At 63.2% G+C, this 42,036-nt stretch carries 44 protein-coding genes (1 of these 44 only partly in view); 26 read left to right on the top strand and 18 right to left on the bottom strand.

Annotated features, from left to right (window positions below):
- The 5 genes from O0882_RS21280 to O0882_RS21260 form a co-directional block, all read left to right on the top strand.
- Positions 1–195 (top strand): hypothetical protein (locus O0882_RS21280; RefSeq protein WP_289951223.1); only part of this gene is annotated, 195 nt, incomplete at its 5' end.
- A 50-nt stretch (positions 196–245) separates the two neighbouring features.
- The gene (locus O0882_RS21275; RefSeq protein ID WP_289951221.1) at positions 246–752 is read left to right on the top strand and encodes a GNAT family N-acetyltransferase; all 507 of its coding nucleotides are present in this window, start codon (positions 246–248) and stop codon (positions 750–752) included.
- A gap of 30 nt (positions 753–782) precedes the next feature.
- A complete protein-coding gene (locus O0882_RS21270) occupies positions 783–1,229 on the top strand; it encodes a hypothetical protein (protein ID WP_289951219.1) in 447 nt (148 codons plus the stop codon).
- A gap of 250 nt (positions 1,230–1,479) precedes the next feature.
- A complete protein-coding gene (locus tag O0882_RS21265) occupies positions 1,480–1,677 on the top strand; it encodes a DUF3079 domain-containing protein (protein WP_096234537.1) in 198 nt (65 codons plus the stop codon).
- Positions 1,678–1,740: 63 nt separating this feature from the next.
- Positions 1,741–2,235 carry a prolyl-tRNA synthetase associated domain-containing protein gene (locus O0882_RS21260; RefSeq protein WP_289951214.1) on the top strand — a complete coding sequence of 165 codons (495 nt, stop codon included), beginning with the start codon at positions 1,741–1,743 and terminating at the stop codon, positions 2,233–2,235.
- Between the two features lie 7 nt (positions 2,236–2,242).
- Here the strand turns inward: O0882_RS21260 and O0882_RS21255 are convergent, their stop codons facing one another.
- Complete coding sequence (locus tag O0882_RS21255) at positions 2,243–3,388, bottom strand: MFS transporter (protein WP_289951246.1); 1,146 nt, start codon at positions 3,386–3,388, stop codon at positions 2,243–2,245.
- 246 nt (positions 3,389–3,634) lie between these two features.
- Between O0882_RS21255 and O0882_RS21250 the strand changes: the two genes are divergently transcribed.
- Together O0882_RS21250 and O0882_RS21245 are read left to right on the top strand one after the other, a co-directional pair.
- Entirely contained in the window at positions 3,635–4,252 is a 618-nt protein-coding gene (locus tag O0882_RS21250) for a TetR/AcrR family transcriptional regulator (RefSeq protein ID WP_289951212.1), read from the top strand.
- A gap of 111 nt (positions 4,253–4,363) precedes the next feature.
- Positions 4,364–4,861 (top strand): hypothetical protein, encoded by a 498-nt coding sequence (locus O0882_RS21245; protein WP_289951210.1) that lies wholly within the window; start codon positions 4,364–4,366, stop codon positions 4,859–4,861.
- Positions 4,862–4,941: 80 nt separating this feature from the next.
- On the opposite strand, the gene O0882_RS21240 is transcribed toward O0882_RS21245, so the two are convergent.
- Both O0882_RS21240 and O0882_RS21235 read right to left on the bottom strand, forming a co-directional pair.
- Positions 4,942–5,418 carry a GNAT family N-acetyltransferase gene (locus O0882_RS21240; RefSeq protein WP_289951208.1) on the bottom strand — a complete coding sequence of 159 codons (477 nt, stop codon included), beginning with the start codon at positions 5,416–5,418 and terminating at the stop codon, positions 4,942–4,944.
- A gap of 47 nt (positions 5,419–5,465) precedes the next feature.
- Positions 5,466–6,125, bottom strand: coding sequence for a hypothetical protein (locus O0882_RS21235; RefSeq protein ID WP_289951207.1), 660 nt, complete (start codon positions 6,123–6,125; stop codon positions 5,466–5,468).
- 188 nt (positions 6,126–6,313) lie between these two features.
- On the opposite strand from O0882_RS21235, the gene O0882_RS21230 reads away from it, so the two are divergent.
- Positions 6,314–6,943 carry a tetratricopeptide repeat protein gene (locus O0882_RS21230; protein WP_354670281.1) on the top strand — a complete coding sequence of 210 codons (630 nt, stop codon included), beginning with the start codon at positions 6,314–6,316 and terminating at the stop codon, positions 6,941–6,943.
- Here the strand turns inward: O0882_RS21230 and O0882_RS21225 are convergent.
- From O0882_RS21225 to O0882_RS21195, 7 genes are all read right to left on the bottom strand, one after another.
- Positions 6,930–7,907 carry a ribonuclease Z gene (locus tag O0882_RS21225; protein WP_289951204.1) on the bottom strand — a complete coding sequence of 326 codons (978 nt, stop codon included), beginning with the start codon at positions 7,905–7,907 and terminating at the stop codon, positions 6,930–6,932. The two genes, O0882_RS21230 and O0882_RS21225, sit on opposite strands and share 14 nt — an antisense overlap.
- 46 nt (positions 7,908–7,953) lie before the next feature.
- Positions 7,954–9,447: an amidohydrolase family protein gene (locus O0882_RS21220; RefSeq protein WP_289951202.1), complete on the bottom strand. Its 1,494-nt coding sequence runs from the start codon at positions 9,445–9,447 to the stop codon at positions 7,954–7,956.
- Between the two features lie 142 nt (positions 9,448–9,589).
- The gene (fdhD, locus tag O0882_RS21215; protein WP_289951200.1) at positions 9,590–10,435 is read right to left on the bottom strand and encodes a formate dehydrogenase accessory sulfurtransferase FdhD; all 846 of its coding nucleotides are present in this window, start codon (positions 10,433–10,435) and stop codon (positions 9,590–9,592) included.
- 12 nt (positions 10,436–10,447) lie between these two features.
- A complete protein-coding gene (locus O0882_RS21210; protein WP_289951197.1) occupies positions 10,448–11,368 on the bottom strand; it encodes a bestrophin family ion channel in 921 nt (306 codons plus the stop codon).
- 12 nt (positions 11,369–11,380) lie between these two features.
- Positions 11,381–12,361: a cytochrome d ubiquinol oxidase subunit II gene (locus O0882_RS21205; protein ID WP_289951194.1), complete on the bottom strand. Its 981-nt coding sequence runs from the start codon at positions 12,359–12,361 to the stop codon at positions 11,381–11,383.
- A 30-nt stretch (positions 12,362–12,391) separates the two neighbouring features.
- Positions 12,392–13,771 carry a cytochrome ubiquinol oxidase subunit I gene (locus O0882_RS21200; RefSeq protein ID WP_289951192.1) on the bottom strand — a complete coding sequence of 460 codons (1,380 nt, stop codon included), beginning with the start codon at positions 13,769–13,771 and terminating at the stop codon, positions 12,392–12,394.
- Positions 13,772–13,784: 13 nt separating this feature from the next.
- The gene (locus O0882_RS21195) at positions 13,785–16,097 is read right to left on the bottom strand and encodes an FdhF/YdeP family oxidoreductase (protein WP_289951191.1); all 2,313 of its coding nucleotides are present in this window, start codon (positions 16,095–16,097) and stop codon (positions 13,785–13,787) included.
- 166 nt (positions 16,098–16,263) lie between these two features.
- Between O0882_RS21195 and O0882_RS21190 the strand changes: the two genes are divergently transcribed.
- A complete protein-coding gene (locus O0882_RS21190) occupies positions 16,264–16,539 on the top strand; it encodes a helix-turn-helix domain-containing protein (RefSeq protein ID WP_289951189.1) in 276 nt (91 codons plus the stop codon).
- Positions 16,540–16,643: 104 nt separating this feature from the next.
- On the top strand, positions 16,644–17,732 hold the full coding sequence (gene moaA / locus O0882_RS21185) for a GTP 3',8-cyclase MoaA (RefSeq protein ID WP_289951187.1): 1,089 nt from the start codon (positions 16,644–16,646) through the stop codon (positions 17,730–17,732).
- Between the two features lie 5 nt (positions 17,733–17,737).
- Here moaA and O0882_RS21180 read toward each other — a convergent pair whose 3' ends face one another.
- Complete coding sequence (locus tag O0882_RS21180; protein ID WP_289951184.1) at positions 17,738–19,159, bottom strand: PLP-dependent aminotransferase family protein; 1,422 nt, start codon at positions 19,157–19,159, stop codon at positions 17,738–17,740.
- A 160-nt stretch (positions 19,160–19,319) separates the two neighbouring features.
- Between O0882_RS21180 and O0882_RS21175 the strand changes: the two genes are divergently transcribed.
- From O0882_RS21175 to msbA, 3 genes are all read left to right on the top strand, one after another.
- The gene (locus tag O0882_RS21175; RefSeq protein ID WP_289951182.1) at positions 19,320–20,282 is read left to right on the top strand and encodes a Dyp-type peroxidase; all 963 of its coding nucleotides are present in this window, start codon (positions 19,320–19,322) and stop codon (positions 20,280–20,282) included.
- Positions 20,283–20,339: 57 nt separating this feature from the next.
- Positions 20,340–20,723 carry a hypothetical protein gene (locus O0882_RS21170; RefSeq protein ID WP_289951181.1) on the top strand — a complete coding sequence of 128 codons (384 nt, stop codon included), beginning with the start codon at positions 20,340–20,342 and terminating at the stop codon, positions 20,721–20,723.
- Positions 20,724–21,152: 429 nt separating this feature from the next.
- Positions 21,153–22,988, top strand: coding sequence for a lipid A export permease/ATP-binding protein MsbA (gene msbA / locus O0882_RS21165; protein WP_289951177.1), 1,836 nt, complete (start codon positions 21,153–21,155; stop codon positions 22,986–22,988).
- 157 nt (positions 22,989–23,145) lie between these two features.
- On the opposite strand, the gene O0882_RS21160 is transcribed toward msbA, so the two are convergent.
- Positions 23,146–23,553 (bottom strand): hypothetical protein, encoded by a 408-nt coding sequence (locus O0882_RS21160; RefSeq protein WP_289951176.1) that lies wholly within the window; start codon positions 23,551–23,553, stop codon positions 23,146–23,148.
- A gap of 77 nt (positions 23,554–23,630) precedes the next feature.
- Between O0882_RS21160 and O0882_RS21155 the strand changes: the two genes are divergently transcribed.
- The 3 genes from O0882_RS21155 to O0882_RS21145 all read left to right on the top strand — a co-directional run bounded on the left by O0882_RS21155 (position 23,631) and on the right by O0882_RS21145 (position 26,155).
- A complete protein-coding gene (locus O0882_RS21155) occupies positions 23,631–24,752 on the top strand; it encodes a toxin-antitoxin system YwqK family antitoxin (protein WP_289951174.1) in 1,122 nt (373 codons plus the stop codon).
- A 26-nt stretch (positions 24,753–24,778) separates the two neighbouring features.
- Positions 24,779–25,573: a toxin-antitoxin system YwqK family antitoxin gene (locus O0882_RS21150; protein ID WP_289951172.1), complete on the top strand. Its 795-nt coding sequence runs from the start codon at positions 24,779–24,781 to the stop codon at positions 25,571–25,573.
- 147 nt (positions 25,574–25,720) lie between these two features.
- Positions 25,721–26,155 (top strand): MarR family winged helix-turn-helix transcriptional regulator, encoded by a 435-nt coding sequence (locus O0882_RS21145; protein WP_289951170.1) that lies wholly within the window; start codon positions 25,721–25,723, stop codon positions 26,153–26,155.
- On the opposite strand, the gene O0882_RS21140 is transcribed toward O0882_RS21145, so the two are convergent.
- Positions 26,145–27,488: a chloride channel protein gene (locus O0882_RS21140; protein WP_289951168.1), complete on the bottom strand. Its 1,344-nt coding sequence runs from the start codon at positions 27,486–27,488 to the stop codon at positions 26,145–26,147. The genes O0882_RS21145 and O0882_RS21140 overlap by 11 nt on opposite strands.
- 86 nt (positions 27,489–27,574) lie before the next feature.
- Positions 27,575–28,498 carry a LysR family transcriptional regulator gene (locus O0882_RS21135; RefSeq protein ID WP_289951166.1) on the bottom strand — a complete coding sequence of 308 codons (924 nt, stop codon included), beginning with the start codon at positions 28,496–28,498 and terminating at the stop codon, positions 27,575–27,577.
- 97 nt (positions 28,499–28,595) lie between these two features.
- On the opposite strand from O0882_RS21135, the gene O0882_RS21130 reads away from it, so the two are divergent.
- Positions 28,596–29,606, top strand: a complete 1,011-nt coding sequence (locus tag O0882_RS21130) for a zinc-binding alcohol dehydrogenase family protein (RefSeq protein WP_289951164.1) — start codon at positions 28,596–28,598, stop codon at positions 29,604–29,606.
- A 7-nt stretch (positions 29,607–29,613) separates the two neighbouring features.
- On the opposite strand, the gene nhaR is transcribed toward O0882_RS21130, so the two are convergent.
- On the bottom strand, positions 29,614–30,513 hold the full coding sequence (gene nhaR, locus O0882_RS21125; protein ID WP_289951162.1) for a transcriptional activator NhaR: 900 nt from the start codon (positions 30,511–30,513) through the stop codon (positions 29,614–29,616).
- A 157-nt stretch (positions 30,514–30,670) separates the two neighbouring features.
- Between nhaR and O0882_RS21120 the strand changes: the two genes are divergently transcribed.
- Together O0882_RS21120 and O0882_RS21115 are read left to right on the top strand one after the other, a co-directional pair.
- A complete protein-coding gene (locus O0882_RS21120; protein WP_289951161.1) occupies positions 30,671–31,633 on the top strand; it encodes a TerC family protein in 963 nt (320 codons plus the stop codon).
- A gap of 69 nt (positions 31,634–31,702) precedes the next feature.
- Positions 31,703–32,104 (top strand): TerB family tellurite resistance protein, encoded by a 402-nt coding sequence (locus O0882_RS21115; RefSeq protein ID WP_071078666.1) that lies wholly within the window; start codon positions 31,703–31,705, stop codon positions 32,102–32,104.
- A 6-nt stretch (positions 32,105–32,110) separates the two neighbouring features.
- Here O0882_RS21115 and O0882_RS21110 read toward each other — a convergent pair whose 3' ends face one another.
- Complete coding sequence (locus O0882_RS21110) at positions 32,111–32,464, bottom strand: YnfA family protein (RefSeq protein WP_289951155.1); 354 nt, start codon at positions 32,462–32,464, stop codon at positions 32,111–32,113.
- 90 nt (positions 32,465–32,554) lie between these two features.
- Between O0882_RS21110 and O0882_RS21105 the strand changes: the two genes are divergently transcribed.
- Complete coding sequence (locus O0882_RS21105) at positions 32,555–33,823, top strand: glycerate kinase (protein WP_289951154.1); 1,269 nt, start codon at positions 32,555–32,557, stop codon at positions 33,821–33,823.
- Here the strand turns inward: O0882_RS21105 and O0882_RS21100 are convergent, their stop codons facing one another.
- A complete protein-coding gene (locus tag O0882_RS21100) occupies positions 33,824–34,840 on the bottom strand; it encodes a zinc-binding alcohol dehydrogenase family protein (RefSeq protein WP_289951151.1) in 1,017 nt (338 codons plus the stop codon).
- 105 nt (positions 34,841–34,945) lie between these two features.
- On the opposite strand from O0882_RS21100, the gene O0882_RS21095 reads away from it, so the two are divergent.
- The 4 genes from O0882_RS21095 (at position 34,946) to O0882_RS21080 (ending at position 40,017) form a co-directional block, all read left to right on the top strand.
- Positions 34,946–35,842: a LysR family transcriptional regulator gene (locus O0882_RS21095; RefSeq protein ID WP_289951149.1), complete on the top strand. Its 897-nt coding sequence runs from the start codon at positions 34,946–34,948 to the stop codon at positions 35,840–35,842.
- A 105-nt stretch (positions 35,843–35,947) separates the two neighbouring features.
- On the top strand, positions 35,948–37,495 hold the full coding sequence (locus tag O0882_RS21090; protein ID WP_289951147.1) for a DUF1800 domain-containing protein: 1,548 nt from the start codon (positions 35,948–35,950) through the stop codon (positions 37,493–37,495).
- Between the two features lie 20 nt (positions 37,496–37,515).
- Positions 37,516–38,700: a DUF1501 domain-containing protein gene (locus O0882_RS21085; RefSeq protein WP_289951145.1), complete on the top strand. Its 1,185-nt coding sequence runs from the start codon at positions 37,516–37,518 to the stop codon at positions 38,698–38,700.
- A 216-nt stretch (positions 38,701–38,916) separates the two neighbouring features.
- Entirely contained in the window at positions 38,917–40,017 is a 1,101-nt protein-coding gene (locus O0882_RS21080) for an AI-2E family transporter (RefSeq protein WP_289951143.1), read from the top strand.
- Between the two features lie 92 nt (positions 40,018–40,109).
- Here the strand turns inward: O0882_RS21080 and O0882_RS21075 are convergent, their stop codons facing one another.
- Positions 40,110–40,334 (bottom strand): hypothetical protein, encoded by a 225-nt coding sequence (locus O0882_RS21075; protein WP_010396348.1) that lies wholly within the window; start codon positions 40,332–40,334, stop codon positions 40,110–40,112.
- A gap of 165 nt (positions 40,335–40,499) precedes the next feature.
- Between O0882_RS21075 and O0882_RS21070 the strand changes: the two genes are divergently transcribed.
- Together O0882_RS21070 and O0882_RS21065 are read left to right on the top strand one after the other, a co-directional pair.
- Entirely contained in the window at positions 40,500–41,234 is a 735-nt protein-coding gene (locus O0882_RS21070; RefSeq protein WP_289951141.1) for a phosphatase PAP2 family protein, read from the top strand.
- Between the two features lie 5 nt (positions 41,235–41,239).
- Positions 41,240–42,036, top strand: the 5' portion of a protein-coding gene (locus O0882_RS21065; protein ID WP_289951139.1) for a diacylglycerol kinase family protein. The gene runs 118 nt beyond the window's last position; the window shows 797 of its 915 coding nt (coding positions 1–797); it begins with the start codon at positions 41,240–41,242; its stop codon lies off the right edge, out of view.

The raw sequence follows: 42,036 nt of genomic DNA, 5'->3' as shown, positions 1-42,036 counted from the left end.
ACAACCGCCAGCGGCGCCACTCGCGCCTCGGCAATGTTCCACCCGCGTTGTTCGCTGAAAAATTCAGCAAACAGCTACGGGCGGCTTGAAACAAGAGTGTCCGCTATTGACAGTACACCTCACCTTGCCAAGTTTGTTCTTTATCAGATAAGTTTCAGCGTGCCTGCTTGCGTGACCTGGCCGCCTCGGTCTTGATGAGCGTTAAATGCGGGCATGCATCTTGTTGATGGCGCGACTGGAGCCTCATGACGCGCCAGCCCCTGCCCGCAAGACAGAACCGCTTATTGCGCCATTATCTGGCAGAAGCGGTTTCCCATGCGCGATCTCCTTACACTCGTGAACCAATGAAAAACATCACTGTCGAATACCGTCATAACTTTCCGCTTGATCCGGTGGACGTCGTTCGCGTGTTCGATCACTCCGGCATCAAGCGGCCCACCGGCGAGCTCCCGAGAATCGCGCGCATGTTTGCCGCGCCTTGCCTGTTGCTGTCGGCATGGGTGGATGGCGAGCTTGTGGGACTGGCCCGGTCGCTGACCGACCATGCGTATTGCTGCTATCTCTCGGACCTGGCCGTCGACAAGCACTACCAGGGCCTGGGTATCGGCAAGGAGCTGGTCAAGCGTACCCAGGCCATCATCGGCGATGAAGTGTCCCTGCTATTGCTCTCCGCTCCCGATGCCATGTCCTACTATCCCACGCTCGGTTTTGAACTCGCCGGCAATGCATACGTCATTCGGCGCAAACATTGAGTGAGCGCTTACAAGAACTCTTGCACCCTTATGATACCTGTCTACACCCTCACCGAAGCCCTGGCACAAGACCCCGCTCGCGTCACCAGGACGCAATCGCTCACCCTCGACAGCGCCAAGCCCCTCATGGGACTGAAAGGCAGGCACGGCCTGTTTGCCTCGGACGCATGGTGGGACAGCATCAAAGCCGGCCGCATCCAGACGCAAACGGTGACGGGCAGCATCGAACGCACGTATTTCGCGGGCCAGGACAGCCGCCGTGGCGATCAGGTCAACAGCTTCACCTTGCGCCTGGCTGACGGTTCGACAGTCGACGAAAGCATCTATACGCACCGCAAGCAGGACATCGCGCTGTTCGTGCCCGGCGCCATGGTGACGATGGTGTATGCGCTGGACGAACTGAAGGAACAGCCGGCCGCGGATGGCAGTGTCAATGTCGCGCGTATCGTGCTGGAAATGTCCATTTCTACGCGGTAAAGCGATTATGAAGTATTAAGGCAATGCCAAAAAAATGAAGGTCATCAAGAGTAATGCTAATGATGTGGTGACCAGTTATGGGAGGGAATGACATTCGCTGGTCTCCTGGGTGAGCGTAGGGTGCAAGCTGCCGCGACAGCAATCTTCGCAAACTTGACTTAAGCAAATTTCCAACCGAAATTCGTTTGACCGCCCCCTGCGCCAGGACTAGAGTCGTCGAAGAGACCTCAACCGACTGCATCCCCACGCCATGGCCAAGCCCTTTCCCTTGAACCCCAAGAATCCCGAACGCATCTGCTGGGGTTGCGACAAGTATTGCCCGCCGGACGCCATGCGTTGCGGCAATGGTTCCGAGCGCACGCAGCACCCCATCGAACTGTTTGGGGAAGGCTGGAATGACTGGGGGCTGGCGGCCGCTGACAAGAAAGAGGACGAAAGCAAGCCTTAAGGCAAGCGCACCATGCGGCGCGCCGCTACAATCGCTCATCACGCCTGCGCTGAGAAAATCACCATGCAAGAAACCCTGTCCCGCTGGCTGGCAAGCAGTGCCGGTGACTACACCTTGGTCGAACACCCGGCCGTGCACACCATCGATGAAGCACTGAACCACGTGCCAGCCATGTCCGGCCTGATGGTGAAAAACCTGTTCGTGCGCGACGAGAAGGGCCGGCGGCATTTTCTCGTCATCGTGCCGTTCGACAAGCGCATCGATCTGGCGGCATTGGGGCGTTTGCTGACGGTCAGCAAGCTGAGCATGGCCTCGCCCGAGCGCTTGCTGCAGCACCTGGGCATCACGCCCGGCTCCGTCAGCCTGTTTGCGCTGATTCACGACAGCGCGCACGCGGTGGAACTGGTGCTGGACCAGGCCGTATGGGAAGCTGATTCTGTGCAAGCCCATCCGCTGCGCAACACGGCCACGGTGGCGCTGTCGCACGCTACCTTGCTCAGTTTCCTTGCGCACACGGGGCACGCGCCCCATATCGTGCCGGTACCGACGATTCAATAAGGTAATCTCAATGCCCGGCCACGGATGCCGCACCGCTGCGCCGGCCCGGCCGGAAACCGTGCGCGCTGGCCGACCAGGCGATCACGAAAGCCAGCACCAGCAACGCCACCATGGCCCAGGGAAAGGCGCCCGCGCCCCAGGTTTCCAGCAAGGCGCCGCCCGCCACGCCCGCGGCTGCAATCGCCCCATTCCACGCCACCACATTCATCGACAAGGCCACATCGGCGCCGCTGCCGGCCGTGTCGGCCAGCGCCGTCTGTAACAGCGTTGCCGCGCCGCCGAAGCTCAGGCCCCAGACGGCCATGCCCAGGTAGACGACGGCGGGGAGGTGCGATGCGATGCCCAGCACAAGGGCCGTCGTGGCGAACACGGCAAGGCTGGCCAGCACGCTGGCGCGCAGGTGGCGCTCGACCAGCTTGCCCGTGATCCAGATGCCGGCCATGGCCGTGGCACCAAAGACGAGCAGGACCAGGTCGATGCGTCCCGTCAATCCGGCAGGGGCCACAAACGGGGCAATGTAGGTGTAGAGAATGTTGTGCGCCAGCATCCAGGCGATGACGACGGCCAGCACGGGCCGCACGCCCGGCGTCGTGAAGACGCGGCGCAGGGGCAGGCGCTCATGGACGGACTGCCCCGGGTAGTCCGGCACTTTCGCCAGCACCCAGGCGATGAGTGCCAGGGTCAGGGCGGAAATGATCCAGAACGCGGCGCGCCAGCCCACCAGCGAACCGAGCAGGGTACCCAGCGGCACGCCCAGCGACAGGGCGACGGGCGCGCCCACCATGGCCAGCGCCAGGGCGCGGCCTTGCTGGTGGGGCGCCACCATGCGCCGCGCGTAGCCGGCCAGCAAGCTCCACGCCAGCCCGGCCGCCATGCCGGCAAAGAAGCGGGCCGCCAGGGTCAGCCAGTAGTGGGACGACAGCGCCGTGACGGTATTGAACACGAGAAAGCCGATGATGGTCAGCAGCAGCACGTTGCGGCGGCGCCAGCCGCGCGTGGCGATGGTGAGCGGAATGGCTGCCAGCAGGGAACCGAGTGCGTAGGCCGTGACCATTTGCCCGGCCAGCGCGGCGCTGATGCCGAGGCCCGCGCTGATCTGCGGCAGCAAGCCGGCGGGCAAGGTTTCCGTGACGATGCAGATAAAACCCGTCATGGCCAGGGCCAGCAGGCCGGCGACGGGGAGGCGGTCGGCCAGCGCAGCGCTGGTTCCGGTAGTGAGTGTGGCGTGATTCACGGCAAACATCCTTGTAAAGAGATCAGGCGCAGGAGTGCCCTGACCGTCATGGTGGTACATATGTATCGATCGGTATAAATATAGGCGATGGTGCGCTCCGTTGTCAATGACTTCTGTATCGAGTAGTATGTAAGTAGCATATAGGTAGATGAGAAGGAGTGATGGATGGCGCAAATGGGACGGCCGCGCACGTTCGACCGGCAGGCGGCGGTCGAGCAGGCCATGTTTTTATTCTGGCAGCAGGGATATGAATCGACTTCCTTGAGCCAGCTCAAGGCGAGCCTGGGCGGCGGCATTTCCGCTCCCAGCTTTTATGCGGCGTTCGGCTCGAAGGAAGCGCTGTTCCGCGAGGCGGCGCAATGCTATCTGGATACCTTTGCGCTGGTGACGGCGTGTTTATGGGACGATGGCCTGGCGCCGCGCGCGGCCGTCGAGTTGGCCTTGCGCCAGTCGGCGGCGATGCAGGCCGAGCCGGGGCATCCGCCGGGCTGCATGGTGGCGCTCGGCTGCATGAGCGCGCCGACGGCCGAACATGCGGCCGTGGCCGCGCCCCTCACCGCTTCGCGCGCACGCACGCGCGCCGGCTTCGTGCATTGCGTCGAGCGGGGTATGACCGGCGGAGAGTTGTCCGCGCAGACGGATGGGGTCGCGCTGGCAGCCGTGTTTGACAGTTTTTTATCGGGCGTGGCTATCCAGGCCCGCGATGGCGTGGGCTACGCCGTGTTTGACCCTGCCATCACGCAGGTGATGCGCGTGTGGGATGCCAATCGCGGTGTTGAATAACCGGCTGATTCATCAGACGCTTGCCGGGCATTATGTATTGCATTGATTGATAAATATTTCCGTTAAGAAATTTTTGAAATTATAATATGGACATTCTTTTAAGGAGTGTCCATGTTGTCTCAATTCAAAAAATCTGTATTGGCATCAACCTTATTGTATATCGCTGGCGTATCGGCAACGTATGCGGCAGAAGAAAAGCAATATCTGATCTCGGCCAAGCCCGGCAAGGAAGTATGCGTCGCGGATGAGGCCAGCAAGTCGCAGGTATGCGTTGCAGGCGGTAATTTTTCGCATGATGTGTATAGCTTGAAAATCGATGGAAGCACGGTACTCAAAGGTATCGATGACCAGCTTTCGGTGGGATTGGCTGGTAATTACCAGAATCAGGCCATCGCCTTTGTTTGCGAAGCCCAGAACATATTCCCTAAAGAAACCCCGGAAGCAACCCTGGCGGAAGTGCAAAGACTGATGCCCAATTCGCCGCCGGAAAGAATCAAGACGATTGCCGGCCTGCTTCGGCCAGGTCCGATGGGAATGGAGATCGGCAGATTGTGCAAGGCCAGCCGCAATGGCCAAGCTTTCATCACCGTGCAAGTGATGTTCGACTGATCTGACTGCCAACTGTCAACTGCCGCGCCGCAGCCAGGGTCCGGCAGGACGGCCGGGCCAGCGCCGCACTTGCTTGTCACTTACCTATCTGTGTTGAACATAAACTCCAGCACATCGTCGCCATACTTGTCGGTCTCTCCCGTCGCGGTCCAGCCCAGGTAGCGGTAAAAGCCGTAGGAGCGCGAGGCGGGGTCGCTGGAGCAGCCGAGGAACAGCCGTTGATGGCCTTGCGCGCGCAACTGCTCCATGATCTGTTCCAGCAAGGTCTTGCCGATGCCCAGACCTTCGAATTCCGGTAGCAGGGCCAGGACGATGATTTCGCCCGTGTCGCGCTCGCCAAAGCAGTAACCGACCAGCTGGCCGTCATGATGGCAGACCTGGCCGGGCAGGCTGCCTGAGCGCATCATGTCCGCCCAGGATTCGGTCGTGATGCCCACTTCCGCCAGGCGCTCCGCGGAAATGGCGTTTTGCCGCGTCTTGCCGCGCAATGCGATGAAGGCCGGGGTGTCTTCCGCCTTGGCGGGATGGAAAGTGATCGATGCTGGATGTGTCGTCATGTGTGTGTTAATGGTTGGATGGTAGTGAAGGATTGACTCCCCAGGATTTATTCCCAGGATTTGCGCATGATGCGCGCATGGCGCTGCCAGTCATAGGCTTTGGTATTCTCGATGGCCTGCTGGCCGGGATTGCCGCTATCGATGATTTCATCCTTGACGAGTATCAAGTCATTCTTTTCATTCAAGCGATATTCCCGATAGCGCTCGCAATCCTGTGCGCGCCGGGCGATGGTAATTAATTTGCTGGCCCTCCATGCATAGCTGTCCTCATAAAAGCATTGCGCCGCGCAGCCGCAATTGGCGATGCCGCCTTCGATTCTCTGGTCGGCTATGCTGATTTCCAGATTCGGAATCGCTGACAATGGCTCGTTGAAACGGTATTGTTTTGCTTGCGTATCCCACAGCCACACATCGGAACAGCGGATGCGTCCCTGGCTATCCGTGTAACCGGTCACCCACAGGTCGGCATGGCCGTCAAAATCCATGTCCAGCAGCAGCGCATGCAAATTGCCCGTGCCGCTGCTGCTGCAACTGCCAGCGACCCACTGCTTGCCGATTTTCAGCTGGTAGGTCTGTTTTTCATCGTGATTGACATAGCGGATATCGGCCGCTTGCCGCACTTTACCTGTCGCGGCTTTGTCCAGGTGCAGCGTGGCGCCATCAGCCGAGGTGGAAAGCAGGGATAAAAGTAAAACAATCAGTTTCATGGAGATATTCTTGGGCTGGCATTTGTCCTCATGCCGGAATTAAATCGTGCGGTGAACGATCATAACGCAGGATTTGGGCAATGCGCCACACCATACCCTATCGTGCATTCTGCGTCTTGCCTTGCTGTGTACAATGCCCAAAATCCCCGAACAAGGAATCTTCATGAGCATATCGACAGCATCTTTTAATGAAGCGGGCATCCTCGCTTATAACGACGGTAATTACGCCGAGGCGTTCAAGCAATTCGATGCGGCCGCGCGCACGGGCGATCCTGCCGGCCAGCATTTATTGGCCAGCCTGTCACCAGGGTCATGGCGTCGAGCAAAATTTGCCGAAGGCGGTAGAACTGTTCACGGCCGCCGCGCAGGCGGGTTTTCCACCCTCGCTGGCCAATCTGGCCCTGATGTATGCGAGCGGCGATGGCGTCGCGCAAGACATGGCCCAGTCGCTGGCTTTCGGGCGCCAGGCGGCCGAGGCGGGCGATGGCCAGTCGCAATTCAACCTGGCGCAGGCTTACCGCAAGGGCGATGGTGTACCGCAAGACTTTGTCGAAGCGGCGTTCTGGTACAAGCAGGCGGTCGAAGCCGGTTCCCTGTCGGCGCAGAATGAATATGGCTTGCTGTACGCGCAAGGGCAGGGCGTGGAGCTCGACTACGTGCAGGCGTATGCATGGATTGCCATGCCGGCCGAGGCCGGCAGCGCGCAATCGATCAAGAACCGCGACCAGTTGCTGGAAATCCTCACGTCGTCACAGCAGCAAGCGGCGCGCACGCTGGCCGCCGAATATGCGGCGCAGTACGGCGTCAATCCTCACTAGATTTCTTTGCCGGCAGCTTGCTGAGCACGCCGGCCGCATCGAGTTCATAGCTATCGAAATCGCGCGCCAGAAATAACTCACCCGAGTAATGCAGGCGCGCTTCCGCTTCCAGTTCGGCCATGCCGTCCGCATTGTGATAGCGGGCGCTGAAGTGCGTCAAAATCAGATTGGGCAGGCGCACCGACTCAGCAAACTGCGCCACGCGCTGCACGGAACTGTGCGTGGGGCCGGGGCCGACCTTTTGCAGCATGGCTTCCGTGTAGGTGGCTTCGTGCACGAGCAGTTGCGCACCGGCACAGGCGTCCGTCAGCAACGCTGGCGTGTCGTTGTCGCCGCCGATCACCACCGTGGCGCGCTGCGTTTCCACCTGGCGGAAAGCGGCGGCGCGCAGGATCGTACCATCGTCCAGGATCGCATCCTGGCCAGCCTGCAATAAGCCCCAGGCGGGGCCGGGCGGCGCGCCGGCTGCTTGCAGGGCCGCCTTGTCCAGCTTCCACCTGCTTGTTTCCAGCGCAAAACGGTAGCCCACGCTCGGGGCGCGGTGCGACAGCGCGTGGCGCGAGATGGTCAAGCCCGCTGCTTCATGCACGACTTGCGCGCAGTCCACGTCGATGTGGATCAGCGGATACGTCAAAAATAGTTCCGTGTGCAACAGGGTGGCGTCGATCCAGGCCTTGATGGGGGCCGGGGCGATCAGCAGCAAGGGTTTCTTGCGACCCGTCATGGAGGCGCTGGCCAGCAAGCCCGGCAGGCCATAGCTGTGGTCGCCATGCACGTGGGTGATGCAGATGCCGACCAGGTCGTGCACGGACAAGGGCAGGCGCTGCAGCCGGTGCTGCGTGGCTTCGCCGCAATCGATCATCCACCAGTCGCGGTTGTGCGTGGTTTGCAGGGCCAGCGAGGTGACGTTGCGGTGGCGCGTGGGCACGCCGGAAGACGTGCCGAGAAAAGTCAGTTTGAACATGCCCGCATTATGCGGCAGGCGTGCCCGCTTGCCAACGCCGCTGGCCTCAGCCTGCCAAAGGCGCGCTCAATTTGTCCTTGTAGATGCGGCCGTTTTTCATGATCAGGAACAGGCTTTCCTCGGGATGCGCGAGGAAATCAAGGTTTTTCGTCGGGTCGCCCTCGGCCACCAGCAAGTCGGCAAACGCACCCACGGCCAGCTTGCCCAGGGCGCCCGGGTAGGGCGAGCGTTGGCCGGACAAGGCCAGCAACTGTCCATTTTGCCCTGTCGCCTGCGCCAGCAGGGTCAACGGGTCGTAAAAGCGCGTGAGCTTGGCCAATTGCCGGCCCTGCGTGGGCGTGTTTTTCGCGTTGAACAGGATATCCGTGCCCCAGCCCGTCCTGATGCCGTACTTTTGCGCCAGCGCATACGCCTTCACCGTGCCTTCCGAAACAATGGCCTGGCTGGCCTTGCGCGCCGCATCGGGGTAGACATTCGCATCCGCGTCTTGCAGGAAAGGCTGCAAGCTCCACCATGTGCCCGTGTCGCGCATCATGCGCGCCGATTCGTCGTCGGCCAGCTGGCCGTGCTCGATGCTGCGCACGCCCGCGCGGATGGCCCGCTGTATGCCTTTCGGCGTGTACACATGGGCCATCACATACGTGCCCCAGTCGGCGGCCGCTTCCACGCCCGCGCGCAGTTCGCGTTCCGAATACTGCGTGCTGTCGAGCGGGTCGTACAGTGAGGCGACGCCGCCGCCGGCCATCATCTTGATCTGCGTCGCGCCCAGCATCAGTTGCTCGCGCACGCGGCGCAGCACTTCCGCCTCGCCATCGGCGATCATGGCCATGCCCGCCGTTTCCGCCATGCCCAGCGGCGCGTTGGCCGCGCGCGGGATCTCCGAGCGCAAACGGAAGTCGCCATGGCCCGAGGTTTGCGAAATCATGGCGCCGGATGGAAAGATGCGCGGACCGTCGACGATGCCTTCGTCGATGGCGCGTTGTAATGCAAAGGCGGGGCCGCCAGGATCGCGCACGGATGTAAAGCCCCGCAGCAGGGTGCGCCGCGCTTCCTGCGCCGCCACCAGATATAAATAGCCGACGTCGGACGTCATGGCCGTCACCTGGTTGATGGCGGCCAGCATGGTGTGCCAGTGGGCGTCGATCAGGCCCGGCATGACCAGCTTGCCCTGGCAATCGATCACTTGCGCGCCCTCGACTTTCTCGCCGGCCGGCGGCAGGGCGGTAATGCTTGCCCCCGTCACCAGCACATTGACACCGGAACGGGGTGCTTTGCCCGTGCCATCGAACAGGCGCAGATTGGTCAACAGCAGGGGGCGCTGGGGCGTTTGCGGTTGCTGGGCGATGGCATTGCTGGTGGACAAGCCGATGAAGGGCGCCAGCATGGCGGCCGTGCCGCCGAGAAATTGCCGGCGCCGCATGTCCGCCATCACCCGCTGGTGCAGGATGGTAAAGACGGTGCCGCCGCAGTCGCAGGCGCGCGGCTTCAAGCCGCCCGTCTGCCAGGTGTCCGCCAGATGCTGCTCTTGTGCAAGGGCCATCGCGCCATCCTTTCATCGCTGCCGCGCCAGGAGCGTGGCAGCAGGTAAAGTTAATGATTAGAAACTATTCCCATTGAAAGCCGCCAGCGGGGGCAAGTCAAGCGTGCACTTGCTTTACGGCAAAGAATGTAGCATCGGCTGTTCAAGGTGCATGCTGGCCGCTATTTTCCCCTTCGCCCGCCGTGTAATCGACAAAACCGTCGCGGCGGCAAAAACTGACCAGTTGCATGCCGGCCTGGCGCGCGATGCGGATGGCCAGCGAGGTGGGTGCGGAGATGGTGGCGACGAGCCCGATATGCATGCGCGCCGACTTGCGCACCAGTTCATAGCTGGCGCGGCTGGACAGGAAGACGAAGCCGTCATGCATGGCGATGCGGTGCAGCGCCAGGTAGCCGATCAGCTTGTCGAGACCGTTATGCCGGCCCACGTCCTCGAACACTTTCACGATGGCGCCTTCGGCCGTGCACCAGGCGGCCGCATGCACGCCGCCCGTCTTGTGCATCAGCTCCTGGTAAGGCAGCAGTTCGCGCGCGGCGCGCCCGATGATGGCGCTGCTGGCCACCAGCGGCGGCAGCGGACGCGTAATTTTCTCCGGCACCAGGTCCAGCAGGGCCAGGCTTTCGATGCCGCACACGCCGCAACCGGTGCGTCCGGTCAGCGCGCGGCGGCGGGCCTTGAGCTTGATCAAATCCGGCTGGGCGATGGTCAGCCGCACTTCCGCGCTATCCTCGCCGCAACACACATCGAGGTCATAGATGTCGCGCACGCTGCCGACGATGCCTTCGGTCAAGGTAAAGCCGACGGCGAATTCCTCCAGGTCGCGCGGCGTGGCCATCATCACCGCGTGCGCGATGCCGTTGTAGACGAGGGCCACGGGATATTCCTCGGCCACCATGTCACGGCCTGCCGTGGCCACGCCCCCCTGGTGGCGCACCATGGGCACTTCCAGAAATCCATCGCGTTCGATGGTCGTGGTATCAAAGTCCATGCTGTTCTCCGGTTAATTGATCTGATAGCGCGGGCAGGGCCTGATCGAAGGCGGCAGCGGGTCGCCATGCAATTCCAGCAGCGAGCGTTCCGTTTCGCGCGTCATGGCGTTCAGGGCCAGGCAGTTCGGTGCCAGGCCGAACGGTTCAGCGATCTGCTGCGCGATGGCTTCCAGCGCAAACAGGGTGTAGGCGACAAACACGGAAATGAGGGGCGTGGCCACGCCGATGGCGTCCACCAGGCCCAGCGGCAGCAAGAAGCAGTACATGTAGACCGTGCGATGCACCAGCACGCCGTACGGGTATGGAATCGGCGTGTTCTTGATGCGTTCGCAACCGGCCACCGTGGCGGCGAGGTCGTTGAGCTGCGTGTCGAGCATCCACAGCAGCTGCGTCTGGCCCGGCTGGCGCTGCACGGCCTCGTACAGCATGGCCCGCACCGTATGCAGTACGGCGACGGGCTTGAAGTTGACGCCCTGCAAGCGCTGCATGTCCTCGGCCGGCAGGTAGCGCGCCAGGTCTTGCTGCGGGTCCGTCTGGCGCAGCTGGTGCTTGAGTGCGTAGACGAAGGCGATCAGGCGGCGCAGCAGCAATTCATGGTCCAGGCCACTCGTTTCCTGCGGCAAATATGTGAGCGCCTGTGAAGCGAGGGCCCGCGCGGCGATCAGCAATTGCCCCCAGATATGCCGCGCCTCGACAAAGCGCGCATAGCTGGCGTTGTTGCGAAAGCCGAGGAAGATCGCCAGGCTGATGCCGACCATGGGAAACGGCGCCGTATCGAGCGGAATCTTGACGCCGAAGATGCGGCCATCCGTCAGCAGGGCCAGCGAACTGACGACCAGCATCAGCAGCAATTGCGGAATGATGGCTTGCAGCACCGAGCCATTCCAGACGAACAGCATGCGGAACCAGTTGGTGGTAGGCCGAATGATCATATTGGATGCCGCTCAATGCTTGTGGGGCACGACTTTGCCCTCGAAGACGTAGTATTGGAACAGGTTGTAGCCGATCATGATCGGCAGCATGGAACCCATGCCGATCAGCATGAAGATCAACGTCGGCTCGTCCGATGCGGCCGCCGCGATGCTCAGCTTGCCTGGCACCAGGTCGGGGAAGAAGCTGATGGCCAGGCCCGCGAACGAAGCCAGGAATAGCACGATGGCGCCGCGGAACGGTCCGCGCACGCCGTTCACGTGCACGGCCCACAGGATGTAAATGAAAGCGCTGGCGGCGATGGCGGCCAGGGCCAGCAACACGCCGAACACGCCAGGCTGCGCCCAGCGGTCGTGGCCGATGGCGCTGAAGACCATGGTGCCGGCCGACAGCACGATGGCGGCCGCGACCGTCGCCAGCACGCTGGTGGTTGCGTAGCGGCGCGCCGCCGCTTCCAGCTGGCCACCCGTCTTCTTGATCAGGTAGGTGCTGCCCAGCAGGCAATAGCCGGCCACCACGCCCAGCGCCGTGCAGGCCGTGAATACCGCACTCAGCGGGCCAGGCTGCAAGCCCGTGATGACCTTGCCCAGCACCACGCCTTGCGCCACGGCGGCCAGCAGGCTGCCCACGCCGAAGACCAGGTCCCACAGGCGCTTGTTGCCGGCCGCATGGCGGAATTCGATCGAGGCGCCGCGCATGATCAGGCTGGCGATCAGCAGCATGATGGGAATGTACAGCTGTTCCAGCAAGGTGGCGTAGGCGCTGGGAAAGGCGCCGAACAGGGCGCCGCCCACCACCACCAGCCAGGTTTCATTGGCGTCCCACACGTGGGCGATCGATTGAAAGATTAGGTTGCGTTCCTGCTCGCGGCGGGTGAGCAGGCTGAGGATGCCCACGCCCAGGTCGAAGCCGTCCGTGACGACGTAAAAGATCAGCATCAGGCCGATCAGGCCGAACCAGGCATTGCCCAGCATGGCATGCGAATTCATTTCCATTACAAACTCCTTGATTGATGGGGGCGCATTTCAATACCCCACGGCATGGGCGGCGTTCGGCAGCGGCAGCGCCAGGTCCGGGCCTTGTTGCAGCCATTTCCTGGCGAACACAAAAAACGTAAGGAACAGCACGATGTAAAACACGCAGAACATCAGCATGCTGCCGCCCACGGCGTGGGCCGCCACGTCGGAGACGGCGTCGCGCGTGCGCAGCAAGCCGTACACGACCCATGGCTGGCGTCCCACTTCGCGCACGATCCAGCCGCACTCGACGGCGATGTAGGGCAGCGGTATCGTCAGCACCCAGGCCAGCAGCAGCTTGCGATTGCGCACGAACTCTTGCACGCGCCCACCCACCTTGCGCCAGGCCACGAAGGTCCAGAACGCCAGCAGCACGAACCACATGCCGATGCCGGCCATGGCGCGAAACGCGTAGTACAGCAGCGGCAGCATGGGTGGCTGGTCTGCGCGGGCGATGTCGGCCAGGCCAGTGATCTTGCCCGTGGCGCTATGCGTGGCGATCACGCTGAGCATGCCGGGCACTTCGAGCGACCAGTCGTTCTTTTGCTCCGCCTGGTTGGGCCAGGCCAGCAAGGACCAGGCCGCACCCTCGCCATCGGGATTCGTGTGCCAGTGACCTTCGATGGCCGCGCCTTTGGCGGGCTGGGTCTTGAAGACATCGACGCCACTGGAGTCGCCGAGCCACACTTGCAACGGAGCGATGACGAGCAGCAGCATCAGCGCCAGCTTGAACGAGCGGGCGAAGAAGGCCGGTTCGCGGCGCTTGAACATATACCAGGCGGAAATCCCCGCGATGACGAACAGGCCCGTTTCCACGGCGGCCACCCACATGTGGCCCACGGCCCAGGCCATGTCGGGATTGAAGATGGCGGCCACGTAATCGGTGACGATGACCTTGCCGTCGAGCACGCGCACGCCGGCCGGCGTCTGCATCCAGGAATTGGCGACCATGATCCAGAACGAGGAAATGCTCGACCCGAGCGCCACCATTCCGGTGGCAAACAGGTGCACGCCCTTCGGTACGCGGCCCCAGCCGAACATCATGACGCCGATGAAGCCCGCTTCCAGCATGAAGGCCATGGCGCCCTCGAAGCCGAGGATGTTGCCGATGAACTGGCCGGAATGGTGCGAGAACGGCGCCCAGTTGGTGCCGAACTGGAATTCCAGGGGAATCCCGCTGACGACGCCGACGGCAAAGTTCAGCACCAGCAGCTTGCTCCAGAAGCGCGCGTGGCGGTAGTAGACGGGGTCGCTGGTGCGCAGCCACAGCGCCTCGACAACGAACAGGAACAGCGACAGGCTGATCGTCAATATGGGCCACAAAATGTGGAAGATGGCCGTCATCGCAAATTGCGCGCGCGACAGGTCCAGGGTATCGAAACCGAACATGGCGTTCTCCTGATCAGCTGAGGGCGGCCGAAGGCGACAGCAGCACGGGGATGGATTTGAAGGTCGGCGTGCGCGAACCTTCGCCCACGCTGTCCAGTGGCACCAGCGGATTGGTTTCCGGGTAGTAGGCGCCGATGCAGCCGCGCGGAATGTCGTACTCGACCAGCAGGAAGCGGTCGGCGCGGCGGGCTATGCCGTCATGCCACACGCCGATCAGGTCGACCCAGTCGCCGGCCGCAAAGCCCAGCATGGCCAGGTCGTCCTTGTTGATGAAAACCACGCGGCGTTGGCCGAACACGCCACGATAGCGGTCGTCCATGGCGTAGATCGTCGTGTTGTACTGGTCGTGCGAACGCGTCGTCATCAGCACCATCAGGCGCTCGCCATATTGCTGGCGCGCACGGTGGATCGGCGTGTCCAGTTCCACGGCGTTGACGAGGAATTGCGCCTTGCCGCTCGGCGTCTTCCACACCCGTTCGCGCGAGGCGATTTCAAGGTGGAAACCGCCCGGCTTGGCTATGCGCAAGTTGTAATCGAAAAAGTCATCGAATACTTGCTCGATGGAATCGCGCAGCAGCGCATAGTTGCCGGCATAGCGCAGCCAGTCGATCTTCTCGCTGCCGATTGTTGCTTGCGCCATGCCGGCCACGATGGCGATTTCCGAGCGCAGGTTGGGCGAGGCGGGCTGGTTCATGCCGAACGAGATGTGCACCATGCTCATCGAATCTTCCACCGTCACGCCTTGCGCCACGCCTTGCTGCACGTCGATTTCCGTGCGTCCCAAAGTGGGCAGGATCAGCGCATCCTTGCCGTGCACCAGATGGCTGCGGTTGAGCTTGGTGGCGATATGCACCGTCAGGTCGCACGAGCGCAGCGCGTCCCAGGTGCGCGGCGTGTCCGGCGTGGCCATCGAGAAATTGCCACCCAGCGCGACAAACACTTTGACTTTTTTCTCCAGCATGGCGGCGATGGTGCCGACGGCGTCGTAGCCGTGGTGGCGCGGCGGCTCGAAGTTGAACACCAGGCCCAGGCGGTCGAGGAATTCCTTGGTCGGCTGTTCCTCGATGCCCATGGTGCGGTCGCCCTGCACGTTCGAGTGGCCGCGCACGGGGCACAGGCCCGCGCCGCGCTTGCCGATATTGCCGCGCATCATCATCAAGTTCGACAGGATTTGCACGGTGGCCAGCGAATTCTTGTGCTGCGTCACGCCCATGCCCCAGGTGGCGATGACGGCCTCGCCTTTCACGTAGATCTGCGTCAACTCTTCGATCTTGTCGCGCGCCACGCCCGATTCGGCGATCAGCAAGTCCCAGCTTTCGGCGCGCAGGTCGGCCGCGAAGGCATCGAAGCCGCTCGTGTGTTCGGCGATGAAGGCGCAGTCGAGCACGCGCTCCTGGCCGTGGGCGATGGCCTCGTCATCGAGCTCGACGACGCGCTTGGCCATGGCCTTGATCAGCGCAAAGTCGCCGCCCAGGGTGGGGCAGATGAACAGCGAGCAAATGTTGGTGCTGGCGCCCGTCAGCATTTCCAGCGGATGCTGCGGGCTGGTGAAGCGTTCCAGGCCCCGTTCATGCAAGGGGTTGATGGAGACGATGGTGGCGCCACGGCGCGACGCTTCGCGCAATTCGCCCAGCATGCGCGGGTGGTTGGTGGCCGGGTTCTGGCCGAACAGCAGCAGGGTGTCCGCATGCTCGAAGTCGTCGAGCAACACCGTGCCCTTGCCGATGCCGACCGTTTCCGGCAAGCCACGGCTGGTGGCTTCGTGGCACAGGTTGGAGCAATCGGGGAAGTTGTTCGTCCCGTAGGCGCGCACGAACAGTTGATACAAAAAGGCCGCTTCGTTGCTGGCGCGGCCAGACGTGTAGAAGGCGGCCTGGTTCGGGTCGTCCAGCGCGTGCAGGTGGTGCGCCACCAGAGCGAACGCGTCGTCCCAGGCAATGGCCTGGTATTTGTCGCTGGCGGCGTCGTACACCATGGGATCCGTCAGGCGGCCATGTTGTTCCAGATCATAGTCCGACTGCTCCATCAGTTCGGTGACCGTGTGTTCCTGGAAAAACTCGGGGCGCACGCGCTTGCTCGTCGATTCGGCCGCCACGGCCTTGACGCCGTTTTCGCAGAATTCAAACGTGGACGCGTGTTCGCGGTCGGGCCAGGCGCAGCCGGGACAGTCGAAGCCGTCGGGCTGGTTTTGCTCGAACAGCGAACGGTAGTTGCCCGCGCTGACTTTTTCCTTGAACAGATTGATGGCCACGTACTTGAGGGCTCCCCAACCGGCCGCGGCATGGGTGTAGGGCGCGATGCGCGCGTCGGACTTTGGCTTGCTCATGATGACTCTCCTGGTGATATGCGATGGGACAATCACATGGTAGGGGCGGCAGGCGGGAGCGTAGGCGCACAGTTCCGGACAAAAAAACAGAGTACAGATGGAACGATGGCGATGTGCGTCGCGTCCGCGTCGGCCGTGATTTATGATGTGGACAAGGAGAAAAAACATGCACAAGGAAGAAGGGATCGACACAGCGCTGATAGCGCTGCTGGCGCTGCTGTGGGAGGCGCGGCAGGAGGCGCCGGAGAAAGCGTGGTCGCTGGCCAAGCTGGCCAAGCGGGCAGGGGTACAGATGAGCACTTTGCTGCGCCAGCTCAATGCCTTGTCCAGCGCGGGCCTGGTGACAGTCGTCACGGCGGAGAGCGGCGGCGGCAGCGCATCCTTGAGCGCGGCGGGCGCGCAGCTGTGCGCCAGCATGTTCGCGCCGCCGCCAGCAGAGTAAAGCCGAATCTGTACTCTATCGCCTGGCGCCGGACTGTACCTCTTGGCCTGCCCCCATTCGTCTTATGCTACATCCTGACGAATGCACATCAAGGGGGAAGCACAATGAACACCATCCTGTATCCGCAGCCAGCGCTCCGGCAGCCAGACCATATCGCGCCCTGCGTGGACATGCTGGGGCGCCCCCTGACGGACTTGCGCATTTCCGTCATCGACCAGTGCAATTTCCGCTGCACCTATTGCATGCCGGCCGAGCTGTACCCCAGCGATTACCCGTTTCTGCCATCGAGCGAGCGCCTGTCCTTCGCGCAGATCGACACCATGGCGCGCGCCTTCGTGCGCCTGGGCGTGGATAAAATCCGCATCACGGGCGGCGAACCGCTGCTGCGCAAGAACCTGGAACAACTGATCGAAATGCTGGCGCGGCTCACCACGCCGGACGGGCGCGCCGTCAGCATCGCGCTGACGACGAATGGCAGCTTGCTGGCGGCCAAGGCGCGTTCGCTGAAGGATGCGGGCCTGGAGCGGGTCACCGTCAGCCTCGACAGTCTTGATAACGGCATTTTCCAGCGCATGAATGGCGTCGATTTTCCTGTCGAGAAAGTGCTGCACGGTATCGAGGTGGCGCAAGCCGTGGGCTTGCATCCCGTGAAGGTCAACATGGTCGTGCAGAAAGGCGTCAACGACAGCCAGATCGTGCCGCTGGCGCGCCATTTCCGCCACACGGGCGTGATTCTGCGCCTGATCGAATTCATGGACGTGGGCGGCATCGGCGCCTGGTCGCGCACGCATGTCGTCACGTCGGACGAAGCGCGGGCGCTGATCGCGGCGGAATTTCCCCTCGTGTCGCTGGGCGAAGGCAAGCCGATCTTGCACGAAACGGCCAGCCGTTATAGTTACCTCGATGGCGGCGGCGAAGTGGGTTTCATTTCCAGCGTGTCGCAGCCGTTCTGCGGCGACTGCAGCCGCGTGCGCGTCTCGTCGGATGGCAAGCTGTTTACCTGCCTGTTCGCCCACGACGGCCTCGACCTGCGGCCCCGGCTTGACTCGGCGCAAGGACTGGAAGCCCTGTTGCGCCAGCACTGGCAGCGCCGTGGCGACCGCTACTCGGAAGTGCGCGGCGCGCTGGCCCAGGCCGGCGGCGCCCAGCGCAAGCAGTATCCCACCGTGCGCATGTCGCTGGTGGGCGGGTGAATGGTTTACAGAAATTCGGTGATGAGTTTGCCGAGCAGAATAATGGCTTGCTCGACGCCCACGCTCCACGGATAGCTGTAATTGAGGCGGATGCAATGTTTGTAGGCCTGGCTGACGGAAAACATGCGCCCCGGCCCCACCGTGATCTTGCATTCCAGCGCGCGCCGGTACAGCTGCATGGAGTCTATGTCGCCGGGCAACTCCACCCACAGCACGTAGCCGCCCTGCGGGTGCGAGATTTTCGTGCCAGCGGGAAAGAAGCGCTGCACGGCGGCGGCCATGATGCGCGCCTGCTGGGCATACGCCTTGCGGGTGCGGCGCAGATGCTGTTCGTAGCCATCGTTTTGCAGATATTCGGCGATGGCCAGCTGGGGAAACGCGGACGTAGCCAGGGTATTGAGGAATTTGAGTTCCTCCACCTTGCCCCGATAGCGCCCGGCCAGGGCCCAGCCCACGCGCTGCGCGGAACTGAGGCTCTTGGAAAACGAGGAACAGTGCAACACCAGGCCCTTGCGGTCGTAGGACTTGAGCGAGGACGGGTGGGCGTCGCCGTAATACAGTTCGTTGTAGACGCCGTTTTCGATGGCGGGCACGTCGTGCTGCTCCAGCAGCTGGACCAGGGCGCGCTTGCGCTGGTCCGACATTTGAAAGCCCAGCGGATTCTGGAAATTCGGCATCACCATGACGGCGGCGATCGGCTGGCGGGCCATGATGTCGGCCAGCGCCTCGATGCTGATGCCTTCATACGGATCGGTGGAAATCTCCACCACCTTCATGCCCAGCCGCTCGACGGCCATCAGCATGGCATAGAAGGTGGGCGACTCGACGGCGATGGTATCGCCCGGCTTGGCCACCGCTTGCAGGCACAGGTTGATCGCTTCCGTGGCGCCCACGGTGACGATGATTTCATCGGGATCGACGGCCAGGCCGTTTTCCATGTAGCGGCGGGCGATTTCGCGGATCAGCTGCGGGTTGCCCGGCGGCAGGTCGTCCGTCACGCTCCAGGCGCGGTTGCGGCGCGCCACGGTGCCCGCATACTGGTTGATGCGTTCCCAGGGAAACCGCGAAGGGTCGGGGTAGGGCGAGCCCAGCGGGATGGCGTCGTGCAAGCCGATCGAGCGCAGGGTCGACAGCACCAGGCGGCTGACGTGCACTTCGGCCGGCACGGGGCTGGGGTGCGACGCCTGCATGCACAGGGACGGCGCGGTCGTATCGCTGGTCCGCTGGCGCACGAAGTAGCCGGACTGGGGCCGGCTTTCGAGCACGCCCATGCTTTCCAGCTTGACGTAGGCGCGCAGCACCGTGGTGATGCTCAGCTTGTGCTGCTGGCTGGTCTGGCGCACCGAGGGGATGCGTTCACCGGGCAAGAGCACGCCCTTGTCCACCAGTTGCTCGATGTCGCTGACGAGCTTTTCATACAATTTCATGCAATGGTATCCATTCTTGATTCTTGCTCTACGTCATTGCATTATCGTCCAATTCATGACTACCTATAGTTACAGTAATCGCATGTTGCTTAAATGAAACTGCCATCCGGCACTTCCTGGTTTACCATCCACCTACAACATCAAAAGAGGAAACTCTGTCATGGCAATTCCACAAAGCATGCTGTCTGTCGTCGCGCGCGACGAAGTGCATTTGCAGTTCAATGTGAAGGCCGGCGTCGATATGCGACAGTTGTTCAAGTTGCTCAGTAAATTGTGGGAATCCGAGGTCACGGGCATCCTGGACCCCACCCTGAACCGCCACCATCAGTTGACGGGCGGCACGGCCAATGTGGTGCTGGGATTCAAGCCTGAGCTGTGGCGCGCCGCCTGTCCCGGCTGCGTGCCGGACAACATGGAATCGTTTGCGCACGATCTGGTGGGCGCCAACGGCAAGACGGCGCCGGCTACCCAGCACGATTTCTGGGTCTGGATCACGCAGTCGAACGCGGCCACCCTGTACGACAGCATGCGTACGACGCTCACCTTGCTGAGCTCCTGCGCCGAGCTGGCCAGCGAGCAGGTGTGTTTTCCGTATCACAATAATGTGACCTTTGACGGCTTTGCCGACGGCGTCGCCAATCCGAATCCGTTCCGCGCCCACGGCGTGGCCATCATTCCGGACGGCGAGGCGGGCGCGGGCGGCTCCACCGTGCTGCTGCAGAAATGGCGCATGGATGTGGAGCGCCTGCGCGCCTTGCCCGTGCACGCGGCGGAACAGGTGTGGGGCCGCACCAAGGCCGGCAGCCATGAATTGTCGCCGCTGCCCGTCGATTCCCATGTGGGCCGCAACCAGTTTCTGCGCGATGGCGAGGAAGTCGATATCGTGCGCCGTAATGCCAATTACGCCAATGCCGGCGAGGCGGGCGTCATGTTTGTCGGTTTCTGCCGCGATATCACGGTGACCATGGGCATGCTGCGGCAAATGTATGGCGTAGGCTATGATGGCGTCAGCAAAACGGACAGGTTGCTGGATTTTTCCACGCCGCTGTCGTCGGCGATCTATTTCGTGCCCAGCATCGATGCCTTGCTGGCCGTGGGTATTTCGCCAGCCGATCCCGGCTAAGGGCCGCCTGGCGGTTCCCGGTCCTGTCCCTATTCTTTACTTTACAAGGAGTTTTCCATGCGTATTCGTCCCGCCACACTGTTGTCCGCCCTGATCTTCGGCAGCGTCGTCTTCAGCGCTTCCGCTTCCGCCGTCGGCCTGGGTTTCCTGGCCGATACGCCGATGGCTTACCTGAACAAGAATGACAAGCCCGTCTTCGTGAAAGCCGTCGCCGACGTGCTCAATGACAAGAAGGATGGCGAAACCGTGCAATGGAGCAATGAAGGCTTGCGCAATTCCGTGCGCATCGCCGCCGAGATCACGGCCAGCGACACGGAAAAAACGGACGCGCAAACCTGCCGCAAGGTGCAGGTGGGCTTGAGCGCCAAGGGCCAGGAACAGACCCTCAAGCTGAAAGTCTGCAAAGCCGGCACGGCCGCGTGGAAAGTGGCGAAGAGCTGATTTCCCGTGCATTGCCCTTGCCGGTTCTGCGCCGGCAAGGTGCGACTTTCGTCTAAGAGCCTATCCCAGTAGGGAGCGTCTTCTGCTGGCAGCGCATCAGGAGCGCGGACAAGGCGTGAGGAGGACGCGTGGCGAGCCACGCAACGACGATCAACGCAGTCCCCGCTTCTGAGGGGCGCCAGCAGGGGATGTATTCATCTACTGGGATAGGCTCTAAGTAGGTCGTGGGAAATTATTGTGAAGTTATGACGAACAGAACCGGATGCTCTGCAAGGCGCCCGCTGCGACGCAGTGCGAGCACTGCTAGCAGCGGGCAACACCGCAGAGCGTCGGTTATGGAAGTCAGAAATCACAATAATTTATTGCGACCTGCTTAGGTAAGTCTGGCAGCGGTTAGAATCACGCTTTACCCTCACTTTTCCCAACTACATGCAGCAAAGTCGCCTCCTGTTCTTCCGCCTGGCCGGCCAGTTTCGCCGCTATGGCGCCATCGTTGCCGCCACCTTGCTGGCTGTCGGCGTGGCGTCCGCCACCGATGTGTTGTTAATCCGCCAGTTGCAAAACGTCGTCGATGCCATGCGCACGACGGCCAGCGAGCAGGTCGCGCCAGTGTCCGGCGTGATGGGCATGCTGCAGGGCTGGGTCGACCGCTTCCTGCCCGCGCACGCGGGACAGGTGGACTTGTGGGTGATTCCCGCCACCATCCTGGGCCTGGCCGTGCTGCGCATGGTGTCCAGTTTTTCCGGCGACTACGGTTCCGTATGGCTATCGAGCCGGGTGCAAGCCGATTTGCGCGAAAAAATGTTCGCCACCATCATGCGCCTGCCCAGCCGCTTCTTCGATACCACCACCACCAGCTTGACGCAGTCGCGCGTGGCCTTCGACGCCAGCCAGGTGTCGCAGGCGGGCTTGAACGTGCTCAACGTGATGGTGCGCGATTCCGTCGCCACCGTCGGCTATCTGATTTTGCTGTTCAGCATCGATGTGAAACTGGCCCTGTTCTGCATGGCCTCGATGCCCATCGTGGCCATCGTCGTGACCCTGGCGGGACGCCGCATGCGCCACCTGAGCAAGAGTTCGCAGCAAGCCGTGGGCGAGCTGACGTCCGTGCTGGACGAAAGCATCGCCGGCCAGCGCGTGGTGAAGATCTTCGGCGGGCAGGATTATGAACAGGCGCGCTTCGTCGACGTCGTCAAGCGCAACCGCCAGCTGGCCGTCAAGCATGCCGCCACCTCGGCCATGAATTCCGGCTTCATCATGATGCTCGTCGGCATTACCCTGTCTTCCGTGATTTACTTTGCCATGCTGCGCGCGCAAAGCGGCGCCATCACGCCGGGGGCCTTCGTCGCCTTCATGGGCGCGCTGATGGCGATGCAGTCGCCGATCAAGAATTTAACCAAAATCAATGAGCCGCTGCAGCGGGGCCTGGCTGCGGCCGAGTCCGTCTTCGGCCTGATCGATACGCCGCTGGAGCCGGACCCGGGGACGGTGGCCCCGGCGGCCGTGCAGGGCAATTTGTCCTTGCAAAACGTCCACTTCCGCTACAACAGCGACGATCCCGATGCGCCCACGGCCTTGAGCGAGATCACGCTCGACATCCGCGCCGGCGAAACGGTGGCCCTGGTGGGCGGCTCGGGCGGCGGCAAGACGACCTTGCTGGGCTTGCTGCCGCGCTTCTACGACGTCAGCGGCGGCCAGATCCTGCTCGACGGTGTCGACGTGCGCGACTACGCGCTGCTGGCCCTGCGGCGTCAGTTCGCCCTCGTCAGCCAGGATGTGATTTTGTTCAACGACACCATGGCGGCGAATATCGCGTATGGCGACCCGGCCCCGGACCAGAACAGAATCGAAGCGTCGGCGCGCGCCGCCTACGCGCACGACTTCATCATGCAGCTGCCGCAAGGCTACGCAACGCAGGCGGGGCAGAACGGTTCGCGCCTGTCGGGCGGACAGCGCCAGCGCCTGGCCATCGCCCGCGCCCTGTACAAGGACGCGCCGATTCTGCTGCTCGACGAAGCGACCAGCGCGCTCGATACGGAGTCGGAGCGACAGGTGCAGGCGGCGCTGGAAGTGCTGATGCGCAACCGCACCACCATCGTCATCGCCCACAGATTGTCCACCATCGAAAGCGCCGACCGCATCGTCGTCATGCAGGGCGGGCGCCTGGTGGAGTCGGGCAGCCATGCCGCCTTGCTGCAGCAGGGAGGCGCGTATGCACGGCTGCATGCGAGCCAGTTGTCTCCCGTCAAGAATGGCGCGGCTTAGAGCCTATGCCAGTAGGGAGCGTCTTCTGCTGGCAGTTCATCAGGAGCGCGGACAAGGCGTGAGGAGGACGCGTGGCGAGCCACGCGACGACGATCAACGCAGTCCCCGCTTCTGAGGGGCGCCAGCAGGGGATGTATTCATCTACTGGGGTAGGCTCTTAGAACACATGAATTTCCTGTAATACCAGCGTGGCGCCCGACGCCGCGCCTTCCACGCGAAAGGTGGCGGTGAGGTCCGACCAGGCGCCGTTCAGGGGCAGGGAATGACGCACCTCGGCGATCACTATGCCGCCATCCGGGCCGTCCGGGCGCTCGACACAGCGTTCATGCGGCGCGCCGCTGGCCAGCGCCGCCGGCGTGACGCGATACACGCTGCCGTCCGCATACGGCTCCGGCGAACCATACCCTTCGATCACGGCGCGCAGCAGCGCCGGCGTCCAGCCGTAATACGCGTCGTGCGCGGTGCGCGTATGGGCACACGCGTAATCGCCGCGCGCCAGGTCGGCGATCCAGGCATCGATGAGGTCCAGTATCTGGGTGTCGCCGGGGGCGGCGGGCAAGTGCATGGCTTTCTTTCGTGACAGGGGAAAACGTTGCCTTCCATTATGATGGCAGCCGCAGAATAACATTGCAACGGAACACAATGCACACACCACAGACGACGCGCGCGGCACTGGCCGCACTGCTGGGCATGGCCCTGGCCTTGCCGCTGGCGGCACAGGAACTGGCGCCAACGCCAACGCCAACCTTACAGGAGGAAGATCACAGCATGTACCTGGATGAAAATTTCATGCCGAGCAACCCGCGCCGCGCCGTGTATGCGCTGCGCACGCCGCCCGTGCGCGACGAGGCGCTGGGTGCCTGGCACGTGCGGCTCGAATTTCCCGATACGCCGGGCGCGCTGGCCTTTGAAACCTATGCCACCGATCTGGACCTGAGCCAGGTCAGGTTCGTGCGTTTTCGCAAGTATTACTACGAAAATGGCCAGCTGCTGCGCGAAACCTACTTCAATGCCCAGGGCGAGGAGTTGCTCGGCGGCTGCGTGTACTTCGAGAATGGCCAGGTCCAGCAGCGGGTGACTGCGTTGCCGAACGGGCGCGACAGCATCTCGGAAACGTATCACGAGAATGGCCAGCTGGCGCACAAGACGCTGTATCACGGCGACGAGATGGCCGATGGCGAGCAAGTGTCGTATGGCGCGAATGGCGCCGTCAGCAGCCGCTCGTATCGACGCAATGGCGAGATGCATGGCGTGCAGGAATCGTTTTATGCCGATGGCAAGCTGTTCCAACGGGGACAGTTCGTCGATGGCAAGCGCGAGGGCGAGTTTGTCACGGTTGCCCAGGACGGCAGCGTGCTGGCCAGGACCGTATGGGTGCACGGCCAGCCCGACGGCTGGTCGTTTGAAAGCCATGGCAATGGCGTCGTGTCGAACAAGTCGCTGTACCAGAAAGGTGCCGTGCTCAGCTTGCAAACGTGGGCTCCGAATGGCCGGCCCGTGTTTGCCTGGCAGAAAGACGCGCAGGGGCGCGACCATGGCGACACGACGGACTGGCATGCCAACGGCGTGCGCGCCAGCGTGACCCCGTTTGTCGAAGGCCAGCGCCACGGCTTGCTGCAGACCTGGTACAGCGATGGCAGCCTGCGGCAGATCGTGCCGTACGAACACGGCAAGAAGCACGGCATCGAGCGTCAGTGGGACCAGGCCGGCAAGCTGGTGCTGGAGCAGGCGTGGCAGGATGGCCAGCCCGTAGCGGCGAAGTAGGGGATCGCATGCCATATCGACAGACTATGCGGACCATGCGCCTGGCGCTGCTGGCGGCGTTGATTGCCTTGCCGCTGGCGGCGCAGGGCGATACGTCGTTCTATGACAACGGCCAGCTCAAGCAAAAGGTGACCCTGCTGCCAAATGGGCGTGACCGGATTGTCGAGACGTACCATGAGAATGGCCAGTTGATGAACCGCATCCGCTACCACGGCAAGCAGATGGCCGATGGCGAGTACGTGTCATACGGGCCGAATGGCAAGATGAGCAGCCACGCCTTCCTGAAAGGCGGCAAGATGCATGGGCTGCAGGAAGTGTTTTACGCCGATGGCAAGCTGTTCCAGCGCAGTCACTTTATCCATGACAAGCAGGATGGCGAGTTCCTCACCCTGGCCGAGGATGGCAAGGTGCTCGCGCGCAAGGTCTGGGTGGATGGCGAAGCCGATGGCTGGTCGTTTGAAAGCCATGACAATGGCCAGCTGGCGCAAAAGGCCCTGTACCGCAAGGGCAAGCTGCTCAGCATGCAGAAGTGGGACAGCAACGGCAAGCCGTCGATCGCCTGGCAGCAGGACGCGCAAGGGCGCGAGCAGGGCGATGTCACGGAATGGTATGACAATGGCGTGCGCGCCAAGGTCATCCCCATGCGCGATGGCCGGCGCCATGGCTTGCTGCAAGTCTGGGCCAGCGACGGCAGTCTGCTGCAGCTTGTGCCGTATGAACATGGCAAGAAGCAGGGCATCGAGCGCCGCTGGGACAAGCGGGGCAAGCAGGTGTGGGAGAAGGCTTGGCAGGCCGGAGCGCCAGTGCCTGCCGGGCTATAGGCACTAGGGGCGCGACCGCCTTTGCAGGTATCATGTACGGATTCCGGCCCGCCAGCAGGCGTGAAGCCGGCAGGATAACTGGAGGCAATGGTGGTGGAAGCGGAAGTTTCGGCGGTGGCCCGGGCACAGGGCATGGCCTTGCAAAACATGCGCGTCGTTATGCGCGCGGCGCAGCGGCACTCGGCGCAGATCGAGAAGCAATGCGGCGTGTCTGGCGCGCAATTGTGGGTGATGCAGGAATTGCTGGAGCGCCCAGGCCTGCGCATGGGCGAGCTGGCCAGCAAGATGTCCATCCACCAGACGACGGCCAGCAACCTGGTCGACGCGTTGGTGAAAAAAGCCTATGTGCGCAAGGCGCGCGACCAGCCCGACCAGCGCGTGGTCACGCTCACCCTGACGGCGGAGGGCCAGGCCGTGATCGCCAGCGCGCCGCAGCCGGCGCGCGGCTTGCTGCCCAGCGCGCTGGCCCAGCTGGACCCCGACAGCCTGGCGCACCTGAACCAGGGCTTGAACGCCTTGCTGGCCGTGGTCGCCCCAGACGACCGCCAGGCGGGCATGCAGCCGTTTCCGTTTACGATGTAGTATCCCGGCCAGCCTGCAACTGCAGCGGTAACCGTTGCAGCTGCAGCTGCGCCAGCGCCCCGTACAGCGGTTCGCTGAGGACGCGCGAGACGGTGCTGGCCACCACGGCGCAGGCCATCAGGCTCAGCACCATGCCGTGGCCGTCGACCATTTCCATGACAATGATAAACGCCGTCAGCGGCGCCTGCGTGGCGGCGGCCAGGAAACCCACCATGCCCAGCGCGATCAGCGCGGGCGCGTGCGGGTAGTGCAGCAGCACGGCGATATCGTGGCCGATGCCGGCGCCGATGGCCAGCGACGGTGCGAAGATGCCGGCCGGCACGCCCGACCACACGGTCAGCCATGTCGCCACATACTTGAAAGCAACAAAGGCGGGCGAGGCATCGCTGGAACCTTCCAGCATGGCGCGCGTGGCCACGGTACCGCTGCCGAACGTGGCGCCATGGCTGGCGATGCCGATGGCCGCCACCAGCAAACCGCAGACGGCGGCGAACAGCACGGGCCTGCCCTTTCTCCACGCGGATAATTTCCCCAGCGGGTTGCCGCGGGCGGAGGCCAGCAGTAGCCGGGCGAACAGGCCGCCCGCCACGCCGGCCACCAAGGTGACCAGTAAACCTGGCAGGGCCAGCGCCAGGCCGATGGGGCCAGGGTGGATGATGCCGAAGTGGGTGGCGTTGCCGTGGATGGACACGGCCATCATGCCGGCCAGCACGATGCCAGCGACGATCAGGCCGCTGTTGCGCTGCTCGGGCGAACGCGACAATTCTTCGATGGCAAACATGACGCCAGCCAGCGGCGTATTGAAGGCGGCCGCGATGCCGGCCGCGCCACCGGCCACCAGCAGCGAATGGGCGCTGACCTGCGAGTGGCGCGGCAGCCAGCGGCGCGCGGCCAGCATCACGCCGGCGGCGATCTGCACGGACGGCCCTTCGCGCCCCAGCGACAAGCCACCCAGCAAGCCGCCCGCCGTCAGGACGATTTTTGCTGCGCTGAGTTTCAGGGACACAAACAGCGAGCGCTGCTCCGGCGGCACGGCCGGGTCCAGCGTGGCCATCACTTGCGGGATGCCGGAGCCGGCCGCGCCCATCGCATAGCGTCGCGTCAGCCAGACCAGCAGGGCGGCGCAAACGGGTGTCCACAGCAGGGCGAACCACCAGGCCTTGCCGTTAAAAAAGAGAAACAGGTCCAGTGCTTCCTCCGCCAGCCACGTAAAGCCGACGACGACGAGGCCCGCGATGGCGGCCATGCCGACGACGACGGCGCGCGACCACCACAGGCGCGGGTTGGCAAATTCATGCTTGAAGGCAGAGGGGATGTCGTGCAAGTGCTTCATTGCGGCAAGTCCAGGAAGGGGCGCGCAGGGCGTCGGGAAGACTTGCCATTATAAAGATATATTTGTCCGAATGTTTTTCCTCTGCCTTATTTGTGGGCAATTGACGACAACAGCTGCGCCTCGACCAGGAAATCGACGAGCGCCCGCACTTTCGGCGCCAGGTGCGGTCCTGACGGCCACAGCAGCCAGCAACTGTGGGCTGGATGGTCGGCGATCGCGTAGTCCCTCAGCACCTCGATGAGGCTGCCGTCATCGAGTGCCGGGCGCACATGAAAGTCGGGCAGCCAGGCGATGCCCAGGCCTTGCCGGGCAAAGTGCAGCCGCGCTTCCACATTGTTGCAGATCATGGACAAAGGCAAGTCCGGCGCAGCCTCGCCATCGTCCTGGCGCAAGCGCCACTGCTCCACCTTGCCGCTGTGGCGGAAGCGGTAGTGCAGGCAAGCATGTTGTTGCAGCTCAAGGGGATGCTGCGGCGTGCCGTGGCGCGCCAGGTAGGCGGGGGAGGCCACGAGGCAGGAGCGGAACTGGCCCAGCTTGCGCGCGGCCAGGCGCGAATCGCGCGGTGCGCCGATGCGGATGACGGCGTCGAAGCCGTCGCCGACGACCTCGGCCAGCGCGTCGGAAAAGTCCAGCTCCAGCGCGATGGCGGGGTGCTGCGCGGCAAAATCGGCCAGCGCGGGCAGGAATACGCCGCCCAGTTCCGGCAAGCCCAGGCGCAGGCGTCCCCGCGGCGCGCGCGCTCCCGCCAGTTCCTCCTGCGCCGCCTGCATTTCCGCCAGGATGCGTTCGCTGCGGGTCAAAAACAGCTGGCCCTCGGCCGTCAGGCTCAGCCGGCGCGTGCTGCGCTGGAACAGGCGCGCGCCCAGCCGCTGCTCGAGCCGGGCCAGGCTCTTGCTGACGGCCGACGGCGAAATGCCGGCCTGGCGCGCGGCGGCGACAAAGCTGCCCGCCTGGGCCAGTTGCACGAACAGGGCCACGCCGGAGAGATTATCTGTTTCCTGGTTTTGCATGATTCATGACAGTTTGGTCAGTAGTGAAACGCATTGAAGCATATTTTTCTTTGTTGCGTGGCCGCTTACCATGGGCTTTTATTTGCAAGGGGAGGCAATGAAGACGATCGGTTTCAACAAGGGCAGCGGCGTGGGCGACGAGGATGGCCTGTTCGACGTGGAGGGGGCGATGCCCGTGCCCGGCCCGCGCGACGTGCTGGTGCGGGTGCGCGCCGTGGGCGTCAACCCGCTCGACACCAAGGTGCGCGCCGGGCTGGTCACAGTGCCGGACAACGTTGTCAGCCTGGGCTGGGATGCGGCCGGCACCGTGCATGCGGTGGGCAGCGACGTGACCCTGTTCGCGGCGGGGCAAGCCGTGTATTACGCGGGCTCCTTCGACCGCGCGGGCGCCAATGCCGAGTATCACCTGGTCGACGAGCGCATCGCGGGGGCCATGCCGGCGTCGCTGGACTTTGCGCAGGCGGCCAGCGTGCCATTGGCGGCGCTGACGGCGTGGCAATTGCTGTTCGAGCGTTTTGCCATCGCGCCCGGCGACGTGCAGCCGCGGGGCAGCCTGCTGGTGCTGGGCGGCGCGGGCGGCGTCGGTTCCATGCTGATCCAGTTGGCGCGCCGGTTGACGGGTTTTATCGTGATCGCCACGGCGTCGCGCGGCGACAGCATGGCGTGGTGCCGCGCCATGGGCGCCCATCACGTGATCGACCACACGCTGCCGCTGGCGGCGCAGGTGGCGGCCTTGAACGTGGCGCCTGTGCGCCACATCGCCGCCCTGTCGCACACGGCCCAGCATGTCGCGGCGCTGGTGGAGCTGATCGCGCCGCACGGCAAGCTGGCCGTCATCGACGACCACGATGTTTTCGACGCGGCGCCGCTGAAGGGCAAGAGTGTCTCGCTGCACTGGGAAATGGTGTTTACGCGGCCGTTGTTTGCTACCGACGATATGCTGGAGCAGCACCGCATTTTGCAGCGCGTGGCGCGGCTGCTGGACGACGGCGTGCTGCGCCACACGGTGCGGCAGCGCCTGTCGCCCATGGATGCGGCCACCGTGTTGCGCGCGCATGCGCTGCTGCAGCGGGGCGGGCAGCCGGGGAAAATCGTCGTCAGCGATTGAATCTGGCTTACACGAACAGCTCGTGCCGCGCGCTCTGGCTGATGGCGATGGTGGCGGGGTGGCTCAGGCGCCGTTCCGTGGTGATCGCGTAGACTTGCTCGACCAGGCTGTCGACCCGCCCCAGCGCCACCACGGCGTACTGTTCACACACCTGGGGCGCGATCACGGTGGGCGCAAAGAACAGGCCGGCGCCGGACTGGCCGAAGGCCTTCATCATGGCGCTGTCGTCGAACTCGCCCACGATGCGCGGGTGCAGATGATTGTCGCCCAGCCATTGCAGCAAGCGCCCGTAGATGGCGAAGTCTTCGCCTGGCAGCAGCAGCGGCGCGCCGTCGAGGCATAGCGGAAAGTCCCCCGTCAGGGTGGCGGCCAGCGCTGGCGTGCCGAACAGGGTCATGCCGCTTTCGCCCAGTAAATGGTTAAAGCCGCGCACGCTCAAATGGGCGGGCATGGGGCGGTCCGCCATGATCAGGTCCAGCCGGTGCACCGCCAGGTCCGCCAGCAGGCTGGCCAGCCGTCCTTCGCGGCAAATGATGCGCAGCGGCTCGGCCAGGCCCAGCGCGGGTGCGACCAGGCGGCAAGCGATCAGTTTCGACACGGAATCGGCGCAGCCCACGCGAAACGTCGTCGTCGCCGTGCGCGACTGGTCGCGCACGATTTCCAGCAGTTCATCGCCCGTGTTGAAAATGCTTTCGGCATGGCTGAGGATGCGCCTGCCCGTGTCCGTCAATTCCAGCTGGCGCCCGCTGCGGCGGAACAATTCCACGCCCAGGGTGTCGGCAAACTCGCTCAGCTGGCCGGAGATCGATTGCGGCGTCAGGTGCAGCTGTTCGGCCGCGCGCGCGATGCTGCCCGTCTTGGCCACCATCCAGAAATAGCGCAAGTGCTTGAAGTTGAGTGTCGACATGCTTTTCCCTGAAGCGAATACATCGAATTTTTCGATGTATTCGTAAATTATATTCGATTTGTTCGATGTTTATATTCAGACTATGATGGCTGCTCAATTCATGCAAGGAGAGTGCCATGGGCATCAGGATACAAACAGACAGTTGCGGAGGCCACCGATGAACGGCCTGGAGAGTATTGCAACGGCACCCATGTGGGCCGGCTTCATCGCCTTTGTTCTGGTGATGCTGGCGCTGGACTTGTTCGTCTTCGGCGGCAACAAGGCGCACAAGGTCAGCATCAAGGAAGCGGCGACGTGGTCGCTGGTGTGGGTCAGCCTGGCCCTGCTGTTCAACGGTGGCCTGTGGTGGTATCTGAACGGCACGGCCGGACCCGAGATCGCCAACCAGAAGGCGCTGGAGTTTTTCTCCGGCTACCTGATCGAGAAAGCGCTGTCGGTCGATAACGTGTTCGTCTTCCTGCTGATCTTCAGCGCCTTCCAGGTGCCGATCCAGTACCAGCGCCGGGTGTTGATTTATGGCGTGCTGGGCGCGATCGTCATGCGTGCCGTGATGATCATGGCCGGCGCATGGGTGGTAAGCGAGTTCAGCTGGGTGCTGTACCTGTTTGGCGCGTTCCTGTTGATTACCGGCATGCGCATGCTGGTGGCGGCCGATGCAGAGCCGGATGTGGCGAACAATCCCGTGCTGCGCTTTGCCCGCCGCCACTTGCGGGTAGCGGACGGCGACCATGGCGAGCGTTTCTTCGTGGCAAAGGGCGGTTTGCGTTACGTCACGCCGCTGTTCCTGGTGCTGATCCTGATCGAGGTGACGGACCTGGTCTTCGCGGTCGATTCGATCCCGGCGATTTTCGCCATCACGACGGACCCGTTCATCGTCTTCACGTCGAACCTGTTCGCCATCATGGGATTGCGTGCCCTGTACTTCCTGCTGGTGGATGTGGCTGACCGCTTCCACATGCTCAAGTATGGCCTGGCGATGGTGCTGGTGTTCATCGGCGCCAAGATGCTGATCATGCCGTGGTACCACGTGCCGGTGGAAGCTTCGTTGCTGGTGGTGGCAGTGCTGATCGTATCGAGTTGCGTGGCGAGCGTGTTCATCACCCGCAGCGACAAAAAGTAAATGCAGTACGGCGCGCCCCGCATGGCGGTGGCGCGCTCTTTATTTAATTAACTGAGAAAGTAGAAAATCATGCGTACTTATGAAGCGAACAGTCCCCAGGCAGCGGGACGTATTCTGGCCCTGATGATGGTAGTCGATGGCAACCTGGCCAGCGCCGAGCTGCAAGCGATGCACCGCAGCAAGATCCTCGAACATATCGACCTGGCGCCGGCCGCTTTTCAGCAGTTGCTGCAAGACTTGTGCGACGACATGCTGACCTCGACCGTGCATGGCGCGGTGCAACTGGCCAATGGCGTGATCGACAGCCTGCTCGATGAAATCGATGATCCCGACTTGCGCCGCAAACTGCTGCAAGCCATGTGGAAGATTGCCGATGCGGACGACTGGCTGGCCGATGGCGAAGCCGTATTGCTGGCCCGCGCCAGCGCCGTGTGGTCGGCGGAAACAAACTTCCGCGCGCATGCTGCCTGATGCACGTCAAGCCGTTTTGTGCCCCATGGCAATGACGGCGGCGCCGGCCAGGGCCAGGCCCACGCCCGTCACATCCGTCCAGGCGGGCGTGATGCCGTCCACCAGCCACAGCCACCCCAGCGCCGTGGCGATATAGATGGCGCCATACGTGGCATACACCCGGCCGCTGGCGGCCGGATGCAAGGTCAGCAGCCACACGAAGATCAAGAGGCTGATGGCGGCCGGCAACAGCAGCCAGGCGCTGCCCTTGTTGCTCAGCCACAGCATGGGCAGGTAGCAGCCCAGCAGTTCGGCCACGGCCGTGACGGTAAATAGCCCGAAAGTGCGGGCAAGACTGGTCCATTCGATGGCGTCGTTCATTGCATTCCTGTGAGTAATCTTGCCGCCATTGTAGCCTCCGGGCGGCCACGTCCCTGCTATGATCGGGTTCGGATACCCGAGGAGAACACCATGACGACCACCCCAGCGCCGCGCGCCTTGCTGCAAGCCATGTTCCAGGCCGCCATCGAAGCGGCCCAGCCATCGCACTGCATCCCGCCCCATCTGCCGCCCGCGCCCGAGGGACGGCTGATCGTCATCGGCGCCGGCAAGGCGTCGGCCGCCATGGCGCAAGCCGTGGAACAGCATTGGCCTGGTCCCCTGTCCGGACTGGTGGTGACGCGCTACGGTTACGCCGTGCCGTGTGTGCGCATCGAGATCGTGGAAGCGTCGCACCCCGTGCCGGATGCGGCCGGCATGCAGGCCGCGCAGCGCATGCTCGACCTGGTGGGGAATTTGCAGGCGGACGACACGGTGCTGTGTTTGATTTCGGGCGGCGGCTCGTCGCTGCTGGCCTTGCCGCTGGACGGCATCAGCCTGGAAGACAAGCAAGCCTTGAACCGCGCGCTGCTGGCCTCGGGCGCTACCATCGGCGAAATGAATTGCGTGCGCCGCCATTTGTCGGCCATCAAGGGCGGGCGTCTGGCGGCCGCTTGCCATCCGGCGCAAGTCATCACTTTGGCCATTTCCGACGTGCCCGGCGACAAGCTGGGCGATATCGCTTCCGGTCCCACGGTAGGCGACGCCACCACCTGCGAGGACGCGCTGGCCATCGTGCGCCGCTACGGCATCGACTTGCCGAACAGCTTGCGCGCGGTGCTGGAAAGCGGGCGCGGCGAATCCGTGAAACCCGACGATCCGCGTCTGGCGCGCACGCGCACGACCCTGGTCGCCACGCCGCAGATGGCGCTGGAAGCGGCGGCAGCCGTGGCGCGCGCGGCCGGTATCACACCGTGTATATTAGGCGACAGCCTGGAAGGGGAGGCGCGCGACGTGGGGAAAGTCATGGCCGGCATCGCGCTGCAAACGGCCATGCGGGGCCAGCCGTTTCCCGCCCCGTGCGTGCTGCTGTCGGGCGGCGAAACGACGGTCACCGTGCGCGGCAATGGCCGCGGCGGCCGCAATGTGGAATTTTTGCTGGCGCTGGGCATCGCGCTGGACGGGCAGGAAGGCATCCACGCGCTGGCCGGCGACACGGATGGCGTCGACGGCCAGGAAGACATCGCCGGCGCGCTTCTGGCGCCGGACACCCTGCAGCGCGCCTGGGCGCTGGGCATCAAGCCGCGCGAGAGCCTCGACAACAACGATGGCCACGGCTTCTTCCAGGCGCTGGGAGATAGCGTGATCACTGGCCCGACATTGACCAACGTCAATGATTTCCGGGCCATCCTGATTACCTGATTAATTAAAATTTTCCAGCACGATCTTGCCCTTGGCGGTATTGCTTTCCAATAAGGCATGCGCGCGTTTCAAATTCGCCGCATTGATCGTGCCGAAGCGCTCGGCCAGGGTGGTCTTGATGGTGCCCGCATCCACCAGCTGCGCCAGTTCTTCCAGCAGTTCATGCTGTTTGACCATGTCGGCCGTCTGGAACAGCGAACGGGTAAACATCAGTTCCCAGTGCAAGGACACGCTCTTGCCCTTGAACTTGCGCACGTCGATGTGCTCGGGGTCGTCGATCAGGGCGAACTTGCCTTGCGGCGCGATCAGTTCCACGATTTGCTCGAAATGCTTGTCGGTCTGGTTCAGGCTGATCACGTAATCGACGGGCGGCAAGCCCAGGCGCGTGATTTCCCCCGCCAGCGGCAAGCTGTGGTCGATCACGTGGTGGGCACCCAGTTCCCTGACCCAGTCAGCCGTTTCCGCGCGCGAGGCCGTGCCGATGATGGTGACGCCCGTCAATTGACGCGCCAACTGCACCAGCACGGAGCCGACGCCGCCGGCCGCGCCGATCACCAGCAGGGACTTGCCTGTCAGACTCTTGTCGCGGCTGAGCTGCAGGCGGTCGAACAGCAATTCCCAGGCGGTAATCGCCGTCAAGGGCAGGGCGGCGGCGGGGGCAAAGTCCAGGCTGGCGGGCATGTGGCCGACGATGCGCTCGTCGACCAGCTGGAATTCGCTGTTGCTGCCGGGGCGGTTGATGGCGCCCGCGTACCAGACCTTGTCGCCCACCTGGAACAGCGTCACGTCGGGGCCGACGGCCGTGACGACGCCAGCCGCATCCCAGCCCAGCACTTCCGGCTGGCCCTCTTTCGGCGCGCGGTTCTTGCGCACCTTGGCGTCGACGGGGTTGACGGAGATGGCCTTGACGGCGACGAGCAGGTCGCGCCCCGTGGCGACGGGCATTGGCAGCTCGATGTCGAGCAGGGCGGCTGCATCCGTGATGGGCAGGCTGTGGTGGTAGGCGATGGCTTTCATGCTAATCCTTGGGCTAGAGTGGGAAGGCGATGACGTATGATGGTTGCTTTCGCGTCCGGGAAAAAGAGGGCGCGTACCGAAACACTTTCAAAGGAATGCTGAAAATTGCTGCGACTCGATGACTTGCAGGTGTTTGTCCGCACGGCCGACCGGGGCAGCCTGTCGGCGGCCGCGCGCGAGATCGGCATTTCGCCCGCGCTGGCCAGCGCCGCCGTCAAGCGCCTGGAAGGGGAGCTGGGCTTGCGCCTGCTGACCCGCACAACGCGTTCACTGAGCCTGACGCCGGAAGGCACGCAATACCTGGAACACGCGCGCGAAGCCTTGCGCCTGCTGCGCGCGGGCCACGACGCGCTGTTGGCCGGTAAGGGCAGTTTCGGCGGAACCTTGAAAATTGCCATGCCGTCCGACCTGGGTCGCAACCTGATGCTGGGCTGGCTGGACGAATTCCAGTCGCGCCACCCGAAGCTGCAGTACCAGCTCAGCGTCAGCGACCGGGTGGCCGACATGGTGCGCCAGCAAGTCGATATTGCCCTGCGTTACGGCCAGCAGGACGATTCGTCCATGGTCGCCATGCCCATCGCCCCCGCCAACGACCGGGTGCTGGTGGCTTCGCCCGCTTATCTGCGTGAATACGGCCCCCTGCTGGCGCTGGAAGACTTGTCGCAGCGCAATTGCCTGCGCTTCGCGCTGGAAGATGGCATGCATGACCGCTGGACCTTTTACCGCCTGCCCCAGCGCGAGCAAGTCACCGTGCAAGTGAGTGGCAACCGCAGTGCAGACGATGCCGACCTCGTGCGCCGCTGGGCCGTGGCGGGACTGGGCATCGCCTATAAATCGCGGCTAGACGTTGCCGGCGACGTGGCGGCCGGCCGCCTGGAGGTGCTGCTGCCCGAGGTGGCGGGCGAGGCCACGCCCTTGCAGCTGGTGTGCATGCACCGGGCCCAGGTGACGCCGCTGGTGCTGCAGCTGCGCGATTTCCTGCGCGACAAGTGTGCGGAATGATGAAAATGGCAGCATTGATTACAACTCGTTGCAAATGGCAATCATGCGCGGGTCAACCTGGGCGTACCCTCAGGCATTCTGCATGAAACCGCTTGAAGGATAGCCATGAGCCCGAACCGACTGTTGCCGACGACCTTGATGTGCCTGCTGTTGCTGGCCGGCTGTGCCGCGACGGCACCGCCGGCCGCGCAGCATGCCGCCGCCGCGCCCGACAATGCCGCGCAAGGCATCGCCATGCTGGAACGGGTCAGCTGGGGCGTGAATGGGGGCAGCGTGCGCCAGTTGCAGGCGCAAGGCTGGAACGCTTACCTGCAGGCGCAGTTGCACCCAGGAAAAACGACCTTGCCGCCTGCCGTGCAGGCGCAGATCGACGCCATGACGATCAGCCAGGTGCCGCTGGATCAATTGGTGATGTCGATGGAGCAAAAGCGCAAGGAGTCGGCCGCCGTCATGGACGACATGGCGAAGCAGCAGGCGCAAAAGGATTACCAGCAGGAACTCAACCGCCTGGCGCGCGAGGCGGCCACGCGTTCCCTGTTGCTGGACGTGTATTCGCCGAACCAGCTGCAGCAACAGCTGAGCTGGTTCTGGCTCAACCATTTCAGCGTGCACCAGGGCAAGCACAACTTGCGCGCCATGGTGGGCGATTACGAGGCGAACGCCATCGCGCCGCATGCCCTGGGGAAATTTCGCGACTTGCTGGGTGCGACCGTCCACCATCCGGCCATGTTGCGCTATCTGGACAATGAAGCCAACGCCGTCAAGCGCATCAATGAAAACTATGCGCGCGAGCTGATGGAGCTGCACACGCTGGGCGTCAACGGCGGCTACAGCCAGACGGACGTGCAGGAACTGGCGCGCATCCTGACGGGCGTGGGCGTTAATCTGGGACCCGACACGCCGAAAGTCAAACCGGCGCTGCAATCGCAATACGTGCGCCGGGGCTTGTTCGAGTTCAACCCGAACCGCCACGATTACGGCGACAAGCAATTCCTCGGGCAAACGGTGAAGGGCAGGGGGCTGGCCGAACTCGACGAAGCGCTGGACCGCCTCAGCCGCAGTCCCGCCACCGCGCACTTTATCAGTGCCAAGCTGGCCCAGTATTTCGTGGGCGACAATCCGCCAGAGCCGCTGGTGGCGCGCATGGCCACCACCTTCCAGCACAGCGACGGCATGATCGCCGATGTGCTGCAGACCATGTTCAACAGTCCCGAATTCAGGCAGTCGCTGGGCAAGAAATTCAAGGACCCCATGCATTATGTGGTGTCGGCCGTGCGCCTCAGCTATGACGACAAGCCCATCCTGAACGCGGGGCCCATGCTGAACTGGCTTTCGCGCATGGGCCAGCCCCTGTACGGACGCCAGACGCCAGATGGCTATCCGCTGACGGATGCCTCCTGGGCCAGCCCCGGCCAGATGACGACGCGTTTCGATATCGCCCGCACCATCGGTTCGGGCAGCGCCGGCCTGTTCAAGACGGATGGCCCGCAGCCGCAGGAAAAGGTCGCGTTTCCCCAGCTGGCCAGCGCCCTGTACTACCAGTCGCTGCAGCCGACCTTGAGCCCGGCCACGCGCCAGGCCCTGGAGCAAGCCGCTTCACCGCAGGAGTGGAACACCTTCTTGCTTTCGTCACCCGAAATGATGCACCGCTAAGTTGAAACCGGAGGATTGCCATGCACCGTCGTGACCTGTTGAAAGCCCTGGCCGCCGCGCCCCTGTTGTCGCATGCAGGCAGCTTGCTGGCCGCACCGGCCACGAATGCCAGGCTGCTGTTCGTCTTCTTGCGCGGAGGCTATGACGCCAACAACCTGCTGGTGCCGCTCGGCAGCGATTTTTACTATGCATCGCGGCCGAATATCGCCATCGCGAAACCCGGTGCGGACAACGGCGCGCTGGCTTTGACCGCCGACTGGGCCTTGCATCCGGCCTTGCGCGAGACCATCTACCCCATGTTCAACGGCGGCGAGGCGGCCTTCATCCCGTTTGCTGGCACGACGGATTTGACGCGCAGCCATTTCGAGACGCAGGACAGCATCGAGCTGGGGCAGGAACTGGGCGGCCGGCGCGATTTTCGCTCGGGTTTTTTGAACCGGCTGGCGCAAAGTCTCAATAGCAACAATCACGCGATTTCCTTCACCGACCAGCTGCCCCTCATCTTCCAGGGCGGCGTGCAAGTGCCGAACATGGGGCTGCGCTCGGTGGGCAAGTCGGGTATCGATGCGCGTCAAAGCCAGCTCATCGCCGCCATGTACAAGGGCACGCCCCTGCAGCAACCCGTCAGCGCGGGCTTTGCCGTGCGCGACGATGTGACGAAGGAATTGACGGGGGAGATGCAGGCGGCCAACCGCAACGCCATCAGTACCAAGGGTTTTGAACTGGAAGCGCAGCGCATCGCCCGCTTGATGAAGGACAAATACAATATCGGCTTCGTCGACGTGGGCGGCTGGGATACCCACGTGGGGCAGGGCGGCGCCAACGGCTATCTGGCGGGGCGCTTCGATGAACTGGGGCGTGGCCTGGCCGCGTTTTCGCAGGAGATGGGCAGCGCATGGCGCAATACCGTCGTGGTGGTGGTCAGCGAATTTGGCCGCACCTTCCGCGAAAACGGCAACCGCGGCACGGACCACGGCCACGGCAGCGTGTTCTGGGTGCTGGGCGGCGGGATCAAGGGCAAGCAGGTGGCGGGCGAGCAGGTGGCGATTTCACAGGCGAACCTGTTCCAGAACCGCGACATGCCCGTGCTGAATGAATACCGCGCTGTGCTGGGCGGCTTGCTGCGCCGCACCTTCGGCTTGACGCCCGCGCAACTCGATCATGTGTTTGCCGGCGTCAAACCGGTGGAGCTGGGACTCGTGTAAATCAGCGAACCTCCGTGTTACGCTACGCCTGCGCAACTGGCGCGTAGCCTAGCACCTATCAAAACCTACTGCGCGTCGTAATTTGCGGCCTGCGATGCTCACTGTACCTTCGTACAGTTGCGCTTCTCAGCCACAACTTCCTTCCGCTCGCTACGGTTTTGTTAGGCGCTATAAGCCCGTACACCTTTACAGTGTGCCGGGCACGAATGGAGTGGTATGACCGATACCCAGCGCGACATCGTCAGCGCAGGCTTTTCCCTGGCCCTGATCGCCGTGACGGCCTTCGTCATGCAGCGTTTCTTTTTGCCGCTCGTGTGGGCCGGCATCCTGTGCGTGGCCACCTGGCCCTTGTACCTGCGCGTGCGCGCGGCGCTGGGCCAGCGCACCATCATCGCGGCAGCCGTGCTGACCCTGGCGTTCGCCTGCATCTTCATCATCCCTGTGCTGTTCGGCGTGGCGCAGGCGGCGCGCGAAGTGCCCGTGCTGGCCAATTTCGTCGTCCATGCGAATACCGAGGGCTTGCCCGTGCCGGACTGGGTGGCGCATATTCCGCTGGCCGGCAGCGCCATCGGCGACTGGTGGCTAGCCACCCTGAGCCAGCCCCATGGTCTGGGTCACTTCTTTGCGGGCAGCGCCGTAGGCGGCTTTCATTCCGCGCGCGACATCCTGAAAATCCTTGGCGCGGACGTGTTTCACCGCCTGGTCGACTTCGGCCTGGCCTTTTTGTGCCTGTTTTTCTTTTACAAGGATGGTGAAGCGCTGACGCGCCAGATCACGGTCGTCGGCAGCCATTTCCTGCGCCCCGAACGGTGGGGCCGCTATGCGCAAAAGATCCCGACCGCCATCCGCGCGACAGTCAACGGCCTGGTACTGGTGGGTCTGGCCGAAGGCGTGCTGATCGGTATCGCCTACGCCATCGCCGGCTTGCCGTCGCCGGCCCTGTGGGCGTTCGCCACCGGCATCCTGGCCATCATCCCGTTTGGCGCACCACTCGCTTACCTGTGCGCCGCCGCCTTGCTGGTCTTCCAGGGCAATGTGGGCGCCGCCATCGGCGTGGCCGTGTGGGGCACCGTGGTGCTGTTCGTGGCCGATCACTTCGTGCGTCCCGGCATGATCGGCAACGCCACCCGCTTGCCCTTCCTGGCCGTGTTGTTCGGCATTCTGGGCGGCGTGGAAACCCTGGGCCTCGTGGGTCTGTTCATCGGCCCCGTCGTGATGGTGCTGTTCGTCACGCTGTGGTACGAAGCGAATGTGTCTGACAAGGTGCTGCCAGTGCAAACACCTGCCAGCCCGGCCGCACCGGAACGCACACAGTAATGAGGGGTCGGCCAGCGTTGCCGCTGGCCGGTACTGGGCGTTCCCGGCGTGGCCGGGCGGAACACCTGGACCGCTACGCGGTTAAGGTGGACTTAATGCGCTTTAGATAAGATTAAAAGCCAACGGCGCATCAGCAGCACTTCAACATAGCCCGGCTCGATGCCCGTACCGCACTCGATCAGGGGATTGACGGTGTAGTAGCGCTTGCGGAAGTCGCGGCAGACGAGGATTTCGCGCTTGCCCATGCGGACGAGGAAAGAGCTTGGGGCGTATTCCAGGCCGAACCGTGAGCCAAAACCGCTATTCAATGTTGCCATGACAATTCCTTTGAGGGAGATGTGTTGAACGAGTCATCAGAATAGCATAACTACTGTATGAAAACACAGCTACTGTATGAATAAACAGTATTTTTTTATGGGTGTGGTTTTTTTGATCATCACCAGGAACATGAAAGAGGGATGAGTTTGCAAGAAAAAAATGACATGGGAATGACCACGGGCTGGGCCACAAAACTGCGCCGTTTCGTCGAGGCGCGCCTGTCACCCGAGGGCGAGCTGGGCCTGCACATGACGGTGGGCGTGGCGCTGATGCTGGTGGCCATCGTGGTGTTCCACGAGATTGCCGAAGCCGTGATGGGCATGGCCCAGATCACGGTGATCGACCTGCAGGTGGCGCAGTGGTTCAACCAGCATGCCGTGCCGTGGATCACCAGCTGCCTGCTGGTCGTCACGCACCTGCACGGCGTGATCGGCGCCATCACCCTGGCGACCCTGCTGGGCTGGTATCTGCACCGCAAGGGCGCCACCTACTGGCTGTTTACCCTGGTCATTACCATGCCGGGCGTCATGTTTTTGAACCTGCTGCTAAAGTACATTTTTGTCCGTGCGCGGCCCAGTTTTGATGAACCGCTATTGCAGACGGCCCTCAGCACGTACAGCTTTCCGAGTGGTCATACGGCCACCTCGACGGCCCTGTACGGCTTGCTGGCCGCCTACCTGATTTGCCAGACGGCGCCCGGTGCCTGGGGCAAGCGCATCGCCATCGCGCTGGGCGCCTTCCTGATGGCGTCACTCGTGGGTTTCAGCCGCATTTACCTGGGCGCGCATTACCTGAGCGATGTGCTGGCGGCCATGGCGGAAAGCTATGGCTGGCTGGCCATCTGCATCGCCGGCGTGTCGACCCTGCGCCGCCGCCGGCATATCCGGCAAACCACATAAGGGGAATGATCCTGAGTAAGATTGCAGTCATCATCAACGGGGGCGCAGGCTGCGGCTATGCGCCCGACTGGGCGCAGCAGCTGGAAGCACAGTTTCTGGCCGTGGGCCTCGACGCCGCCATCACCCTGGCGCAAAGCGGCGCCGAGATGATCGCCACCGCCGAGCAGGCCTTGCGCGATGGCGCGCCCATCGTCGTGGCCGGTGGTGGCGACGGCACCATCAATGCCGTCGCCTCCGTCGTTGTCGGTAGCGGCACGCCGTTTGGCGTCTTGCCGTTGGGCACCTTGAACCATTTCGCCAAGGATTTGAATATTCCTTTGGCGCTCGATGCGGCCATCGCCAATGTGGCGCACGGCGTGCGGCACCAGGTCGACGTGGGCGAAGTGAATGGCCGCATTTTCCTGAACAATTCCAGCCTGGGTTTATATCCCGATATCGTGCGCGACCGCGAAAAGCAACAGCGCCGGCTGGGACGGGGCAAGTGGCTGGCCTTCAGCTGGGCGCTGGTGGCGGCCTTGCGCCGCTATCCCTTTCTCAGCGTGCAATTGAAACTCAAGGACGCCGTGCATGCGCGTCGCACGCCTTTCGTCTTCATCGGCAATAATGAATACCTGATGGAAGGCTTGAATATCGGCGAGCGCGAGCGGCTCGATGGCGGCCAGCTGAGCTTGTACGTGGCGCAGCGCCCGGGCCGCCTGGGCTTGCTGAAACTGGCCTTGCACGCGCTGTTCGGCAAACTGTCGCAAGCCAAGGATTTCGATATGCTGACGGCCAATGACCTGGAAATCGCCACGAAACACCG

The organism is Janthinobacterium sp. SUN073 (assembly GCF_030397665.1).
Classification (GTDB): domain Bacteria; phylum Pseudomonadota; class Gammaproteobacteria; order Burkholderiales; family Burkholderiaceae_D; genus Janthinobacterium.
This window is presented reverse-complemented; position numbering and strand designations above follow the sequence as displayed.

Excerpts from the sequence above, each read along its gene's own strand:
- O0882_RS21275 (WP_289951221.1), top strand. The coding sequence starts at position 246 with ATGACGCGCCAGCCCCTGCCCGCAAGACAGAACCGCTTATTGCGCCAT.
- O0882_RS21270 (WP_289951219.1), top strand. The coding sequence starts at position 783 with ATGATACCTGTCTACACCCTCACCGAAGCCCTGGCACAAGACCCCGCT.
- O0882_RS21265 (WP_096234537.1), top strand. The coding sequence starts at position 1,480 with ATGGCCAAGCCCTTTCCCTTGAACCCCAAGAATCCCGAACGCATCTGC.
- O0882_RS21260 (WP_289951214.1), top strand. The coding sequence starts at position 1,741 with ATGCAAGAAACCCTGTCCCGCTGGCTGGCAAGCAGTGCCGGTGACTAC.
- O0882_RS21255 (WP_289951246.1), bottom strand. The coding sequence starts at position 3,388 with ATGACGGGTTTTATCTGCATCGTCACGGAAACCTTGCCCGCCGGCTTG.
- O0882_RS21250 (WP_289951212.1), top strand. The coding sequence starts at position 3,635 with ATGGCGCAAATGGGACGGCCGCGCACGTTCGACCGGCAGGCGGCGGTC.
- O0882_RS21245 (WP_289951210.1), top strand. The coding sequence starts at position 4,364 with ATGTTGTCTCAATTCAAAAAATCTGTATTGGCATCAACCTTATTGTAT.
- O0882_RS21240 (WP_289951208.1), bottom strand. The coding sequence starts at position 5,418 with ATGACGACACATCCAGCATCGATCACTTTCCATCCCGCCAAGGCGGAA.
- O0882_RS21235 (WP_289951207.1), bottom strand. The coding sequence starts at position 6,125 with ATGAAACTGATTGTTTTACTTTTATCCCTGCTTTCCACCTCGGCTGAT.
- O0882_RS21230 (WP_354670281.1), top strand. The coding sequence starts at position 6,314 with ATGAAGCGGGCATCCTCGCTTATAACGACGGTAATTACGCCGAGGCGT.
- O0882_RS21225 (WP_289951204.1), bottom strand. The coding sequence starts at position 7,907 with ATGTTCAAACTGACTTTTCTCGGCACGTCTTCCGGCGTGCCCACGCGC.
- O0882_RS21220 (WP_289951202.1), bottom strand. The coding sequence starts at position 9,447 with ATGGCCCTTGCACAAGAGCAGCATCTGGCGGACACCTGGCAGACGGGC.
- fdhD (WP_289951200.1), bottom strand. The coding sequence starts at position 10,435 with ATGGACTTTGATACCACGACCATCGAACGCGATGGATTTCTGGAAGTG.
- O0882_RS21210 (WP_289951197.1), bottom strand. The coding sequence starts at position 11,368 with ATGATCATTCGGCCTACCACCAACTGGTTCCGCATGCTGTTCGTCTGG.
- O0882_RS21205 (WP_289951194.1), bottom strand. The coding sequence starts at position 12,361 with ATGGAAATGAATTCGCATGCCATGCTGGGCAATGCCTGGTTCGGCCTG.
- O0882_RS21200 (WP_289951192.1), bottom strand. The coding sequence starts at position 13,771 with ATGTTCGGTTTCGATACCCTGGACCTGTCGCGCGCGCAATTTGCGATG.
- O0882_RS21195 (WP_289951191.1), bottom strand. The coding sequence starts at position 16,097 with ATGAGCAAGCCAAAGTCCGACGCGCGCATCGCGCCCTACACCCATGCC.
- O0882_RS21190 (WP_289951189.1), top strand. The coding sequence starts at position 16,264 with ATGCACAAGGAAGAAGGGATCGACACAGCGCTGATAGCGCTGCTGGCG.
- moaA (WP_289951187.1), top strand. The coding sequence starts at position 16,644 with ATGAACACCATCCTGTATCCGCAGCCAGCGCTCCGGCAGCCAGACCAT.
- O0882_RS21180 (WP_289951184.1), bottom strand. The coding sequence starts at position 19,159 with ATGAAATTGTATGAAAAGCTCGTCAGCGACATCGAGCAACTGGTGGAC.
- O0882_RS21175 (WP_289951182.1), top strand. The coding sequence starts at position 19,320 with ATGGCAATTCCACAAAGCATGCTGTCTGTCGTCGCGCGCGACGAAGTG.
- O0882_RS21170 (WP_289951181.1), top strand. The coding sequence starts at position 20,340 with ATGCGTATTCGTCCCGCCACACTGTTGTCCGCCCTGATCTTCGGCAGC.
- msbA (WP_289951177.1), top strand. The coding sequence starts at position 21,153 with ATGCAGCAAAGTCGCCTCCTGTTCTTCCGCCTGGCCGGCCAGTTTCGC.
- O0882_RS21160 (WP_289951176.1), bottom strand. The coding sequence starts at position 23,553 with ATGCACTTGCCCGCCGCCCCCGGCGACACCCAGATACTGGACCTCATC.
- O0882_RS21155 (WP_289951174.1), top strand. The coding sequence starts at position 23,631 with ATGCACACACCACAGACGACGCGCGCGGCACTGGCCGCACTGCTGGGC.
- O0882_RS21150 (WP_289951172.1), top strand. The coding sequence starts at position 24,779 with ATGCGGACCATGCGCCTGGCGCTGCTGGCGGCGTTGATTGCCTTGCCG.
- O0882_RS21145 (WP_289951170.1), top strand. The coding sequence starts at position 25,721 with ATGCGCGTCGTTATGCGCGCGGCGCAGCGGCACTCGGCGCAGATCGAG.
- O0882_RS21140 (WP_289951168.1), bottom strand. The coding sequence starts at position 27,488 with ATGAAGCACTTGCACGACATCCCCTCTGCCTTCAAGCATGAATTTGCC.
- O0882_RS21135 (WP_289951166.1), bottom strand. The coding sequence starts at position 28,498 with ATGCAAAACCAGGAAACAGATAATCTCTCCGGCGTGGCCCTGTTCGTG.
- O0882_RS21130 (WP_289951164.1), top strand. The coding sequence starts at position 28,596 with ATGAAGACGATCGGTTTCAACAAGGGCAGCGGCGTGGGCGACGAGGAT.
- nhaR (WP_289951162.1), bottom strand. The coding sequence starts at position 30,513 with ATGTCGACACTCAACTTCAAGCACTTGCGCTATTTCTGGATGGTGGCC.
- O0882_RS21120 (WP_289951161.1), top strand. The coding sequence starts at position 30,671 with ATGAACGGCCTGGAGAGTATTGCAACGGCACCCATGTGGGCCGGCTTC.
- O0882_RS21115 (WP_071078666.1), top strand. The coding sequence starts at position 31,703 with ATGCGTACTTATGAAGCGAACAGTCCCCAGGCAGCGGGACGTATTCTG.
- O0882_RS21110 (WP_289951155.1), bottom strand. The coding sequence starts at position 32,464 with ATGAACGACGCCATCGAATGGACCAGTCTTGCCCGCACTTTCGGGCTA.
- O0882_RS21105 (WP_289951154.1), top strand. The coding sequence starts at position 32,555 with ATGACGACCACCCCAGCGCCGCGCGCCTTGCTGCAAGCCATGTTCCAG.
- O0882_RS21100 (WP_289951151.1), bottom strand. The coding sequence starts at position 34,840 with ATGAAAGCCATCGCCTACCACCACAGCCTGCCCATCACGGATGCAGCC.
- O0882_RS21090 (WP_289951147.1), top strand. The coding sequence starts at position 35,948 with ATGAGCCCGAACCGACTGTTGCCGACGACCTTGATGTGCCTGCTGTTG.
- O0882_RS21085 (WP_289951145.1), top strand. The coding sequence starts at position 37,516 with ATGCACCGTCGTGACCTGTTGAAAGCCCTGGCCGCCGCGCCCCTGTTG.
- O0882_RS21080 (WP_289951143.1), top strand. The coding sequence starts at position 38,917 with ATGACCGATACCCAGCGCGACATCGTCAGCGCAGGCTTTTCCCTGGCC.
- O0882_RS21075 (WP_010396348.1), bottom strand. The coding sequence starts at position 40,334 with ATGGCAACATTGAATAGCGGTTTTGGCTCACGGTTCGGCCTGGAATAC.
- O0882_RS21070 (WP_289951141.1), top strand. The coding sequence starts at position 40,500 with ATGGGAATGACCACGGGCTGGGCCACAAAACTGCGCCGTTTCGTCGAG.